The sequence below is a fragment of the Bacillus sp. LJBS17 genome, assembly GCF_019334685.1.
GTDB lineage: Bacteria > Bacillota > Bacilli > Bacillales > Bacillaceae > Bacillus > Bacillus subtilis.
In genome coordinates this window covers 3774279-3831949 of the sequence record NZ_CP079759.1, presented here as the reverse complement: position 1 = coordinate 3831949, position 57671 = coordinate 3774279, and the positions used below count along the sequence as shown (strand labels likewise).

Sequence of the window (57671 nt, the reverse complement as noted above, 5' to 3'; positions counted from 1 at the left end):
ATCGAGGCATGTAGGATAAAAGCTGTGAATTCATATTTTGCATTTTTGACTTTCCCTATTCGGAATCAGTAAAATAATAAGTAAATCATATCGTTCGTATGTTATGAATGCATCTCGAAATGGGGAAATTTACATGGACCATGACAAACTGGAAGCAAATTTGCTGGATCACGCACTTACAAAATATTTGAAAAGCACGAAGCAATTAGATGAAGCCACCGTTCCGAAACACGTGAATAATGTAAGAGGGTTTATTCTGCGGATCATATACAGACATGGGAGCTGCACCATAAAGGATATTTTGAAGGAGGTCACACTGTCTCCCTCTGCCACGACCACAGCTCTGAATCATTTAGAGCAGGAAGGGTTTATTGAGAGATCCAGAAATAATAATGACCGCCGCACTGTATGGATTACGCTTTCTGAATCGGGCCGGGGAGCGGCTGAACAAATGATCGAAAACCGCCAGCAGCTGATTGACGGCATGTTTGAACGTTTAACAGCCGAAGAGAAAGAGACGTTCTTGGCGATTATTGCGAAGCTGGCTCAATAGGGATAATAAAAGCCGGTGCGCGAAGCGCCGGCTTTATAGAGATTATTCCATATCGCTCAGGCGTTTGCCTGCGACGGCATAATGGTCTTTTCTCATTTCTTCTATAAAGACAACAATTTTTTCTTCAGAAGCACCGGTTGTTTCCTTTACGGCTTCTGTTACTTTCTCGACAAGATTGCGTTTTTGCTCGTCTGTACGGCCTTCGAGCATTTTGACAGTTACGTATGGCATAGGTGCTGAATCCTCCTTTATCTCGTTTCCTCTCTTTAGAAAAAGAGGCTTCTTATAGTATACTGAATAAAGTAAATTCTTGCATTTTGAGAAAGAGGGATATCTCACTTGGACCGTTTTTTATATTATCCGTTATCTTTAATGCCATACCTCGTCATCACGCTAATTGTGTCGTTTACGATGCACGAGCTTGCCCACGCTTATGTCGCATACAAATTCGGTGACGATACGGCGAAAAAACAAGGAAGACTGACGCTGAATCCCATTAAACACCTTGATCCGTTCGGAACCATTTTGATTTTGGTGGCCGGCTTCGGGTGGGCGCGCCCCATTCCCGTGAATCGCCGCTTCTTTAAGAAGCCTCGGCTTGCCGGTGTGCTCGTATCTATAGCCGGGCCCGTCAGTAACCTGATTCTTGCGTTTATTGGTTTCTTTTTGTTAGTGTTGATGCATGCGTACGGAATGGAAATGCTTGCGGCGTTCAGCACGGGGCTGGATCAGTTTTTTTCTATTTGGATACAGCTGAATCTTGTCTTGTTTTTATTTAATCTGCTGCCGCTTCCTCCGCTCGATGGCTATCGAATTATAGAAGATCTCGTTCCGCCGGGCGTGCGTGCCAAAATGACGCAGGCGGAGAGCTACGGCTTTATCGTATTTTTGGTGCTGTTTGTGACGCCGCTAGGATCTTACGTGCTGTGGCCGATGCTCAATGCAGGAAGAGATTCGATTTTAAAGCTGTTTTCAGCGATATTTCAACCGCTTTTGTAGGAGGTAGAACTTCATGGAAGAAAAAAAGAAAAAATCAATCGGGTTTAATATTATCAAAAGTGATCCGACAGACGGACACGGCGGTTTTGGCGTAGGGGCACTCAGCCTTGACAACATTTCTCCCGTATTCGTTGATGTAGAGGAAAAAGAAGCGTTCGTAGACATCGGCGCCATGCATGCCCGCAGCACCGTTGAAAAAGGAATAAAATTTCTCCCGAATAAAGAAGAAGTGCCGAACGGAAAACCATACTGGCTTGTGTGGGTAACGATTGACAGAAAAGAAGAGGGGCCTTATTACGCTGGTGTGACAGCCTGTGAAATGACGGTCGACAGAAGTATCAGAAGAGGCTACAAGTCGCTGCCTGAGCATGTGAATTTGATGGATAAATCCATGAAACGGAAAATCATCGTTGATAAAATGGACGACAGCTCGAAGCGTGTACTAGGCGAATTTCTGAAAAAGCATGATCAGGGCCTATGGGACCGTTCCTCAGATGAGTTAAAAACGAGCCTGCTTCCGGAAAACAATTAATTTATGAATTTTCTGTGAACTTTTAAAGTATTTGAGATATTTTTCGTAAACATTGAGTAAACTGGTGATACAGAAATAGGACATGGAAAATCCCGAGCCGAAACAAGACTCGGGGTTTTTCATTTTTAGGGGGATATGATGTACGAAACCATTCGAGTCGGCGATTGGTTGATAAAAGCCGACGTGGAAGAAACGAGAAAGCAATATGAGAAAGATATAGAGGATATGTGTGAACGGTAACTGTCTTAACTATTACGAGGCAGTGAATGAACTGCCAGTCCAAAAAGCACAAGTATTAGAAAGTTTCGGCCTCATTCCGTCCAAATGCACAGATATAAATTATCATGGGGTAAAAGATCATCTGCACTTTTATATAGCGAGTTATTTTATAGTAGGCCGTATTGTTGAAGGAAAACAAGAATGGAATCCGAAAAAGATTGATTTCTCGTGGCATATTTCATTTTCAGTGCCGCAACACCAAATTTACATTCCTAAGGGTTTTCCAAAACCAATTATTCAGCTCGATTGTGTTACGCTTCTTCCATGGGTCATTGACCAACCATACGAATAACCCGGCCTCCGAGGAGCCGGGTTATTTTCAATGATGTCGCCCCAGCCATTTGTCCCACCACTTTTTCTCGGAAGCGGGCTTTTCTTTGGATGGAAGCCGGTCTTTTGTTTGTTTTGCGGGTTCTGCCCCGTAGCACACGTTTGCGGGTTCTGTCCCTTTCACAAAATATGTGTAATGCTTAGCGGCACAGCCGGGACCTGATGAGTAGCCTGTTTCCGGATCAATGTACACACCGGTTACGCCTTTTGGCGGCTTGAACGCGGTTTCCGGTTCGCCTTTGAGCGCGTCCTCCATGAAGTCCGCCCAAATGGTTTTAGCATAGCTTTTTTCTTCGACCGAGTCGATGGTGCTGTTTTTGTCATAGCCGGTCCAAACACCGGCGGCCAGCTTCGGATTGAAGCCGATCATCCAGCTGTCTGCGCTGGTGGTTCCTGATTTTCCGGCATACGTTCTTGTCAGGCGGTTGGCTATCGTTCGCCCCGTAACCGACGTATATCCATTTAAATCGGTATCAAACATGCCTGTCATCATACTCGCTGTGACAAAAGCGGCTTTTTCATCAAGCACCTGTTTATGCTGATTCGGGTTTTCGTACAGCACGTGGCCGGCTGCGTCCGTTACTCTTAAAATAAAAGTCGGTTCGATTTTCTTTCCGCCATTTGCGAGCATGGCATAGGCGTTGACCATCTCAATCGGACGTACGGGTTCGGTGCCGAGTGCCAGGGACGGCAGTGCTTGAAGATGGGCGGTAATGCCGAATTCCTTTGCCGTCTTTACAAGTTTGTTCGTGCCGAGAAAAAGATGCGTTTTCACAGCGTAAATATTGTCGGAAAGCGCCAGCGCCTGCAGAAGCGTAATCGGCTTGTTGGCATAGTATCCGTTATAGTTGCTTGGAGAATAGGTTTCTCCCTTTGCATCAATTTGAAACTCGGTTTCTTCGCTTTTCATCAAAGTGACTGGCGTAAATCCGCTCTGAATCGCTTTATAGTACAGCAACGGCTTGATCGTCGAAGCAGGCTGGCGCTTCGCCTGTGTCGTCCGGTCAAACGGGCTTTTTTGATAATCCCTGCCGCCGACAAGGGCGAGAACGTTTCCGGTGCGGGGATCAATGGCTGAAAACCCGACTTGAATGTCAGATCCCGCGTTAACCGTTTCGGTAATGGTCTCCTCGGCGATGCGCTGCATCCGTTTATCTACCGTTGTATAGACGTTTAACCCGCTCGTTTCAATTTGCTCCCGTGTCATGCCGAGCTTTTTCTCCAGCTCTCTCATCGCATTGTCGTAGAAATAAGGAGCCTTTCTCTTGGAAACTTGCTTATTCAAAGGCTGATAGGAAAGAGGTTCCTTGATCAATTCATCCGCTTTCTTTTGGCTGATCATCTGCTGCTTTTCCATCATCCGCACAATCGTTTTCTGGCGTTCCTTGGCCTTCGTCTCATTGACATACGGTGAATAGCCGGAAGGGCCTTTCGGGATACCTGCCAAAAGCGCCGCCTCCGCATCCGTCAGGTTTTTGGCATGCTTGCCGAAATACAGGCGGGAAGCTGCTTCAATGCCGTAGGCGCCGTGTCCGTAGTAAATCGTATTTAAATAGCCTTCTAATATCTCGTCCTTAGAATAGTTTTGTTCCAGACGGATCGTGTAGAACGCCTCATTCCATTTCCGTTTCCACGTTTTGTCGTGTTCAAGGTATAAGTTTCTCGCATATTGCTGGGTGATGGTGCTTGCACCCTGAACCTTGGCAAATGCTTTGAGGTCAGCAAGCGCCGCGCCGGCCATGCGTTTATAATCAAAGCCGTGATGATCGTAGAAATTCTGGTCTTCAATCGCCACTGTCGCTTTTACGATCGTCGGATTCATGTCCTTTAAGGGGACCCAATAGCGCTTTTCGCCGTAGTTCGTTTCCCCGAGCTTTGAGCCGTCACTCGCATACAAAATCGTGGATTGCGGCACTTGCACCGAGGGAGCGCCCTGGTATTTGGCTATCAAAATGACAGTCATAAACACGGCAGCTGCCGCCAAGGCCGCAAAAGCCCCTAAAAAGATAAAGGCGCGAACGGTTTTCAGCGTCAGTCTCAGCCGTTTATTTGTCATTGCATCCACAACGGGTTCCCCCTTTTTTTATGTTTCTACTATTATGAGAAAAAAAGATCGTTTTTAAACATCGCAGAACAGGACGCATCTTTACTTTTTCCCCGCCATCCTCTATACTTTTTCCTTAGGTGAAAATGAGATTTCAACCGAGAATAAAAGCTGATAAGACGCTTACAATAAATGAATACAGCCTCGAAAGGGAGATGACAATTGAGCGAACTTTGGTACACAGAGAAGCAGACGAAAAACTTTGGCATTACGATGAAGGTTAACAAGACGTTACATACAGAACAAACGGAGTTTCAGCATTTAGAAATGGTGGAAACAGAAGAGTTCGGCAACATGCTTTTTTTGGACGGCATGGTGATGACATCTGAAAAAGACGAATTCGTTTATCACGAAATGGTGGCGCATGTCCCATTATTCACGCACCCAAATCCGGAGCACGTTCTCGTAGTCGGCGGTGGTGACGGCGGCGTTATCAGAGAAATCCTGAAGCACCCAAGCGTGAAAAAAGCGACACTTGTAGATATTGACGGCAAGGTTATCGAATACTCTAAAAAGTTCCTTCCTTCTATCGCAGGCAAACTGGATGATCCGCGCGTTGACGTGCAGGTAGATGACGGATTTATGCACATTGCAAAATCTGAAAATCAATATGACGTCATCATGGTAGATTCGACTGAACCAGTCGGACCGGCTGTAAACCTGTTTACAAAAGGATTCTACGCAGGAATCGCAAAAGCGCTGAAAGAAGACGGCATTTTTGTTGCGCAGACGGACAACCCATGGTTTACACCGGAATTAATCACAAATGTACAGCGCGACGTGAAGGAAATCTTCCCGATTACGAAGCTGTATACGGCGAACATTCCGACATATCCGAGCGGTTTGTGGACATTTACAATTGGCTCGAAAAAATATGATCCGCTTGCAGTGGAAGACAGCCGTTTCTTCGATATTGAGACGAAATATTACACAAAAGATATTCATAAAGCGGCGTTTGTTCTGCCGAAATTTGTGAGTGACCTGATTAAATAATGAAGGTATGGCGCAGGAGCGAATCTTGCGCTTTTTTACAGGAAAGCGAGGGTATTATAGATGAGATTTGATGAAGCTTATTCAGGAAAAGTATTTATCGCGAGCCGTCCCGAGTGGGAAGAGGCGGACGCCATTCTTTACGGCATGCCGATGGACTGGACAGTCAGCTATCGCCCGGGCTCACGCTTTGGTCCAAGCAGAATCCGTGAGGTGTCAATCGGCCTTGAGGAATACAGCCCATATTTAGACCGCGATCTGGCTGACTTGAACTTCTTTGACGCCGGCGACATTCCGCTGCCGTTCGGAAATCCGCAGCGAAGCCTGGATATGATTGAAGAGTACGTGGACAGCATTTTAGAAAAAGGGAAGTTCCCAATGGGTATGGGCGGGGAGCACCTCGTGTCATGGCCTGTCATTAAAGCGATGTACAAGAAATACCCAGACCTTGCGATTATCCATTTTGACGCACATACAGATCTTCGTGTTGATTATGAGGGAGAACCGCTTTCTCACTCCACGCCGATCCGTAAGGCGGCAGAATTGATCGGACCGCACAATGTGTATTCATTCGGAATCCGTTCCGGCATGAAAGAAGAGTTTGAATGGGCGAAGGAAAACGGCATGCACATCTCAAAATTTGAAGTGCTTGAACCGCTGAAAGAGGTGCTTCCGAAGCTGGCGGGCCGTCCGGTTTATGTCACAATTGACATTGACGTATTAGACCCTGCACACGCACCGGGTACAGGAACGGTTGACGCCGGCGGCATCACGTCTAAAGAACTGCTTGCATCCGTCCATGAAATTGCGCGTTCAGAGGTAAACGTAAAGGGCGCTGATTTAGTGGAAGTCGCACCGGTGTATGACCACTCAGAGCAAACGGCAAACACAGCCAGCAAAATCATCCGTGAAATGCTGCTTGGGTTTGTGAAATAAGAAGGTAGGCCCGTGTTGACTGGTATAAGCCATTCAGTACGGGCTTGTTTTATTTTTTTTAATCTTAATAGGTGCTTGAAGTGGAATGAATTAAGGAGATAAGAGGTTTTGAATTATTATGATTTTCAATGAAAATTATTGAAGCGGTGTTGGCAATCATCATATCAATATAGATGAAAATTAAATTGAAAGATATTGAATTCTATAATTTAACTTTTCAGGAGAGAAGGAAGAGAATATAAAAATACAATTCAGGAAATATGAATTGATTTCCTGAATTGTAATACCAGATTAATTAAGTGGGAATTTATATGTTATCCTTTTATTTGATTTGTTTATCAAGGAATAATAAACAAATAATTTAGAGGTTGTGGGATCAAAATTTTTATAGTTAAAGTTTACGTCTTTGCCTTTTGTCATTTTCAAACCGACATAGCCTCGTATAGTTTTCCCAGCAGGAATAGAAGTATTGAATTGATACTTTTCTGGAAGATCTAAATTATACGCCATTAAATTGTAATAGTGATCAAAGCCACCAAAAAAAAGATATTTCATTCCATCAGGTGAGAGCTGTTCCAGCGTTATTTCGTGCTTGGATGTATTTGTTATATCCAGCGGTAAAATGTATAATAATCTTTTCATATTAAGATCCTCATCCATAAATTCAATTGGTTTTAATGGTTTGAGAACATGATAAGTAATCCCGGCGCCCGTATCGATCATACGATTTTTCGGAAGGTTTGTGATATGAGGAGAGTAATTATCATTATGATTATTCAGTTTATAATAACGAAAACTACTACCAGCAACAATAATTAAAAAAATGGTTATTAACAATATTGCTCGTTTATTCATTATCCTCACCCAGTCTACCATTGCTAATATGTATAACTCTGTCTACAATATTATTTTCAGTCAGGGTTTCATCATGACTTGCAACGACTATTGTAGTTCCCTTTTCTTTTTCTTTTTTCAATAAATCAGTGATTAGCTGAATTCCTTTTTTGTCGAGTGCGTTAGTCGGTTCATCTAAAACCAGCAGTGATGGAGACTCCATTAGTGCTTGTGCTAGGCCTAAACGTTGCTTCATTCCTAAGGAATAACGTTTTACCTTACGTTTGTCTTCAGGGTCTAATCCTACTTGCTCTATCATTTTTCGGATCTCTTGGTCTGAAACTTTCTTATTAATTGAAGCTAAGAATTTCAAATTTTGATAACCGGTATAGACAGGTATAAAACTGGGATATTCAATTAATACCCCAGTATTTATGGAAAAATCTGTATCTTTTCCTATAACGAGATTATTGACAATAATTTGCCCTTTGGTTAATTTTAAAAGCCCTGCGATTGCTCTTAAAATCATTGTTTTTCCAGAGCCATTATGTCCTTTTAATACTACAAACTCATTTTTTTTGATAGTTAAATTAATATCATTAAGTACAAGATTTCCTTTTAACTTCTTATATACATTTGTACATTCTATAAATGCAGTCATAATTAATCTCCTAAAATGTCTATTTTTTTTATGCGAATCATTCCTACAAAGCAGCATAAGATGCAAAATAAAGCAATTACACCAATAAATATTGGCAAATGAATAGCAGAGCCATTAGAATAACTCATATTTATTGATGAATGATCGGCGAAATACCATCTGCCTGGTATGGCTAACGAGGTAAAAAAGAATTTTGAATGAACAAATATGGATATGATGAGATACACAATTGAAATAACTAATGAAATAATAAACGAAAAGAAATACGTTAATGTTTCAAAAACTAGAGTATAAACAGCTGTCACTGAATATTGAATTAACATTAAAGAAAGAACAGGTTTGATCTCTCCAATTGTTATTGTGCCTTTGAATATTAGAAAGAAAATGAAATAGAATGAAAACCAGACAATCCAGATTATCAAGCAAAAAAACCATAAGGAAAACACTTTGCTTAACCAAAAAGCTAATTTATTGTTTAATTTAGGTATTAATAAAGTTCCTGATTTTTGAAAGTCATTATATGAAAAATGCCCAATAATAAGTAAAGGGAATAGCTGAAGGCAAATCCACGTAAAGGGGATTGAAAATTTATGTTGTGAATAAAGCTCATGTAATTCAAAAAAGTTTAGTGAATGAAAGACATTCATATAATTATTTAAAAGATTGTGCTGGTCTAGTTGGCCAGATTTATAACTATTCCAAAAAGAAACAAAATAGACTAGCAAAGCTGCTAAACTTATAAAAAGAAAAGTTGCTTTACAATCATACAGCCTCATCATAATATCCCTTTTTAACAAATGAAAAATAGAATGCATCAGTACGTTCCTTTCTGGTCGTTAGGCCTCAAATAGTCTTGTTTTTTAACTATTTGAATACACACTCCGAACAAAATAAACATCAGCCCTACTCTGAATACCAATAGATCCTTTAAAACATCAAAATTTAATAAAAATCCGTTTAAGAAGAGAATGCCGTTACATTCTAGATAATCAAACAAAAATAAAATTATTTCTATTATTACAACTAATATTTGATTTGTTAAAAGGATTAAAAACGATGTCAAGTAAGCAATGAATATATAGGCGAATACATGAGTTAAAAAATTACTAACAGTTAACAGATTATTATCAATATTATATGTAAAGCACAATATATAGATTTCTCCCATAACGATAATGCCTAGTATAGCTGAAAAAGAAATGCTTTTAAGGAAATAGTACCCTACTATCTTAAATGAACTATTCAGCCGAATCACGGCATGATCCATGAAATAATCGGAAGACACTAATAGAGTAAATACTACAATTAATGGAGCTATCAATAATACAAGATGCTGATATGTAAAGATTTGATCGATAATATGGTCATTTTGCGTCTGTATTGATCTCTTAAAAAATATAAATATAATTATAGCATTGATAGAAAAGAGTATAGAAAAACCAAAATATTTGCTTATGAATTTTTGTTTTAAAAGATTATAATAAAACACGGCGCTTTTTACCCCATAAAAATATTAAAAGACCTAATATAATTAATACTAAGTTTAATAAAGAAAAAATTTGCAAATTAAAAAAACCATTTTTATTAATAATATATCTTTGAGGATTATAATCTGGATTCAAGATAGTAATGCCAAGTAAATTCACAACAAAAGGTATAATATATACAAAATAAGTTTTTTTAATGAAAAAAGAAAAAGATAGCCCGACTGTTGATAAGATAGCACCGTATAGTCCATTTATAAGTATTAGGATTAACGTATAGAGCAGTGGATGTTCATAATAAATGTTAGCAAGGTCACTACCATTAGAAACCACATTTTGCATGTAATTTATGATTCCATCAGGTTTAATGGATGGATAAGTCATCAAAAATAAATATAAATTAATACTTAAAGGAATTATAATAATCAAAAAAGAGCACAAGAAATTAAACACGATAAGTGTATTAAAGTATTTGCTTTTAGTTGTTTTTATTATAGTGTTCATAAAATATCCAGAATTCACATCAAATCTATATAGACTTGTAATTGGCAAGGTAGCCAAAATAGGAAGTATCATCAACCATACTGTTGAAGGAATAACAGAATTACCCTGTAATATGTTCGATAAAAAAGGTGATTTGTGAACTTCGTAAGGCAGATTTGTATGATTATTAAACACTACAATATCCAAGTACTGGTATAGTACTATGAGAGTACTAAATATAAGTGAAAAATATAGTGTCTTGCTTTTTAGAAGCCTGTAAATGAAAAAATAGGTCATATTTATACCTCCTGTTATTAAAATGAATTAAGGTAATCATTTTCATATATTACCACATTTATAAATCATCATGATTAATTTAAGGGAAAAATAAACTTTAAAAAGCGGTTTTACATATCGTAAAACCGCTCAAACCCTATTTAGAAGCAAAATTCCATTAATATTCTATGTATTTGCCTTTAGGTTTAACACTGTCAGGACTCCAATTTGTTTTGTACGCATTATTTTCCCAGCTGTAACCACCAAATCGTACGGGAACATTTTTACCATAACTTTCAACTGCTGTGTTCACAAATAAATAAGTGTTTCCTGGCTTTACCTCTCCTTCATGTTTTTTTCCAGATACGTTTTTCCAGTCTCGTCCTTTAGAGTGAACGTTTGCATCTGCTTCAGTCCAAACATTAAAACTGCTGTTCTTGTCAGAGCTTATCACTTTCATATACATAGAGCTTTTGTTCTGTTTTCTGCGTGCAGTTGTATAATCATAAGGAGACCATACTCTAAAAGTAAAATGGACAGTTGAATCAGAAGTATTGGCAGCGGCATGCACAGCACTTGTGACTCCAAAAGATGAAACAGCAAGCCCAAATATTATAAACATTTTACTTATATGTTTTTTAACTGTAAATTTCATTTGTTATTATTCCTCCGAGTATTCTTCAATTGAAGATTATAGATAACTTAAGTCCTATATATAATAATGTATAATACAGGAAAAGTAAATGAAATTTAAGGAAAAATTCATTTGTTTATTAATATTTAATTTAAAGGAAGTGAAAAGGCTGATAAATTTCTAAGTGAATAAATATAAAAAGGGAAATGTTAACGAAATAACATTTCCCTTTTTATATTTTAAGTGTTTAAATCATTCCTCGTTGTGCAACTTCAATTTGGTGTGTAGGTGCATTTGCAATAGTTGTTGCCACGAACACAGTGCTTAGAGCCAGACAAAAGAGTAATAGTTTAGACTTCAATTTCATACAAACTCACTCCTCCTTGAATAAGTTGCCTTACTTGTTCCACCTTCAAAAAATAAGCAGAAGCTTTTTGAAAATTTTTACGTTCATGATAATATTTTGCCACATCAATAGCGAAATCTTCAAGATCAGCATACAACATTTTACTTTCGAGAAAATTAAAAAATCCTTGAATTGCTTCTTCATCCGGGCCTGATAAGTATAAAGATTTCAAAAATTCAAACTCTGATAAATATATTACATCTCCGGCCTTTTGTGAATAAGCCATTCCCTTACTATGATATTCATGAGCTTTATCCATTTTTCCTAATTTATAATGGATCTGTGTAATTAAAAAATACGCTTGAGGTAAGGAAGGAAGAATATTTGATTCTTCAAAAACAGCTATTGCTCTTTTGAAATAAGGTATGGCATCCTCATATTGGCTTTGGCTGTTTTTACAAAGCCCGATATTGTACAAAGTTCTTCCCATTAATTGGGGCTGCTTTTCAGCTTCTGCCATAGAATAAGCTTTTTGAAAATGTGAGATGGCATCCTCATACTGTTTTAAATCTAAAAAATTGGTGGCAAATAAAGAATGACACTGCAGCAATCTTATATTATAAGCTTCATTTTCTTTGTATATTTCATATGCTTGCCGTGCATAGTCCATTGAAAAATACGTTTGTTTCATATAGTAATAAGATTCAGACATCTTAAAGAAAAACTCAGCTTTCTCTATCCGATCCTTAACGAATATCAGCTTGCTTTCAGCCTTTTTGAAAAATTTAATAGCCGACAGATATTCCCGCTGGTCCAGCTCATACATGCCTCTGAAGAAATTAAAATAGTACTCAAGCAGACCAGTTAAACGAGCCTGTTTTTTATCAATCTCAAGCAGCAGATCAGACAGTCTCGGCTGTTCCTCAATCCTCATTTTTTCTAACGGTTCAAGGTACTCAAGCATTAGGTTGTGCCGAAACTCCATCAGTGAATAGTACAAATGAAGGTCTTGATCTTCTTCCATTTGATCCAGCTCTTGCTTGATTTCTCGTCGCAAATATTCTGCATCGGGTATGCTGAATCGGCGTATGTACATATACCATTCGTTAATCTTTTCTCCGATGGAAGAAGAAGATATGACACCTGTCACGTTTGCAAATCCCTCCCTTCATAATTCTATATATGTCATATTTTATCATCAACATTCTTGTGAGAAGCGCAAAAAAACCGCAATTTTTTCTTTCGTTACACCGCATGTTTGGAGATATATTTTCAAAAAGAAGCGTTTACCCTCAGTAATTTGTACAAGCAAACACGTTGATCTTCCATATTCTGTTATATCTGCGTGAGCAGTGTATGTCTGAAAAGGAAGTGAAGGAATGAGAAAAAATAAGCTTTCCTTTAAAGAAAAAGCAGGAGCAGAACAAGAAGAGTGCTTATGTTTTTGTGAGGGAGAAGCAAGCCGAGAAGCCATGTTTCAAGCGCCGATTGAATTACCTGAAGGATTTGTCGTTGATCCGGCTGAAGCTGTTGCAAACGTGACGTGGAATGCAGACAGCCTTTCTTGTGTCAGTGACCGTTGCTTAATTCAAACGGGGCCAGAGCCTGATGAGGTCGGTGTTCAATTTGCAGTGCGCCTGCAGGGAACCGTTACGCTACTCGTCAGTGTCTCACCTGTGCGAAATCAATATGGACAAGGGGACGGGGCTGTTTCCGTCATTCACAATGCAGAAATCGATCAAGTCGTCTATTATTCCGATGAACCGGATGATTGCCCGGATATCAGTGACATCACGATTGAGAACCTTGTTGTTGTTCCGCCGTTTTACGGCAGTCCTTTATCGGTGACGGGGACGATTGTGCTTGTACCGGAGCCGGAACCCGTCTACGCGTTTACAGCGAATCCAAATGATCAATCAGTTTCTGTGATTGATACAAACACCCATACTGTTGTGACAACGATTGCTCTTCCGTACAATCCGGCAGGTATTGAAATTACGCCAGATAAAAGCGCTGTGTTTGTCTTACATCCCAACAATAATGTGATTTCTGTCATCGATTATGACACATTAACAGTGACAGCAACTATATTGCTGGATCAGCCGCCTCGATTGATTAGATTTATCCCTAATCATGAGTTTGCTTATGTTTTCGCCGGTACTGCCATTTATGTGATTGGAATTGATACGTTGACTGTTGAGAGGTCTATTCCTGTAGAAGGTTTTGATATTGCAATTGACCCCAATGGGTTGTTCGCCTATGTTCTTAATTTTGGGTTAGTGCAAAAAGTGGACTTATCTACCGGTGAAGTCTTAGGAACGATTGAACGAGAGCTTATCGTATCATCCATAGAAACAGATTCTACGGAGCGGTATGCGTATGTATTAGAACAAGAATTCTTATTCAATTATTTGACGGTTATTGATTTAAATACGTTTACGATCAGGGATACCCAAGAGCTGGAGCCTGACGGGCTATATGTAATGTTTACGAGTGGATCAGAGGTGTATTTACATGACAGCTTCACTGGCAATTTATATTCTGTCAGTCCGAATGGAGCAGGTGTAATTGGAAATCTTCCGCAATCAGCAACAGACTATGCGTTTACCCCGAATGGCGATTTTCTGTATGCAACTCGTTTTATAGAGCAGAGCATCATTGTTTACAACACAGATGATTATTCTGAGGAAACTGTGATATCTCTTGGGGTTTCACCGGGTGCCATTACGATTTAACCGCTGCATGTTGTGCATTTCTAAAAGGACGTGAAATCATGAAAAAGAATGATCTTTCTGCTTTACAGGAAAATTGTTTCTGTTTTTGTGATGAGGAAATTAGCCGGGAAGCGCCGTTTCAAGTGCCGATAGATATCCCTGAGGGCTTCAAGGTTGATTCGGCAGAAGCGTCAGCGGCTGTTACATGGAGTACAGACAATTTGTCCTGTATCAGTGAGCCTTGCTTAATCCAGACTGGGCCGGAACCAGAAGATATCGGTGTTCGATATGCCGTGAGAGTACAAGGGACCATTACGCTTCTTGTCAGTGTGTCGCCTGTACGAAATCAATATGGACAAGGAGACGGGGCTGTTTCGGTGATTCATACCGAAGAGATTGATCAAGTTGTTTATTATGCAGCACAGTCTGACCGCTGTCCTGATTTTAGTCAAATGAAAGTGGAAGATCTTCTCATTGTACCGCCTTTCTACGGCAGTCCGCTTACGGTGGCCGGGACACTTGTTTTACCGCCATCGCCAGACCCTCAATCATATGTGTTTACTGCCAATACTGGAGACAGCACGGTTTCGGTCATTGATGCAGATTTAAACACTGTTGTAAAAACAATCCCGTTTTCTGCTGTGCCAACTAATCTAGGCGTTACTTTCGATAAAGCATTCACGTATATCCTCCATGGAAATACCAACCTTGTCTCAGTGATTGATAATAAAACATTAACTATCATAAATACCATTACTGTTGGAGGAGGGCCGAGAAAAATCGAATTTGATCCAACAGATGAGTTCGCATACGTGATGGCCGCCGGATCTATATATGTGATTAACACGGCCTCTCAATCGGTCATTGATGTCATTCCGATACCCGGCGCTTTAGACTTTGCTCTTGATCCGAATGGACAGTATGTCTATACCGCTAATGGAAGCAGTTGGTCGGTTGATAAATATGATGTAAATACTGGGCAGTTGGTAGAAAGTATCATAGATACATTTGAATTTCCCAGTTTAATTGCAACTCCTTACGCTGGAAATTTTGCGTACGTGTTGAATGGTGAGTTGTGGCCGAAAGGTGTAACGGAGATTAGTTTGTCTCCATTAAGCAGGGGAGGGGGCTTCAGCCGTTTATTTGAAACGCTGATGACGATTGTATTTTCTCTCGATAGTACTAGAGCTTATTTTCTAGAGCCATATAGTGAACCGTTTCTCATTAATAACTTATATGTAGTTAATACGGCCAGACAGAGGATCATTGCAAACGTGTCTCTCCCCAGCGCCTTTGACCTCGCCGTAACGCCGGACAAACAGTATATTTATGCGGCACAGCCCAACGACAATGCTGTGACCGTGTACCGCACAAGTGATTATACAGCCGTGACGGTGATTCCGGTTGGCGCGGGTCCGTCTGCGATTGCGATGTAGCTATTTTATAGATCAAGAGAAGCGGTGCTGCGATAAGAGAATCGTTTATAAATAAATGATCCGATTTGCTGAATGGCAGCCAGGATAATCAGAAACAGCAGTTCACTTATAGAGAAACTGAGCATCCACCAAATCCCGGCTGCTGCCAGCACTCCCGCAAACACTTTTCTGAACAGGCTGCCGTGCCGGAAAAGCTGCCGCAAATACGTTCGCATGCAAAACAATAAATACAGGATCAGTAGCATCGCAAGTCCCATTGAAAGGGCAGGGGGCGTATGAAGGCGGAAAGGGACGGCTTTAACGATTTCGAACATGCAGCCGAATATGAAGACTTGGCACAACACGGCAGCCATCACGTATGTTTGGCGGACGTTTTTATAGCTGTCACGCAGCGATTTGACGTCTTCTGCATATCGGCTGCACAAGTTGTGTTGCTGAAAGTCACAGCAGCTTTGATGAGACTGTGTGAGTTTCTGAAAAGCTGCTGTCATGTTTTTCACGGATTGGGTGACATAATGAAGATAGAGAAAAGCAGGCAGCATCAGGAGGGCAGCGGTACAAGCCAGCAGTCCGAGCCGCACAGCATCATTGTTGATCATCTGTACATATTGGGCGGCGGCTTCGGCAACGGCCTGAACCCAGCCGAAGGAATAAGCCGCCATACCTATAAGCAGCAATAAAAGGGTAAAGACAGTGTTTTTTTTCATTGTCTGATCGCCTCTTTCTGAGAAACGTGAATGATCGCTTTGTTAGAAGATGCAATTGCATCAATGAGAGACAAGAAAACCTGCGCATCCATATCTTGAATGATGTGGTACATGTCAAGAAACGAGCAATCGCACCTGTCACACTCGGCTGCCCACTCGAAGCATTTACGCACATAATCGCTGTCATAAATGATCGCGTCTGTCAAAGAGTCCTTGCCGTATTGAAGCCAGGCGGCAACCTGTTCTTTCTTCTGTGTGACATAGTATGAAGCCACATCGATATAAGCTGAAGAATGGGTCCCTTGACTGTGAAGGATCAAGAAACCGCCATCCTCATATATATAAGTCTCGGCTGACAAGCGATCGATTTCCAGACGGTACGTTTGCTGAATCTCTTGAAAAAATGGTGAATCTAATTGAAATAGAATACGAGCCGCGATATCCCAATAAAGCTTTATCGACAACAGATCGTTTTGCCCGGGAAGTGCGCCGATCTGTAATCCGGTCCAGGTATCTTCCATCCGCTCCTCATCACCCAGCACCATTTTTTGTGAGAGGGCTGGAGGGCATGCCGGGATGATTTTTCTTTCAGCATGATAATCCGGACGCTTTTCCAGCTGGAGGTGAGGAGGCAAAAGCGTTTCTGTATTTTCTGAGCCCCCAATCAAAAACAGTGTCATCCGATGGGCTTGGTAGGCAGCCTTATAGGCTTTTTGTAAATCATTGATGTCCAGCGCCTCAATATCTTCGATTCTGCCTGCGGGGAAAACGGCAGCTGGTGAGGAGGGAGAAAGCATGCTGATCAGCTGATAATGATATGAGAGCTGATGGTTAAGGTGTGCTGTTTGAATTTCGCTTGTAATCACAGCTTTTTCCTGAGCGACAATCTTCTTGTCAAATGAGTGGTTCCATAAAGCATCAAGCAGGATGGGGATCGTTTGTCTGAGCCGATCCGGTAATGAGGTAAACATGAAATTGGTATCGGTGTAGGTAGTGAATGCGTTTAAAAGCGCGCCATGCGCAAAAAAATCACTGTACAGATTGCGGCCGTTATGCCAGAAGAGAAGATGCTCTAAAAAATGCGCTGTGCCATACGGAAGCAGTGTATCACCGGATTCTGCCCGTATACATACATCCCGGCTTCCAAAATCGATTTTTACATTGCACAGCCGCAGGTGGGCGCGGGGGAATTTCAATCTGAATATTTTTAGTCCGCTGTCTGTGTATCTGATATCGGTTCGTTCATCCAGTTGTTGAAAAAAGGCTTTCTTTTCCATCTCTTCATCCCCTTACTACATGAGCTCCGATATAATTGATGGTCGCTATGAATTGCAATACATCACGGCATGTAACCGCTGAGATGCCATCCAGCAAGGCTTCTTTCGTGCAGGAGAAGCGGCGCAGGATCCCCATATAGGCCAATAGACCTTCGGGAGAATCGAATTGCAGCAGCAATTCATTGCGTAAAAACTGCTTTGCCTGTTCTAGTTCCCGCTCATCTGTATGAAAAGCTGAGACAGCTTCCAAAACGCGCGGGGGAATGTCTATCTCATGAAGCTGATCTGTGCATATTGAAACAAGCAGCAAATTGTTCATGACATCGTAACGGGTGATAACGTGATAGACTGCCAGATCCTTCTCTCTGAAGTGCTTGAATAAAGCGGAATGGCCGTACTTTCCCAGTAATCCGTCTATTAGCTGTATTTTGATATAATCGCTGGCATCTTTCATCTCTCCGCAGTCAAATCCGAGTGTCAAGACGGAAGGACCTGCAGCGCTGCGTGTCTCTGTTTCAAAAACATGCCGGTTTACGGGTATTCTTCCGGACGTTACAGCGGACGTTTGCGGGGCATGTCCCCGAACATCACATGCTTGTACTTGTCCCAATATGTTCAGCTGTTTTTGTTGGGACACTAAATCAACGATAAAGTCCGTTGCGTCGAGAAACCGTTTAGGATGAATCGCCTTTATCCTGTCTTTCCGGCCAAACATGCCTGTGCCGTACATCGGGTTTCCGAAGACCTCCTCAGCCAAGCGCGCCGCCGAGTAGGAGAAAGGATCAGTGAATTTCTTTTCGATTCTCAGCAGCAGCTCATTCCTGGCCTTTTCAACTGCTTCGAATGAAAGAGAAGAAGGGAAAGACAAGTCTGCAAAAGTTTTCAGCAGGGCGTCAACATGAAGATTCCCGTTATATAATGGGTGAATCAAACGGGTCCCGCAGGTTTTCAGCTGCTGATCAAAAAAGAGATTCGCTGAGTACATGAAACGGCTGCCGGCAGCACAACCAAAAGCGTCAATGATTTGCTCCTTCAGGTATGCGGCGGCGCCGTAAAAATAAATTGTTTCTTCCTCAGGTTCCGCCGCGCTTTCGATCGGTTTCAGAAAGCTCGCGGCGATTGAAATAGTTGAAAATTGATGAGTCTTCAGCAGGTTAACTTCCAAGCCGTTCTCTTTTGCTTGTATCAAAGAAACCACCATCCTGTTTTTGCAGGTAATAGACTATGACCAGACCGGCTATCGGAATGACCGCCAAGGATACAGCGGTGCCGGCTAATGTGGCTAAGAATAGGGGAAGACAAAACAAATAAGACCGATATTTTGAGAAACCGCTCCATAGCTGCTGCTCCGTCTGCCAGCTGAAGGAGGGCCTTTTTTCATCCGCAGTTAACCTGATAAAAGCTCCCGCCAGCAGCAACTCAATACACTGCAAAAAAGTGAGAACTGAAATCGGACGGCCGCTGATGAAACCCACAATCATCACGACAAGGAGAAATCCGCCTGCCAATAGGCCTGAATAAAAGCGATATTTCGCCCAAAACATCATTTTCCGCTTGATCGGAAGCGTGATGAGCAGCATCCGGTCATTTTTTTCAATCGAGTACAAAAGGGCGATCGGCGAGCAGATGAGCAAAAGCGCGGAAATCACGATATAAATCACTTGCTGATTGAAGATGCCGGTATTCATCATCTGGAACGAAAAGAAGCCGCTGAATACCGCCATTACCGCGTAATTTAACAGCATCGCTTTAGAAGAGATAAATCGGTTCCACTCTCTTTTGTAAAACGAAAATTCAGATCGCCGCATAAATGAATGCATCTTGCCCTGCTGCGGAGGCGCCTGCAGAAAGACAGGAAAGTCAATGATCACCGCCCACAGCATATGCACCGCGCAAAGCGGAAGCGTGGCGGCCGGCATCAAAGCGGCGCAGAGACATACACAGGCGAATATCGCCGCATGCAGCAGAAACATCAAGTTCTTCTTTTTGACGAAGTGGTTGCTTAGCACAACTCCGAAAATAATGGAGTAAACGGTAAAAAACGAAAACCTGCCGAGCCAAAACAATGTTTGCGCCCCTGACAGCGTTCCGTTTCCAAATAAGAACAGCGGTAAAATAAAAAAGAATAAAGTTCTTCTCAAACAGGTATCGACAAACAAAACGACACTCTGGGCGAGCCAAAAGCTCCGTGAAGAAATCGGCAGGAGGCAGCTCAGTTTCATATAAGATTCCTTCCATTGAGATGTCACGGAAAGAAACACCATATATGTGTTCATCAAAAGAAGCGCGAGTATGATATACGTTTTGCGCAACACCGATTCATCAATGCCGGCCTGGCGGATCAGCCCGATTTCAAACACGGCCAGAATGACAAGGCCTGCGGCAATGCGGATGGCGTCCTTTTTCCCTTGCCGGCTGTAAAGCTGTTTGAACAGCAAAGACATGATAGGGATTATGTTATTCATGGCCGATCACCTCAAAAAATTCCCGCCGCAGATCGGTCTCCTCTCCAATCGGAATGACCTTTTGAATCTGTTTGTTGTGAAGAATAGCCGCATAATCACAAAATCTTTGCACGACATCGAGCAGATGAGAAGAAAACAAAATGGTCCCGCCTGCTTCACAGTACTCGCGCATTTTCTGATAAAAAACCTCTATCGATTCCACATCCAAACCGACGAGCGGCTCATCCAAAATAAACAGGGGAGCGCGCAGCAATAAGCCTGTCATCAATACAACCTTTTGCCTGTTCCCCAAGGACAGCTCCGAAATTCTCCTGTTGATGTATTTCGAAAAATGAAAGGCCTCGGCCAAACTGGCAAACTGCTGCTCTGAAAAATCCTTTTGATAAAGCGAATGGACGAAAGACACATAGTCCTTCGCCGTAATTTCTGTAAATAGCAGCGGATAATCGGCGGCGAAGTAACGGTGAGTCTTCAGCTGATCTGATGTTTTCTGCGGCATGCCGGCCTCCGCTTCAATTCCGCACAGTGTAAAGCGCCCGCTGAAATTGCGGTTCACGCCTGTCAGCGTATTAATCAGTGTCGTTTTTCCGGCGCCGTTTACCCCAAGCAACCCGTAAACGGCACCTTTTTCTAAATGTAAATCCACTTGTTCTAAGATGACGTTGTCCCGTTCATACCAAACGGATACATCGTGTATATCCAAAATGCTCATCGCGAGTCAGCCTTCCGCGCGCGCATCCCGAACAGAATGGCAATGGCAATGAAAATCAGCGTAAACAGATAATCGCTTTTGACAAAATAGACGACTGCGCCGATGACAAAGATAAATGAAAGGATATACAGTAAAATTCTTCTTTGTGCTGGTGACAAATCGTTTCCCTCCTAAATAAGCTGGACCACGTCTTCTAATTGTTCATTTTTCGCCCAAGAGCAAATGTTTTTCCGGTGATATTTGTTAGAGTTCAGCCCTTTTAAGTAACAGCCTCCGCAATAGCCGCTGAACGGGCATTTGTCTTTCATGCAATGTTCGCTGAACCGCGGCGCTTGCGCTTGCCACAGTTTATGGACGAGAGGGGAGTTAAAGATGCTTTCATAGGAATCATGAAAAATATTTCCCAATGAAAATTCCTTTGGAAAGAGGGCGCAAGGACGTACTTCGCCGAACGGGCTGATCACAATGGACTTCCAGCCAGCGCCGCAATTTGCCGCGCGTTTTCGTTCATAAGGAATAATCGGAATCAGATCTTTAAACTCATCAATCACATTTTGCTCGTATTCCATAAACTTGCGGTGCTGCTCGGCGTCTTTCGTTGGATGGACAATATCCCTGCCTCTTCCGAAATCGTCAACCCAATTGTAAGAGAACGCCTTCGCCCCGAGATCCCGAACCTTTTGGGCCATATCGTGGATTTCCCACATGTTTTTTTCGAAGACAGACATGGCGACTCTGACAAATATACCGTGGTCACTCAACAATTTTATCGTTTTACAAGTTTGGGCAAAAGAGCCTTTTCTCCCTCTAAAGGAGTCATGGACCTCGGAATTGACACTATCAAGAGAAATGCCGACAATGATTTTTTGCTTGTAAGCCTTCAAAAGCTCCAAACTCTCTTTTCGCATGAGTGTTCCGTTTGTTAAGACAGCGACTTTTTTGAACTTTTTACACACATAGTCAAGAATCTCATTGGCGTTTGGATGGACAAAAATTTCTCCGCCTGTGATTTCGCATGTCAATACACCGTTATCAAACAGCATATCAGCTGTTTTTTTGAATTGCTCAATCGACACGGTGCCGAGCGCTTCAGGTGAGCTTTCCAAATAACAGTGGGCGCATTTCAAATTACAGCGGTGCGTCAGTTCAAAGGTGGCGTGGAGCGGCATCGGAAATTCATTGCTTCCGCTCGTGGTGATTGTATGGCGGCTGGCCCGGTTTCCAAGCTGAATAACCTGCTTGTTCTGGAGCATGTTGAGCATGTCGTAATACCAATCTTTATGGTCTTCCGGTGATTCATCATACACTGCACATTGCTCAGCTAAAATCTGCTCAGCTGTTTTTTGGCCATCCATGCGCATGCAGAGCTCGTAAGCCGTTTTGTTGAGATCCAAATACTCAAAGTCGGAAATGGAGACATTATCGCGCAAGTAGTCGATTTCTAACACGCCGCCCTCAGGAAGCTGGTGAACTCTTACACTTTCATTAATAAATGGAAACATCTGCTCTCTAAACAAAATACCATCCCCTATACATATGATTCAAATGAAAAACGGTTGTGTATGTATATCCAAGAGGTAGATTTTAGTTAAAAATTGTAATTTACTTAAAAAGGGCATAGTAGAATGACTATGCCCTTTTGGGAGATCCTTACCCCCATAGACCGAATAGACCTGTTGCACCGGCAATTTCAAAATCAGGGATAGGACCGTCCACTAGACAAGCGGCTCCGATCGAGCATGTTGCACAACCTTTGTTTTCTACAATGACAGCTTTTTTCATAATTGAATCCTCCCTTTTTTTGTTTTTCTAGCAGATCTATGTTGTACTTTTATCTTAAAACTATCAAATTACTAATTCAATACATATAATTTGAAAAAAATGTGAAAAGGAAATGATAGATTTCGGAAAAATGTAACATTTCCTAAAGGTAATTAGTGATATGATTTTCTCTTCTATATAAGGAAATGCTTTTTATGAGGTTTATCTTCAAATCTGATGAGCAATGATGGTAAGATAGAAGCAGTTGAAGTTTACAAACCGAATGATTATACTATTCAAGTCAAAGTGGAATGATGAAAAGGACGTGTCAGAATGAAGCAAGAGACACCGATAACACTCCATGTGAAGTCTGTGATCGAGGATGACGGAAACCAAGAAGTCATCGAATTCCGCACCACCGGATTTTACTATGTAAAACAAAATAAAGTGTATCTATCTTATTATGAAGAACACGACTTAGGCAAAGTCAAAACGATTGTGAAAGTAAGCGAAGGCGAAGTCCTGGTCATGAGGTCAGGCGCTGTCAAAATGAATCAGCGTTTCGTAACGGGAGCTTCCACAATTGCTAAATATAAAATGTCATTTGGTGAGCTTGAGCTGAAAACAAGCACAAAATCGATTCAATCTGATCTCGATGAAGAAAAAGGCCGTATCAGCATCGCATATGACATGCATGTCGGAGACGAGCAGGAGCATTTACATAATATGACGATCACGTATGAGGGAGGAACTCACGCATGAACATTGCGGAACAAATGAAGGACGTGCTGAAAGAAGAAATCAAAGCGGCCGTTCTGAAAGCGGGACTGGCTGAAGAAAGCCAGATTCCCAATGTTGTTTTAGAAACACCGAAAGATAAAACACACGGCGACTACTCAACGAATATGGCGATGCAGCTGGCAAGAGTGGCAAAAAAAGCGCCGCGTCAAATCGCTGAAGAGATTGTCGCTCATTTTGATAAAGGAAAGGCTTCGATTGAAAAACTGGATATCGCCGGCCCGGGTTTTATCAATTTCTATATGAACAATCAATATTTAACAAAGCTGATTCCGTCTGTACTGGAAGCAGGGGAAGCATACGGGGAAACAAACATCGGAAACGGTGAACGAGTTCAGGTAGAATTCGTATCAGCGAATCCGACGGGAGACCTTCACCTCGGGCATGCGCGCGGGGCGGCTGTCGGCGATTCCTTGTGCAACGTGCTTTCAAAAGCGGGTTACGATGTAAGCCGCGAATACTACATTAACGATGCGGGAAACCAAATCAACAATCTGGCGCTTTCTGTTGAAGTCCGTTACTTTGAAGCGCTCGGATTGGAAAAACCGATGCCGGAGGATGGCTACCGCGGCGAGGATATCATTGCGATCGGAAAGCGTCTCGCTGAGGAATACGGTGACCGTTTCGTTAACGAAGAGGAAAGTGAACGCCTCGCGTTTTTCCGTGAATACGGCCTGAAATACGAGCTGGACAAGCTTCGCAAGGACTTGGAAAACTTCCGTGTGCCGTTTGATGTGTGGTATTCCGAAACTTCACTGTACCAAAATGGAAAAATCGACACGGCGCTTGAAGCGCTCCGCGAAAAAGGCCATGTCTATGAAGAAGACGGCGCGACTTGGTTCCGTTCCACGACGTTCGGCGATGATAAAGACCGCGTATTGATCAAGAAGGACGGCACGTACACGTACCTGCTTCCTGATATCGCGTATCATAAGGACAAGCTTGACCGCGGCTTTGATAAGCTGATCAATGTTTGGGGCGCCGATCACCACGGCTACATCCCGCGTATGAAAGCGGCAATCGAAGCACTGGGCTATGAAAAAGGAACGCTTGAAGTAGAAATCATTCAGCTCGTTCACCTTTACAAAAACGGCGAGAAAATGAAAATGAGCAAACGGACCGGTAAAGCCGTAACGATGCGTGACCTGATTGAAGAAGTCGGCTTGGATGCTGTTCGTTACTTCTTTGCAATGCGAAGTGCGGACACCCATATGGATTTTGACTTAGATCTTGCTGTATCAACATCTAACGAAAACCCTGTGTATTATGCACAATACGCGCATGCTCGTATTTGCAGCATGCTTCGCCAAGGGGAAGAGCAGGGACTTAAACCGGCGGCAGATCTTGATTTCAGCCATATTCAATCAGAAAAAGAATACGATCTGCTGAAAACGATCGGCGGCTTCCCAGAGGCAGTGGCGGAAGCAGCAGAAAAACGAATTCCGCACCGTGTCACAAACTATATTTATGATCTGGCTTCTGCTCTGCACAGCTTCTACAACGCAGAGAAAGTCATCGACCCTGAAAATGAAGAGAAAAGCCGCGCGCGCCTGGCTTTAATGAAGGCAACGCAAATTACGCTGAACAATGCGCTTCAGCTGATCGGCGTATCGGCTCCGGAAAAAATGTAATCACGATCAAAAGGACAAAGTCTTCGGGCTTTGTCCTTTTTTTATGAGAAAAACGTGTGATGTAATTCACAATCCTGTTTGGCGAGTTTTTGTATGATAAGACTGATTATTGAATCATTGAAAGGGGCAAGCCAAATGATCAACCGTCAACACATTCAATTATCGTTACAGTCATTAAGCTTGGTGGCAGGGTTTATGGTTTGGGTGCTAATTTCATCACTCATTTCCCAAATCACATTAGATATTCATTTAAGCAAGGGTGAGATTTCTTTGGTGACGGCGATTCCTGTGATCCTCGGGTCGCTTCTCCGCATTCCTTTAGGGTATTTAACGAACAGGTTTGGCGCGCGGCTCATGTTTATGGTCAGCTTCATCCTGCTTTTATTTCCTGTATTTTGGATCAGTATCGCGGACTCTCTGTTTGATTTAATCGCAGGCGGCTTTTTCTTAGGGATCGGGGGAGCGGTGTTTTCCATTGGAGTGACCTCCCTCCCGAAATATTATCCGAAAGAAAAGCACGGTGTCGTCAATGGGATTTACGGTGCAGGAAATATCGGGACAGCCGTTACGACATTTGCAGCGCCGGTTATCGCTCAAGCCGTCGGGTGGAAATCAACCGTGCAGATGTATCTGGTTTTGCTGGCTGTCTTTGCCTTACTGCACGTTTTGTTCGGCGACAGGCATGAGAAGAAGGTCAAAGTTTCTGTTAAGACTCAAATCAAAGCCGTTTACCGAAATCATGTGCTATGGTTTCTGAGCCTGTTTTATTTTATTACGTTCGGTGCCTTTGTCGCCTTCACTATCTATCTGCCGAACTTTCTGGTCGAGCATTTTGGGCTGAATCCTGCAGATGCCGGCTTGCGGACGGCTGGCTTTATTGCGGTTTCTACGCTGCTCAGGCCTGCGGGCGGATTCCTGGCTGATAAAATGAGCCCGCTCCGCATCTTAATGTTTGTTTTTGCCGGGCTTACATTATCAGGTATTATCCTATCGTTCTCGCCGACAATTGGCCTTTATACGTTTGGATCATTAACCGTGGCCGTCTGCTCAGGCATAGGAAACGGGACTGTTTTTAAACTGGTGCCTTTCTATTTTTCCAAGCAAGCGGGGATTGCCAATGGGATTGTGTCTGCCATGGGCGGATTAGGCGGCTTTTTTCCTCCGCTCATATTGGCGAGTGTGTTTCAGGCAACAGGCCAGTACGCGATCGGGTTTATGGCGCTTTCAGAGGTGGCGTTAGCCAGTTTTGTCCTTGTCATATGGATGTATTGGCAGGAAAGAATGAAAACACACACGGAGAGAAACAGCCAGAGCATCAACTAACACTGGGGCATTCACAAGATTGTTAGTTTTTTCTCGATGGGTACAAATCAATTCACGTTACAATAAACACACAACGTGACTTTCTTCGAGGTGAGCTCATGAATTTTCTCTCTGTTCGACCATCTGATAGTGATCTTATTTCCAGCGATCTGCATGAATTGCTGGAATCGATCAGCACGAAAAGAAAAATGGAAAAACACACGTATTTGTTTCGAGAAGGAATGGATGCAGAAGAGCTTTATCTGATTCAATCAGGACTCATTGAAATCGGCAAGCTGACATCTGATGGAAAAGACCTGACGCTTAGAATCTGCCAAAAGCATGATATCGTCGGAGAATTAACACTTTTCACTGAAGAACCAAGGTATATGCTCAGTGCAAAAGTGCTAGAGGATGGCGAGGTGCTCGTCATTAATAAAAATAAGCTGGAAAAAGAATTAATCCAAAACGGCGCTTTGACATTTGAGTTCATGAAATGGATGAGCACGCACCTCCGGAAGATTCAGTCCAAAATCAGGGATCTGCTTCTTCATGGCAAAAAGGGGGCGCTCTATTCTACCCTTATCCGCTTATCAAACAGCTACGGAGTGGAGCGAAGCGACGGCATTCTGATTAACATTGTCCTGACAAATCAGGATTTGGCAAAGTTTTGTGCGGCTGCACGGGAAAGCATCAACCGTATGCTGGGAGATCTCCGCAAAAAAGGGGTTATTTCGATAGACGAATCCGGAAAAATTATTTTGCACAAGCGGGACTATTTACGATGTGAGATTGAGTGTGAAAATTGCCCGCTGGAGATTTGCAATATTGACTGAAAAAAACAAGGACAGCGGTGTCCTTGTTTTTTTACCTTGTCATAAAGAGGCACATGACGGCAAAAAAGAAGCAGGCATTCACGATTTCCAGAATGCCAATCGTTTTTACGGGCCAATCCCTTCCATGAAAAAACCATGCCCGCAAGCTGCTCGGGATAAAAGCGAGAAACGCCCATCCTGCTCCGAAAAGAGCGGATAAAAAGGGGAGCAGCAGGTGATATCCCCATGACCAGTATGCAAATGTCCTGTTTTTTCTTTCACGAATCACCGATTTCACATAAAAGGAACTCCCGATAAAAAATAAAGCAGACTGCAAGAAAGTAAACCAAGCCCAGCCGTCGAGGGTTCCCATCCCCAGCCAGCAGCTCGCAAACCCGCCCGAACAAAAGAACAAGACACCTGCAACATCATTCAATAGGGCTCGTTCGTTTTTTCGGCGGGCAAAATACATATGTATGAGAAACAGCGGCAGTAAAGAAACGCCCACCCAGATGAGAGGCGGCTTATGAAAGACCGAGATCATCAAAAAGCAGCAGGCGGGAAAACCGTAATAACACATCCACTTTTGATATGGTTTGCTTTGTTTCTTTTTTAAGGCAAGCGTAACGGGATAAACCGCTAAGTATAGGAAAAGCCAGCCTAGGAAGAGCGGAATATGCCAAATAACGGGGCCTCCCTTGACCATGCCGAGTAAAAATGGGATCAGCAGCATCGCCCACGCGCCGTGCTGCTTCGGAATCAGCGCCTTCATCGAAATCCTCCTTTTTTCTTTCATTATAAATGCAGTCACCCTCCTGATAAGTGACATTCATCATACAGGCTGTGAAATACATCACTGCTGTACAGGCTCAGTCGAGCTACACTAAAGCTATCCTTAGCACAGGAGGTTTTCCTATGAATCAGTGTGACTATTTATTATTTCTGAAACAACTTCCTATGTTTAATGAAGTGCCTCTATCCATTGTCGAAACCTTGCTGAAAAACGGCACGTTTATCCGCGGCTCATGTGATCAGTCTCCATCTTTTCTTCATTCTCAATCTGTCTATATTGTATTAAAAGGCAGTGTCCGTTTCATGGACAGCAGGCTCCCTGAAGGGTCGAAAACCGTTGCGCTGTGGGAAAAAGGCGATGTGTTTCCGATTGATGAAAAAGGCGGGCTTTATTTATCGCCCTTTATCTCAGTCAATGCCACTTCAGACATTCTGATTCTCAATATCCCATATTACATATTTAAGAAAATGATGTCTTACCATCCGCAGCTGCAAATGAACTTTTTGGCTATGCTTCAGCAAAATGTTTTTTGTTCCTATCAATTATTTTTGCGGTATCTGCATACATCACAGGATGAGAACGCTGAGCCCGGTTCTTAAATAGAGCCGGTTTTTTTTGATCTTTGAATGAAAGGCGGCTAATGACCCAAGCGTCCTGCCTGAACGCAGCCTTCCTCACATCCTGTGAAAATCCTTCCTTCTCCTTTGTGTGAACATTTTGTGAAAAAAGCAGAGTGTGTGACATAGTTCACAAGGAAACACGCTGTCTCTGTTTATAGTGAACTTAGCATCACCTGACTCGGAAGGAGTGAACTCTCATGAAGAAAAAGAAAAGGAGTCCGTTGTTTAGGAGATTGAATTATTTCTCTCCTATCGAACACCATTCAAATAAACATAGCCAAACCACCCGCGAAGATCGCGATTGGGAGAATGTATACAGAAACAGATGGCAGTACGACAAAGTCGTTCGCTCCACCCATGGCGTTAACTGTACAGGGTCTTGCAGTTGGAATATTTATGTCAAAAACGGAATTGTCACGTGGGAAGGGCAAAATTTGAATTATCCATCAACAGGCCCGGATATGCCTGATTTTGAACCGAGAGGCTGCCCGCGGGGGGCCAGTTTTTCATGGTATATCTACAGCCCGCTGCGTGTGAAATATCCATACGTGCGCGGTGTACTGATTAATTTATGGCGGGAGGCACTGCAAGAACATCAAAATCCATTGGACGCCTGGAAATCGATCGTCGAAAACCCTGAAAAAGCGAAGTCCTATAAACAGGCGAGAGGGAAAGGCGGTTTTGTGCGCGCTGAATGGCCGGAGGTGCTGAAGCTGATTTCAGCCTCTCTGCTGTATACAGTGATGAAATATGGGCCTGACCGAAACGTCGGTTTTTCTCCGATTCCGGCCATGTCCATGATCAGCCATGCATCAGGCTCCCGGTTTATGTCGTTAATCGGAGGCCCTATGCTCAGTTTTTATGACTGGTATGCGGATCTTCCACCAGCATCCCCGCAAATTTGGGGTGACCAGACGGACGTTCCGGAAAGCAGTGATTGGTACAATTCCGGCTATATCATCACATGGGGCTCCAACGTTCCGTTAACGAGAACGCCTGACGCGCATTTTTTGGCGGAGGCCCGCTATAAAGGCGCTAAGGTCATTTCGATCAGTCCGGATTTTGCGGAATCCTCAAAGTTCGCGGATGACTGGCTGAGTATTCGCCAAGGGACTGACGGGGCACTTGCGATGGCGATGGGTCATGTCATTCTGCAGGAATTTTACGTGAACCAAGAAACTGAACGTTTTATTGAGTACGCGAAGCAATACACTGATTTTCCATTTCTCGTCACCCTGTCAAAAGAAAATGGCGTATACACAGCGGGACGGTTTCTGCATGCGAAGGACATCGGGCGGCAGACAAAGCATGATCAGTGGAAGCCTGCGGTTTGGGATGAACAAACAAGTTCATTTGCCATACCCCAAGGGACAATGGGATCGCGCTGGGACGGGCAGCAGAAATGGAACCTGCACATGATTGATGAAGAAACCGGGGAACCGATTGAACCCCGTCTCTCTGTGCTGGGAATAGAGGACGAAATCGGCACGGTGCGCATCCCGTATTTTTCAAATGACGGAAACAAAGTGCTCGAGCGGGATCTTCCTATTAAAAAAATGAACCTGAACGGTGAAGAAACGTACATCACGACCGTGTTTGACTTGATACTGGCTAACTACGGCGTGAACCGGGGCATCGGCGAACGATCGGCTGTCTCCTATGATGATCCTGAGCCGTTTACGCCTGCCTGGCAGGAACAAATGACAGGAATCAAAAAAGAAGCTGTCGTTAAGATTGCCAGAGAGTTTGCCCAAAATGCGATCGATACAGACGGCCGATCCATGATTATCGTAGGGGCCGGCATTAACCACTGGTTCAACTCCGACACGATCTACCGAGCGGTGTTAAATCTTGTTTTACTTGTAGGCGCCCAAGGCGTAAACGGCGGAGGCTGGGCCCATTACGTGGGGCAGGAAAAGCTCCGACCTGCTGAAGGGTGGCAGACGATTGCAACTGCAAAGGACTGGGAGGGCGTGCCCAAGCTGCAAAACGGCACCTCATTTTTCTACTTTGCGACAGATCAGTGGCGTTATGAGGACCAGCCGATCAGTGATTTGGCATCACCGATTGCTGCGTCATCCCGCTACAAGCACCACGCTGATTACAATGTGCTGGCCGCGCGGCTGGGGTGGCTTCCGTCTTACCCGACTTTCAATCAAAATGGCATCGATCTGTATAAAGAAGCTGAAAAAGCAGGGGCAGAAACACCTGAAGACGTTGGTGCGTACGTGGCCTCACAGCTCCAAGAGAAAAAACTGAAATTCGCGATTGAAGATCCTGATAATGAAGTGAATTTTCCAAGAAATCTCTTCGTATGGCGGGCAAATCTGATCTCAAGCTCAGGAAAAGGGCATGAATATTTTCTCAAGCATTTGTTGGGGACGACAAACGGCTTGATGAATGACGATAGCGACAGCATCCGCCCTGAAGAAATCAAATGGCGGGAGCAGGCGCCGGAAGGAAAGCTCGACTTGTTAATCAATCTTGACTTCCGAATGGCCGGTACGGCGCTGTATTCCGATATCGTGCTGCCGGCGGCGACATGGTATGAAAAACACGATCTCAGCAGCACAGATATGCATCCGTTCATTCATCCATTTGCTCCTGCGATCTCGGCTCCGTGGGAATCGAAGTCAGACTGGGATATTTTCAAGGCGCTGTCAAAAGCCGTTTCCGATCTGGCAGAAGAAGTCGATATGGAGCCGGTGAAAGAAGTGGTTGCGACGCCGCTCCTCCATGACACCATGCAGGAATTGGCCCAGCCATTCGGCAAAATCAATGACTGGAGCAAAGGCGAATGTGAAGCCATTCCGGGAAAAACGATGCCGAACATCCAAGTCGTTGAACGGGATTACAAACACATTTTTCATAAAATGACTGCACTTGGTCCGAACGTTGCTTTAAAGCCGAGCGGAACAAAAGGGATGAGCTGGTCAATAGCCGATGAATATGAATCACTCAAACAGAGATTGGGAGAAATCACCTCGGACAGTGTCGCAAAGGGATGTCCAAATATAAGTGAAGCAAAGCAGGCAGCAGAAGCGATTTTAACCCTATCATCCACTTCGAATGGAAAGGTCGCCGTCAAAGCATGGGAATCACTTGAAAACATCACGAACCTGAAGCTGAAAGACCTGGCGGAAGAACGCGAGGAAGAATGCTTTACGTTCGAACAAATTACAGCCCAGCCGAAAACGGTGATCACGTCTCCAGCGTTTTCCGGCTCTGAAAAAGGAGGGCGCAGGTATTCGCCGTTTACGACGAATGTTGAAAAATTAATCCCGTGGCGGACGCTGACAGGCAGACAATCCTATTATGTCGATCATGAACTGATGATGGAATTCGGTGAAACGATGGCGACATTCAAACCGATCCTCCAGCATCGCCCGTTTCTGAGCAAGCGGCCTGATCAAGAGGGAAAAGAAATCGTCCTCAATTATTTGACGCCGCATAATAAATGGTCTGTCCACAGCATGTATTTTGATTCTCTGCCGATGCTGACGCTGTTCCGCGGCGGGCCGACCGTGTGGATGAATAAAGATGATGCAGAGGACACGGATATCAAAGACAACGATTGGATTGAATGCTTTAACCGAAACGGTGTTGTCGTCGCGAGAGCGGTTTTGTCTCATCGGATTCCTAAAGGAATGGCGTTTATGCATCATGCCCAGGACCGCCACATCAACGTGCCCGGCACAAAGCTGACGAATAACCGCGGAGGCACCCATAACAGCCCGACAAGGATTCACGTCAAGCCGACCCAGATGATCGGGGGCTATGCCCAGCTCAGCTACGGCTTTAATTATTACGGTCCAACGGGGAATCAGCGCGACCTGAACGTCGTCATCCGCAAGCTGAAGGAGGTCGATTGGCTTGAAGATTAAAGCGCAAATCGGTATGGTCATGAACTTGGATAAATGCATCGGCTGCCACACGTGCAGCGTCACCTGCAAAAACACGTGGACAAACCGTTCCGGTGCGGAATATATGTACTTCAATAATGTAGAAACAAAGCCGGGCATCGGCTACCCGAAGCAATGGGAGGACCAGGACAAATATAAAGGCGGCTGGACATTGAAAAAAGGAAAGCTCGAGCTGAAATCGGGCTCGAAAACCAATCGGCTTGCAGGCCTTTTCTATAATCCGAATCAGCCGTCGATTGATGATTACTATGAACCCTGGAACTATGATTATGAAACATTAACGAACAGCCCGCAGAAAAAACACCAGCCGGTTGCACGCCCGAAATCGTCCTTGACGGGGGATTTCATGAATATCGAATGGGGACCGAACTGGGAGGATGATCTCGCGGGCGGCCACATAACGGGACTTGAAGATCCCAACGTACAAAAGATGGAGGAATCGATCAAAACAGAATTCGATGAGGTCTTTATGATGTATTTGCCCCGTATTTGCGAGCACTGCATCAACCCGGCGTGCGTCTCATCCTGTCCATCCGGCGCCATGTACAAACGCGAGGAGGACGGCATTGTGCTTGTGGATCAAAACGCATGCCGTTCATGGAGATATTGCGTATCATCCTGTCCTTATAAAAAAGTCTATTTTAACTGGCAAACGAACAAAGCGGAAAAATGCACACTCTGCTTTCCGCGTTTGGAGGCGGGACTGCCGACCATCTGCTCTGAGACGTGTGTTGGCAGAATCCGCTACCTCGGCGTCATGCTGTATGACGCGGACAAAGTGGAGGAAGCGGCATCTGTTGAAAATGAAAAGGATCTCTACCATTCACAATTGGACGTTTTTCTTGACCCAAATGATCCTGAGGTTGCCAAGCTGGCAAAAGAACAAGGCATTCCGTCTGATTGGATAGAGGCTGCGCAGCAATCGCCGATCTATAAAATGATCATTGACTGGAAGATTGCGCTGCCGCTTCATCCAGAGTACCGCACGCTGCCAATGGTGTGGTACATTCCGCCGCTCAGTCCGATTATGAATCTCTTTGAAGGAAAAGGCAGCCGGCAATCCGCAGAAGATATTTTTCCGGCTATCGACCAAATGAGAATCCCGATAGATTATTTGGCGCAGCTGTTAACAGCCGGTGATACGGATCATATTCGGTCAACGTTAAAGAAAATGTCTGTCATGCGCCAGTATATGAGAGCGATCCAGACGAATAAATCAATCGACCCGGAACTGATCTCCAGTGTCGGCTTAACAGAACAGCAAATTGAAGATATGTATCGGCTGCTTGCGATTGCCAAATATGATGACCGCTTTGTGATACCGAGCAGTCATCGAGAAGAAGTTTCAGATTTATATGCTGAACAAGGGAGCTGCGGCTTATCATTTTCAGGCGGCCCCGGCTCCTGTTTCTAACTTTTGATAAATGAGGTGTAACAAGATGAACACCACAGACCGGCAAATTACGTTCTCCGCTCTTTCCTCTCTTCTCTCTTATCCAGATGAAGAGTGGAGAGCCGAGATTCCCGAATGGAAGGCTCTAATCCATGAAATCGGCAACCGGCAAATCCGAGAGAAGCTGCTGCACTTTTTCGAGGCGTCAGCCAGCTTTTCACCGGAAGAGCTGATTGAACACTATGTCTATACGTTCGACTTTGGGAAAAAAACAAATATGTATGTCACCTACTTTAACTCGGGCGAGCAAAGGGAACGCGGCATTGAATTGCTGCATTTAAAAAACGCATACGAGCAATCCGGTTTCCTGCCGACAGAGAAAGAGCTGCCTGATTATCTGCCGCTGATGCTGGAATTTGCTGCGGCTGCAGAAATTGAAGCAGCGAGAAGCGTGTTTGAGAAATATCTGTCCAATGTGAGGGAGCTGGCATCCCGTCTCGAAAAAAATGACAGTATATACGCTGAACTGCTGCACGTGCTGCTGGCAGCGCTTGAAAACATTGGCGTACGTGAAAGCGTTGAAGGGGCTGTTCAGGCATGAGCGGGCAGATCCTCTGGGGTATTATGCCATACATTGTATTGACGATCTTTATCGGCGGCCATATTTACCGCTACCAGCATGACCAATTTGGCTGGACGGCGAAATCAAGCGAGCTGTTAGAAAAGAAAAAACTCGCCGCGGGCAGCACACTTTTTCACTGGGGACTGCTGTGCGTTGTCGGCGGGCATGTCATGGGGATTCTGATCCCGGAAGGCGTGTATGCTTCCCTTGGCATTTCAGAGCATATGTATCACAAAATGGCGATTGGCGCTGGCTTGCCGGCGGGCATTGCGGCATGTACCGGACTTGTCATCCTGACGTACAGAAGGCTGTTTGACAAAAGGATCCGCAAAACCAGCTCGCCATCAGATATCCTTACGCTCCTCCTGCTGCTGTTCATGATGCTGTCAGGCGTTGCGGCCACGTTTCTCAACATTGATTCGAAAGGCTTCGATTACCGGACAACAGTCGGACCGTGGTTCAGGGAAATCGCTTTGTTCCGGCCTGACCCCTCGTTGATGGAGAGTGTCCCGCTATGGTTTAAGTTTCATATTGTGATAGGATACGTCGTTTTTATCCTGTGGCCGTTTACGAGATTGGTTCATGTGTTCAGTCTGCCGCTCAAGTATCTGACCCGCAGCTACGTTGTATATCGGAAACGCTCGTGAAAATCCCCCTTGAAAGAGGGGGATTTTTTTATCTTGATGAAAACATAAGATATCTTCTGCCAAGGTAATGGCTGGGCGGCCGGGAATCCTGTTGTGTTTGTATTTGGAAATAACATCAAGAATAAAACGGATTTTACTCATTTTAAACCGGCGGAACAGCAGATTATGACTCAGCCTGACTAGCTCCTTATATCTTTCTGATCAATATCCCGTTTTATATATTTTCTCTCATCAGAGTGGGCATCAAACTCACTCTATCCACCGTATTTGCAGTCACAGCGCCGCCTCTTTTTCGGCGCTTGCCGGAGTGCTCAGCGGGTTCGGCCTGCCACCCATGTTGTAGCATCAGGCTTCACTCGGCGTTGCCAATAGTCTTGCTTTATTTCTGCAGAAACGATGCGGATGAATTCCTTGACAGTTAGTTTTCACTAAACCTCTCCTCTTTTGGCAGAGAGGTTTTTTACTTACAAGGTTTATCGATTAGAAAAAAGAGGTAATACAGAGGTAATTGAATCAGATTGGAGAGAATCAGGATGCTGAAAAGGAGACTGGAATTTTTCTTTTTATATATGATGCTCATCGGGGCATATGTCATTTGGTTTTTTCCGGTTTCCAGACTTGAGTTTTACGGAGGATTGCTTTGCTATATAAGCATTATTTTGTTCAGCATCTATTCATTAATTCTTGAAAACCGCACCTCGCAGCACACGCTGCTATGGATCCATATTCTTGTCTTTTTTCCAATCGCCGGCTACGTGTTTTATCTGTTTTCGGGACAGCTTTATGTAAAGGGAAAGCTGTTTAAGACAAAACGAATGTACAACAGGGAAAAGCTCAGGAAGCTGTTTGACAAGGAGGAAACGCCCGAAGTGACAGGGCTGAAGGACAATCAAGAGAGGTTCTTTACCTATTCCATCAGGGCTGCCCATATGAATATCAATACGAAAAGCAACATCAAAGTGCTGAAAAACGGCGAAGAAACCTTCCCGGACATTTTCAAAGCAATGAGAAAAGCGGAATCTTACATACATATTGAATACTACATGTTTAAATCAGACATGCTCGGACGCGGCATGATGGATATTATGATGGAGAAAGCGCGCCAGGGTGTCGAGGTGAGGTTTTTATACGATGCGGCAGGAAGCATGAAGCTGGCAAGAAGAGATATTATGAGAATGAAACAAGCGGGGGTGGACATCGTCCCGTTTTCTCCGCTGAAATACGGGTTTTTCAACCAGAAGCTGAATTTCAGAAATCACCGGAAAATCGTGATCATCGATGGGAAAACCGGTTTTGTGGGCGGATTAAATGTTGGGAAGGAATATATCAGCAGAGATCCGTACATCGGATTTTGGAGAGATACACACCTGCGGCTTGAGGGGGAAATTGTGCAAACGCTCCACGCTATCTTTATGCTGGATTGGGAATACGTCTCCAATGAAGTGCTAATTGATCAAGAGGAGTACAATACCCCGGTTCCTGTGGAAGGAGGAGGCATTTATCAAATTGTCGCGACAGGCCCTGACATGAAGGAAAGCATGAGCGACCTTTATTATGAAATGATTTCTTCAGCGCAGAAATCAATATGGATCGCCACGCCCTATTTTGTCCCCAATGAATCCATTCGCACGGCGCTAAAAGCAGCGGCGACAAAGGGGGTAGAGGTAAGGGTTATGGTGCCGGAGAAGAACGACAGCTTTTTGACCCAATACGCGTCGAGGTCCTATTTCCCGGAGCTGCTTCTTGAGGGCATTGAAGTGTACTCCTACCAAAAAGGCTTCATGCATCAAAAAGTCATGATCATTGATGGTGATCTCGCCTCCGTCGGCACCGCGAATATGGACATGCGCAGCTTTCAGCTCAACTTTGAAGTGAATGTGTTCTTCACGGATGCCGAAGCGATCCGAACCCTTGAGATCCATTTTGAAGAGGATATGCAGGAAAGTGAAAAGCTCAGCCCTGTCGGCTTTTATAAAAGAGGCGTGGCTGACCGGACAAAAGAGTCATTTGCCCGCCTGTTTTCAGGTGTTCTGTAAGAAAAAAGAAATCTGATCTTTCAAAACAGCCCGTGTATAGTATAATTGAGAAATATTATCAGTTATTTATACATTGGAGGAAGATAGGGTGCTGCGGCAATTTTTTTCATATTATAAACCATATAAAACGTTGTTCTTTCTCGACTTTTTCTCAGCAATCGCGGGAGGTTTAATGGAGCTGAGTTTTCCTTTGATCGTCAATTATTTTATTGATACCTTGCTGCCGGGCAGGGACTGGGGGCTGATCATCGCGACCTCAATCGGGTTATTTGCGGTGTACGCGCTCAGCTCGGCTCTTCAGTATATCGTGACCTACTGGGGACACATGCTTGGTATCAATATTGAGACTGATATGAGAAAGTCACTTTTTGACCATTTGCAAAAGCTCTCGTTCAAATTTTACGACAACAACAAGACGGGAACGCTGATGTCGAAGCTCACGAACGATTTAATGTATATCGGTGAAGTCGCCCATCACGGACCGGAAGACTTATTCATTGCGGTCATGACCATTCTTGGGGCGTTCGGAGTGATGCTGTTTATTAACTGGCAGCTTGCTTTATTAACGTTTATCATTATGCCGATCGTCATTTGGCTAGCGCTTTATTTCAACAAAAAAATGACCAAAGCATTTACCACGCTGAACAAGGATATCGGAGACTTCAGCGCGCGTGTAGAAAATAACATCGGCGGCATCCGGCTTGTGCAGGCGTTCGGAAATGAAGCGTTTGAAAAAGAACGTTTCGCCGTCAATAACCAGCGTTTTCGTGTCACAAAGCTTTCTTCCTACAAAATCATGGCGAAAAACGGTTCAATCAGCTATATGCTGACCCGGTTTGTCACGCTGTTTGTCCTTTTGTGCGGGACGTGGTTTGTCATTCGCGGCTCCTTATCGTACGGGGAATTCGTGGCGTTTGTGCTCCTGACAAATGTGCTGTTCAGGCCTATTGACAAAATTAATGCCATTATCGAAATGTATCCGAGGGGGATCGCGGGTTTCAAAAGCTATATGGAGCTCATGGAGACAGAGCCGGACATTCAGGATTCACCTGATGCGAGAGATGTTTCCGGCCTGAAGGGCAATATCCGCTATAAACATGTTTCGTTTGGCTATGATGGCCATCACAATGTCCTCAATGACATCAACCTATCCATTCAAGCGGGGGAAACGGTGGCGTTCGTCGGTCCGTCTGGTGCGGGGAAATCAACGCTTTGCAGTCTGCTTCCGCGTTTTTATGAAGCATCGGAGGGCGACATTACGATTGACGGCATCAGTATAAAAGACATGACGCTTTCTTCGTTGCGCGGGCAGATTGGCGTCGTGCAGCAGGACGTTTTCTTATTCTCGGGCACGCTTAGAGAAAATATCGCCTACGGCCGACTAGGCGCATCAGAAGAAGACATTTGGCAAGCTGTGAAGCAGGCGCATCTGGAAGAGCTCGTCCATAACATGCCCGATGGGTTGGATACTATGATTGGCGAACGCGGCGTGAAGCTTTCCGGCGGGCAAAAACAGCGTCTGTCAATTGCAAGGATGTTCTTGAAAAATCCGTCGATCTTGATTCTCGACGAAGCCACCTCAGCCCTTGATACAGAGACGGAAGCGGCGATCCAAAAGGCGCTTCAAGAGTTGTCTGAGGGGCGCACGACGCTTGTCATCGCCCACAGGCTGGCGACGATCAAAGACGCGGACAGAATTGTAGTCGTCACAAACAACGGTATTGAAGAACAAGGCCGTCATCAAGACCTGATCGAAGCCGGAGGCCTATACAGCAGGCTGCATCAAGCGCAATTCGGGCAAATGGTGCAGCGATAGGAGGAGAACATGGAAAGAAAAACTGTGCTGTACATTGCTGTTTCATTGGATGGGATGATCGCAAAAGAAGATGGAAGCATCGATTGGCTGGATGAATTTGAAGGTGAAGGTGACAACGGCTACAGTGATTTTTATCAGACTGTTGATACAGTCATTTTAGGGCGGAGCACATATGAGCACGTTAAAGTGCTAACACCGGTTTTCCCGTATCAGGATAAAACCTGCTATGTTTTTACAGGATCGCCCGACAGTTATCAAGATGAACATGTGACGTTTATCAATGAGGGAGCCAGAGCCTTCACTGCCCGTTTGAAACAGGAAAAAGGCTCAAACATCTGGATAGCTGGCGGGGCAGAGCTGGTGAATGCCTTTATGAAAGAAGATGCCATCGACGAATTCAACATCACTGTTATTCCCGTCGTTTTAGGAAGCGGCATTCCGCTGTTTCACGAACTAACAAATGAAACAAAACTGCGGTTAAAAGGGACAAAACAATTTGGACAAGCGGTTCAGCTCCATTATGTAAGAGCATAAGAAAAAGGATAGACAGATGTCTATCCTTTTTTGTATGTAAGTTAGAGCGCTTCTCTCTCAGCAGGCTCGATGAGATTTTGAAATTTTTCAATGAGCTGCGATGCTTTTGTTCCTTCAACTACGATCAAATATTCCTTTTCATTATGAGCCATGCGGAATGTTTCAAGCTCAATTAAGCTTTTGATTTTGCACATCGTTTTCTTTGAATAAATATAAACCTCGTGGCTTCCGGAATGGCACATTTTATAAAGATGAATCAAATTTCTTAAAGTAAAGGCCTGTGCGGCTACTTTCAGAGACTTGATATTTTTCATGATCTTTCTCCTCCATCGATTGTTGTCTTATATAGCCTAAGTTCCCAAAGCTGACAAGTCGTAAACCTATTTTTGCACATTTATGACTTCCATTGCAGCGCACCGCCCCCGATGCGTTTGACACCGCGGATGGAGCTTAATTCATCCATCAAGCGGAGAAGCGCCTTGTCTTTCTGCTTTGCTTCAATCATGAAATCAATATTCGTTCCCCATTGCCTAAAGCGTTCCAACAGCGGCAGCAAAAAGTTGGCGTCAACATAATCGGCATGGCTGCGTATCGCTTGCTCCGATTTTGGGGAAGACAAGTGAACCTTTGGCTGAAGGCCGATCCGCTCCCACGTTTTGATCATGCGGGGCAGTGCTACATTCAGGTCGGCGTGATCGTCTGGATTGGCGTAAAAATGATGAAAGTCAAAGACAAACGGAACATCCTCCTGCTCACAGACCTGAAGCGTTTCTTCCGTTGTATATGTTTTATCATCATTTTCAAGTGTCATCCGCTTTTTGATCTCCTGCGGCAGCTGTTTTATATTTTGATGAAATTGCGCAGTGGCGGTGTCTTTATTTCCGTAAGCGCCGCCAATATGAATGTTGATAACGGAGCGATCAGCAATGCCCATGGCTTCAAGCATGCGGTAGTGATACGCCATATCGGTTACCGCATTTTTTGTGAGGGATTCCTTCGGGCTCGTAAACAGAGTGAATTGATTTGGATGAAAGCTTGTTCGCAGTTGATGGGTTTTAACAAGCTCTCCAATCTCCCGAAACTCTTTTTGAAACGGTGTTACAAAATCCCACATCACGTCGGGATGCGTAGCCAGCGGCACAATCGAACTGGAAAAACGGTACAAAGGGATGCCGTGTCCGATGATATAGTGAAGGGTTCTCATCGTATTGCGCAAATTGGCTTTTGTCACAGTCAGAAGCGCTTCTTTTCTTTCAGTCTTTGAAAGCTTTGAATAACGCGCGAATGTCAATGTTTTAGCGGGAGACGCATCCCAAAGGCTCATCGCATTTGAAACGAACCCGAATCTGAAAATCATAGGAACTCTCCTTTATAAGAAATAAGATAATGCCCTGCCGAGCCATTCCGCCGGGCGCTGCCTGAATGTGCGCTTGCTGAAATCCTCCATCGTCAGCCGCTCCGACTTTTTCATATCCTCCTCAATCGTGGCATAGACTTCACTTGTAAACGCTTCGTCATCAATTTCGACATTCACCTCTTCATTTAAAAACAGGCTTCGTTTATCGAAGTTGGCTGTTCCGATAATGCTGAGATCGTCGTCTATGATGAGGGCTTTTACATGATAAAACCCTTGATAATAACGATAAATAAGACAGCCGGCATCCAAGAGCTCCGAATAATACGTAAAAGCAGCTTCTCGTACCAGCGGATGGTCTGATTTCATCGGTACAATGATTCTCACGGATACGCCGTTTTTTCTTGCGTTAATAAGGGCCTCTTGAAGCGGTTTTGATGGAATGTAATAAGGCGTGCAAACCGTAAGGCGATTCTTCGCTTGGGCAATATTGGCCAAGTATTTGTTTTCAAGGGAATAACCGTCGGTCGCATATATCTTGTGAGAAATAGTCCCTTGCTGAAGCTTTGGCCAAACATCCGAACCCAGTTGGATTCCGGTATTTCGTTTTAGATCAGAAGCAAAAAGCGTTTGAAGATCATGTACGCCTTCTCCCATCATGCGCAGATGATAATCCTCCCAATTGCCGAACTTCGCCTTCTTTCCAAGATATTCTTCGGCGATGTTAAACCCGCCGATATAACCGATTTTTCCGTCTATCACCGTAATCTTCCGGTGATTCCGTTTTTGCATGTGAAAAAAGAAAAAAGGAAAACGGGGACGATTCATCACATGGACATGGACGCCGGCATTTTTCATCGTCTGCAGCGCCGTTTTTTTAATTGCCCGGCAGCCAGCCCAATCCAGAAGCAAATAAACGGAGACGCCAGCTTGGGCTTTTGTTTTCAGCAAGGTATACATATTGTGGCTGACCTCATCATTTTTCATAATAAAAAACATCATGTGAACAGAAGAGGCGGCCTGGCGAATATCATTCATCATCCGCTCAACGAGATCAGCGCCGCAGTGGATCAATTCGATGTCACTCTTCTTTTTTGAAAAAACAGGCTCGTACGCCTTTTTTCTGTATCCGGCACGGCCCATGAAGATATCAAGCAGAATCAAGGCAAAGAAAATAACGACAATGATCATAATCACGATAAATACCTTCATACCGGCACTCCTTTCCGTAGTAAAGGTAGTGTGCCCGAACAGCAGGAATTTAATTATTGACTGAACACTCATTCATTATTTATCATAAAGATAATCTTATACAGATTCGGGGGTAGGGGATCGCGGTCTTTATCAGTAAAAAGGGGGAATTGGAATGAGCGGCTTTCTCATCGCAAATGCATTATTATTTCTGATTGTAACCGCTTACGCTGTCTATTTGTTTGTGTACTTGGTCAAAACAAGACTGGCCTACATCAAGCTCGGCCAGAAAGAACAATTTGATCAACGGTTCAAGGAACGGCTTCACGCCATATGGGCGAATGTATTCGGACAGAAAAAACTGCTCAAGGACAAGAAAAGCGGAATCATTCACGTCATGTTTTTCTACGGATTTATATTGGTTCAGTTCGGAGCAATTGACTTTATCATCAAAGGACTGGCTCCCGGCCGAAATCTGCCGCTTGGCCCTGTCTATCCCGCCTTCACCTTTTTTCAGGAAATTGTTACGTTTCTCATTTTAATTGCTGTTGGGTGGGCATTCTACAGACGTTATATCGAAAAGCTCGTGAGGCTGAAACGCGGTTTCAAAGCCGGACTCGTTCTCATTTTTATCGGAGGATTAATGCTGACCGTTCTGCTTGGGAACGGGATGAATCTGATTTGGCATGAGCATGGGCTTTCTTGGAGCGAGCCAATTGCCTCAGGTATTGCGTTTATGCTTAGCGGTGTCGGGAAAACAGGCGCGGCGGTGATTTTCTATATCGCTTGGTGGATCCATCTTCTGTTCTTGCTTAGCTTTTTAGTGTACGTGCCTCAGTCGAAGCATGCCCATTTAATCGCCGGCCCGGCAAACGTCTTTTTCAATCGAATGGAATCTGCCGGAAAACTTGAAAAAATTGATTTTACCGACGAAACGAAAGAAAGCTACGGAGCGGGAAAAATTGAGGATTTCAGACAGTCTCAGCTGCTTGATCTATATGCGTGTGTCGAGTGCGGCCGCTGTACCAATATGTGTCCTGCAACAGGCACCGGAAAAATGCTTTCTCCGATGGACTTGATTTTGCGTCTCAGAGACCATCTCACGGAAAAAGGCGCTGCCGTCACCTCGCGCTCCCCATGGGTGCCCGCAGCAGCGTTTCGGCATACGAGAGGCAATCAGCTGGCTGCGGCGTCAGCGGGCAGCGGATCGCAGGAAGCCGCAGCGGCGCTTGATTACAATCCAAGCTTGATCGGCGACGTCATCACAGAGGAAGAAATTTGGGCATGCACCACTTGCCGGAACTGTGAGGATCAATGCCCGGTCATGAATGAGCACGTGGATAAAATCATCGATCTCCGCCGCTACCTCGTACTGACAGAAGGAAAAATGGACAGTGACGCCCAGCGCGCAATGACAAGTATTGAGCGGCAGGGGAATCCGTGGGGACTCAACCGCAAGGAACGTGAAAATTGGCGTGACGAGGCGCCGGATGCTGAGATTCCGACTGTAAAAGAAATGAAAAAAGAAGGAAAAGAATTTGAGTACCTTTTCTGGGTAGGCGCCATGGGGTCTTACGACAACAGAAGCCAGAAAATCGCAATTTCCTTTGCCAAGCTGCTCAATCACGCGGGCGTGTCCTTCGCGATCCTCGGCAATAAAGAAAAAAATTCAGGAGACACGCCGCGCCGCCTCGGAAATGAATTTTTGTTCCAAGAGCTGGCTGAGAAGAATATTTCTGAATTTGAAAAAAATGATGTCAAAAAAATCGTTACGATCGATCCCCATGCATACAATTTATTTAAAAACGAATATCCGGATTTCGGATTTGAAGGCGAGGTTTATCATCATACAGAAGTGCTGGCCGAGCTTGTGAAAAACGGAAAATTAAGACCGCAGCACCCGCTTCATGAGACGATTACCTTCCATGATTCGTGCTATTTGGGCCGGTACAATGAAGTCTATGATCCGCCGAGAGAGATTTTGAAAGCCATTCCGGGCGTGCAGCTTGTTGAAATGGAGAGAAACCGGGAAACCGGCATGTGTTGCGGAGCCGGCGGGGGATTAATGTGGATGGAGGAAGAAACAGGCAACAGGATTAACGTCGCCAGGACAGAGCAAGCGCTCGCAGTCAACCCATCGGTGATCAGTTCTGGCTGTCCGTATTGTCTCACAATGCTTGGGGACGGCACAAAGGCGAAGGAAGCCGAAGACCAAGTCAAAACGTACGACGTCGTCGAGCTTCTGGCTCAATCCGTTTTAGGCGCTGATCTGAAAATGGGGGAGAAGCAATGAATTTTTCATTATCAGAAGAACATGAGATGATACGAAAATTGGTGCGCGATTTTGCGAAGCATGAGGTGGCCCCGACAGCAGCAGAACGGGACGAACAAGAACGCTTCGATCGCGAGCTGTTTCGGGAAATGGCAAATCTGGGGCTGACGGGAATTCCGTGGCCTGAAGATTACGGCGGAATCGGAAGTGACTATTTGGCCTACATCATCGCGGTGGAGGAGCTGTCAAAAGTGTGCGCCTCCACCGGTGTGACGCTTTCCGCCCATATCTCTCTTTGCAGCTGGCCGCTGTTTGCCTTTGGGACAGAGGAACAGAAGACAGAGTACTTAACACAGCTGGCCCTCGGAGAGAAAATCGGCGCATTCGCTTTGACCGAAGCAGGGTCTGGCTCTGACGCCGGCAGCATGAAAACAACTGCTGAACGAATCGGCGATGACTATGTGTTAAATGGTTCCAAAGTGTTTATCACAAACGGCGGCGTTGCTGATATTTACATTGTTTTTGCCGTCACCGATCCCGAGAAAAAGAAAAAAGGCATTACCGCTTTTATAGTAGAAAAGGATTTTGAAGGATTTTTTACAGGCAAGAAAGAAAAGAAGCTGGGCATCCGTTCTTCACCGACAACGGAAATCATGTTCGAAGATTGTGTAGTGCCCGCATCAAAGCGTCTCGGAGAAGAAGGAGAAGGCTTCAAAATCGCGATGAAGACGCTTGACGGAGGCAGAAACGGCATAGCTGCACAAGCTGTAGGCATCGCCCAAGGAGCGCTTGATGCGGCGCTTCAATATGCAAAAGAGCGAAAGCAATTCGGAAAATCGATCGCCGAGCAGCAGGGCATCGCTTTTAAACTCGCGGATATGGCGACAATGATAGAAGCTTCAAGGCTACTGACCTATCAGGCTGCATGGTTAGAATCATCGGGCCTTCCATATGGAAAAGCTTCCGCCATGTCCAAACTGATGGCTGGGGATACGGCGATGAAGGTAACGACCGAAGCCGTGCAGATTTTCGGCGGCTACGGCTATACAAAAGATTATCCGGTAGAACGCTATATGCGTGATGCAAAAATCACGCAAATCTATGAAGGCACTCAAGAAATTCAAAGACTGGTCATCTCCAGAATGCTCGCGGATTAACGGAAAACATCTCTCAGTCGGATCACTCTTGTAAAATTATTTAAATTAACGCTGTTAAGGGTAGCATATTCTGTTTTATTTTGTTTATAATGAGAGGTATGGTTTGTATAAGAACGATACAAAATCGCTTTCATTATTGATAAAACAGATACATATAAGTAATAGAAAGGGAGTGTCCGACCTTGGGTATCAAACAATATTCACAGGAAGAGCTAAAGGAAATGGCTTTAGTTGAAATCGCTCACGAATTATTTGAAGAACATAAAAAACCAGTTCCTTTTCAGGAGCTTTTAAATGAAATCGCATCTTTGCTCGGCGTGAAAAAAGAAGAGCTTGGAGACCGCATCGCTCAATTTTATACAGATTTAAACATTGACGGCCGCTTCCTGGCGCTTTCTGACCAGACGTGGGGGCTTCGCAGCTGGTATCCGTATGATCAGCTTGATGAAGAAACTCAGCCGACAGTCAAGGCGAAAAAGAAAAAAGCGAAGAAAGCAGTCGAAGAAGATCTTGATCTTGACGAGTTTGAAGAGATCGACGAAGACGACCTTGATTTGGATGAAGTTGAGGAAGAACTCGATCTTGAAGCCGACGATTTTGACGATGAAGATCTTGATGAAGACGACGATGATCTTGAGATCGAAGAAGATATTATTGATGAAGATGATGAAGACTATGATGATGAAGAAGAGGAAATTAAATAGTATCAGATTTCATCTTCAAAACGATCTTGACTTTCATAGTCGAACTATGTAGTATGTATTTTGGGCTCTTCAAAAACGAAGAGAGAACATAGTACGTTATGCTCCCTTTCAAGAAATTGAAAGGGAGCTTTCTTATTTTCACCCCTCATTTTTCTTATAAATCATTTAAAAGGCTAAATGATTTTTTATAAAATAGTACATTTTAAAAATGTAGCTAAGAGCGAAGAGAGGAGCAAACGAAATGACGAAATATATTTTTGTAACCGGGGGAGTTGTATCCTCACTTGGAAAGGGTATTGTAGCAGCTTCATTAGGGCGTTTGCTGAAAAACCGCGGACTGAACGTGACGATTCAGAAATTCGATCCATACATCAACGTTGACCCGGGAACAATGAGCCCGTACCAGCACGGTGAAGTATTCGTAACGGATGACGGCGCTGAAACAGACTTGGACCTTGGCCACTATGAGCGTTTTATCGACATTAACCTGAATAAATTCAGCAACGTGACAACAGGTAAAATCTATTCAACAGTTCTTAAAAAAGAACGCCGCGGAGATTACCTTGGCGGAACCGTACAGGTCATTCCGCACATCACAAACGAATTGAAAGACCGTGTTTACCGCGCAGGGAAAGAGACAAACGCAGATGTTGTCATTACAGAAATCGGCGGTACTGTCGGAGACATCGAATCACTGCCATTCCTTGAAGCGATCCGCCAAATGAAGAGCGACATCGGCCGTGAAAACGTAATGTACATCCACTGTACGCTCGTACCTTACATTAAAGCTGCTGGTGAATTAAAAACAAAACCGACACAGCACAGCGTAAAAGAATTACGCAGCTTGGGCATTCAGCCAAACATCATCGTCGTTCGTACAGAAATGCCGATTTCTCAAGATATGAAAGATAAAATCGCGCTTTTCTGCGACATCGATACAAAAGCGGTTATTGAATGTGAAGATGCGGACAACCTTTACTCCATTCCGCTGGAGCTTCAAAAACAAGGGCTTGATAAGCTTGTTTGCGAGCACATGAAATTGGCATGCAAAGAAGCGGAAATGTCCGAATGGAAAGAGCTTGTTAACAAAGTCAGCAACCTGTCTCAAACGATTACAATCGGCCTTGTCGGCAAATACGTTGAGCTTCCTGACGCTTACATTTCTGTTGTCGAGTCTCTCCGCCATGCGGGCTATGCGTTTGACGCAGATGTAAAAGTGAAATGGATCAACGCGGAAGAAGTGACAGAAAACAATATCGCAGAACTCACAAGCGGAACAGACGGCATCATTGTGCCGGGCGGATTCGGAGACCGCGGTGTTGAAGGTAAAATCGTCGCGACAAAATACGCGCGCGAAAACAACATTCCGTTCTTGGGCATTTGCTTGGGCATGCAGGTGGCGTCTATTGAATACGCACGAAACGTATTGGGCTTAAAAGGCGCCCACTCAGCGGAAATTGATCCGTCAACTCAATACCCGATCATTGATCTTCTTCCTGAACAAAAGGATGTGGAGGATCTCGGGGGAACGCTTCGTCTCGGCCTTTACCCTTGTAAGCTTGAAGAAGGCACGAAAGCCTTTGAAGTGTATCAGGATGAAGTGGTGTACGAGCGCCACCGCCACCGCTATGAGTTTAACAATGAATTCAGACAGCAAATGGAAGAGCAAGGCTTCGTATTCTCAGGCACAAGCCCTGATGGACGCCTTGTTGAAATCATCGAGCTGAAAGACCACCCTTGGTTCGTGGCTTCTCAGTTCCACCCAGAGTTCAAGTCAAGACCGACAAGACCTCAGCCTCTATTCAAAGGCTTTATCGGAGCGTCTGTCGAAGCTGCAAATCAGAAGTAATAAAAAAGACTTGCCGTTTGTCAAAAGCGGGCAAGTCTTTTTTATTTGTTTCCGGCAAGTTCCAGCATGTACAATAAGATATTATGCATACTCTTGCAGAATTTCTTTTAGTGTAAACGATAAAGCGTGATAGACATACAGTGCTGTCATTAAAGAGGGAAACCCGTAACGGGTGCCGTCTTCATCCGGAACAAGCGGCATTTTTAATTTAGAATCAATATGCACATCACAATACTGTTCTATTCCCGCACTGTCTTTGGCTGCGGGCGATACGCATACGACTCCCGCACCTTTTTCATAAAGCTCTTTTGCGAGCGCCTGTTCTTCGGCTGTGCCCGTCCCTGAGCAAAACATCAGCACCCTGTCGCTTTCTGTCACTTCCTCAGCGCTTTCTGGAAAGGCTTTGACAGATGGGAAGGGTTCTTTGCTTTCAGTGGCCTCAAAAAAGACGCCCTGCAGCTCATTTGCTCCGTATAAATAAATGGAATGCCCGCTGATCACCGCTTGAGCAAGCAGCCGCGCCCCATCTTCAATCGCGTCAGATTCCTTATCCTGAATGCGGGAAAAAATACCTGTTAACTGCGTCGTGAATATTTTCAACATAAGTGAATCCTCCTTTATAACGTACAATATCAGTATACAACAAAAGAGAAAATGCTCAGAAAATGTCGTAAAGTAGACTATTATAATTAAAGGAAATAGGAAAATCAAACAGAATACATACAATACTGCTTACTTTTGACGAAAATCATAATATTGGGGTGTAAAATGATGAATGAAAAAATTTTAATCGTTGATGATCAATACGGCATTCGTATTTTGCTAAATGAAGTGTTCAATAAAGAAGGCTACCAGACGTTTCAGGCTGCGAACGGCCTGCAGGCGCTTGACATTGTGACAAAAGAACGGCCCGACCTTGTGCTTTTGGACATGAAAATTCCCGGCATGGACGGAATCGAAATCTTAAAACGGATGAAGGTCATTGACGAAAACATCCGGGTCATTATCATGACGGCATACGGAGAGCTCGACATGATCCAGGAATCGAAGGAATTGGGCGCTCTGACGCACTTTGCCAAGCCGTTTGACATCGACGAAATCAGAGACGCCGTCAAAAAATATCTGCCCCTGAAGTCTAACTGACAAAAAGAAGAAACAAATGAATCATGTCATTATGTTGCCGATTTGTCGAAAAGTTGGTATCCTAGTTATGGAGAAAAAGCGATCTGAGTATTTACATATGACAGCAATATATGGGTCATGCTAGGGTGGAAAGCTTTTTTCGCTAGAAGACAATCAGGCTACATAAGGAGGACATTCGACATGCCTTTAGTTTCTATGACGGAAATGTTGAATACAGCTAAAGAAAAAGGGTACGCTGTAGGACAATTTAACTTAAACAACCTTGAGTTTACTCAAGCGATTTTACAAGCAGCTGAAGAAGAAAAATCTCCAGTGATCCTTGGTGTTTCCGAAGGTGCGGGACGCTACATGGGCGGCTTCAAAACAGTCGTTGCTATGGTAAAAGCACTTATGGAAGAGTACAAAGTGACAGTTCCTGTTGCGATTCACTTAGACCATGGTTCAAGCTTTGAATCTTGTGCGAAAGCGATTCATGCAGGTTTCACATCTGTAATGATCGACGCTTCTCACCATCCATTTGAAGAAAACGTAGCAACAACTGCTAAAGTTGTTGAGCTTGCTCATTTCCACGGAGTATCTGTAGAAGCTGAGCTTGGAACAGTAGGCGGACAAGAAGATGACGTTATCGCTGAAGGCGTAATCTACGCTGATCCTAAAGAGTGCCAAGAGCTTGTTGAGCGCACTGGCATCGACTGCCTTGCACCTGCATTAGGTTCTGTTCACGGCCCTTACAAAGGTGAGCCAAACCTTGGTTTCAAAGAAATGGAAGAGATCGGAAAATCAACTGGTCTTCCGCTAGTTCTTCACGGCGGTACTGGAATTCCGACTGCTGACATCAAAAAATCAATTTCACTTGGTACAGCTAAAATCAACGTGAATACTGAAAACCAAATTTCTTCTGCAAAAGCTGTTCGCGAAACATTGGCAGCTAAGCCTGACGAGTACGATCCACGTAAATACCTTGGACCAGCTCGTGAAGCGATCAAAGAAACAGTTATCGGTAAAATGCGTGAATTTGGTTCTTCAAACCAAGCTTAATTCAATTGGAACTTTTTATAGCCGCCTGACAGCTTGACAGGCGGTTTTCCGTCTATCTTTAGAAAGCGCAATCATATTCACAGTTCAGAAAATTTCTTAATCAGGGAGGCTTTTTGAAAATGTTATTCTTTGTTGATACAGCCAATATCGATGAAATTAGAGAAGCGAATGAATTAGGAATTCTCGCCGGTGTAACGACGAATCCTAGTTTAGTAGCAAAGGAAGCTAACGTATCATTCCACGACCGTCTTCGCGAGATCACAGACGTCGTGAAAGGGTCTGTAAGCGCAGAGGTTATTTCTTTGAAAGCTGAGGAAATGATCGAGGAAGGAAAAGAACTGGCGAAGATCGCTCCGAACATTACGGTGAAAATCCCAATGACGTCTGACGGTTTAAAAGCGGTAAGAGCACTTACTGACTTAGGCATCAAAACAAACGTTACATTGATCTTCAATGCCAACCAGGCGCTTCTTGCTGCCAGAGCGGGGGCAACATATGTATCTCCATTCCTGGGACGTTTAGATGACATCGGCCACAACGGGCTTGACTTGATTTCAGAAGTTAAACAGATTTTTGACATTCACGGCCTTGACACGCAAATCATTGCAGCGTCAATCCGCCATCCGCAGCACGTGACAGAAGCTGCTCTTAGAGGGGCTCATATCGGCACAATGCCGCTGAAAGTCATTCATGCGCTCACGAAGCACCCATTAACAGACAAAGGAATCGAACAATTCCTGGCAGACTGGAACAAATAATGAAAGGGGCGGCAAACAGCTTTATGCCTGTTTGCCGCGGCCTTTGTATTTCACCGACCTGATACAGCGGATCTTCAGATGCTGACGCCGCTTTACAGAGAAGGAATCATTGGGCTGCAGAAGCTGATATCGGAATGAAGGGTATGCGTACTGCTTTTGCCGGATGACGACGATGTCTCTCGAGCCGGCGGGTCTCTGTGCATCTTTTGAAACCTGTACCCCCCAAAGCTTCGCTATTTTCTTCCTGATATTTTACAATGTGTTGTATTCTTTCTCTTCGAATTGGCTAGATTTTGGACATGAGCTTTATTTGCAGAGACAGAATAAAATGACATTTTATTTAGCTCCGCAGCTATCTTCTTATGGAAGGAGACTATCATGGAAAAGTTGAATATTGCCGGCGGTGACTCGTTAAACGGTACAGTACATATCAGCGGCGCTAAAAACAGCGCTGTTGCGTTAATACCTGCAACCATTTTGGCAAATTCCGAGGTGACAATTGAAGGGCTTCCAGAGATTTCAGATATTGAAACGCTGCGTGACCTGTTAAAGGAAATCGGCGGCAACGTGCATTTTGAGAATGGGGAAATGGTTGTTGACCCTACGTCGATGATCAGCATGCCGCTTCCTAACGGGAAAGTAAAAAAGCTTCGCGCGTCATATTATTTAATGGGGGCGATGCTCGGCCGCTTCAAGCAGGCGGTCATTGGATTGCCTGGCGGCTGTCACTTAGGGCCCCGTCCGATTGATCAGCATATCAAAGGCTTTGAAGCACTCGGAGCTGAAGTAACCAATGAACAAGGCGCCATTTATTTGCGAGCTGAAAGGCTGAGAGGCGCAAGGATTTATTTAGATGTCGTAAGCGTTGGGGCAACGATTAACATTATGCTCGCCGCTGTTTTGGCAGAAGGGAAAACGATCATCGAAAACGCTGCCAAGGAGCCTGAGATCATTGACGTCGCGACATTGCTTACCAGCATGGGCGCCAAAATCAAAGGTGCGGGTACCAATGTGATTCGAATCGACGGCGTGAAGGAACTGCACGGCTGCAAGCATACGATCATTCCGGACAGAATTGAAGCCGGGACATTTATGATTGCAGGGGCTGCAATGGGCAAGGAAGTCATTATCGATAACGTCATCCCCACTCATCTTGAGTCGTTAACGGCAAAGCTGAGAGAAATGGGCTATCATATCGAAACAAGCGACGACCAGCTCCTCATTGTCGGCGGGCAGAAGAACTTAAAGCCGGTTGACGTCAAAACCCTCGTATACCCGGGGTTTCCGACTGATTTACAGCAGCCGATGACGGCGCTCCTGACAAGGGCGAAAGGGACGAGTGTCGTCACAGACACCATCTATTCGGCAAGATTCAAGCACATTGATGAGCTGAGACGAATGGGTGCCAATATGAAAGTAGAAGGCAGATCTGCCATCATCACAGGTCCTGTCGAGCTTCAAGGCGCAAAAGTGAAGGCGAGTGATCTGCGTGCCGGAGCCTGCTTGGTGGTAGCCGGACTAATGGCTGATGGCGTCACGGAAATTACGGGACTGGAGCATATTGACCGCGGATACAGCAGCCTTGAGAAGAAGCTTGAGGGGCTTGGAGCGACAATTTGGCGTGAAAGAATGACTGACGAAGAAATAGAACAGCTTCAAAATTCATAATGGTTTCTTGTGAGAGGAGATCGTGTTGAAATGGAAAGAAGTTTATCAATGGAATTGGTACGTGTAACCGAGGCTGCGGCATTGGCATCAGCAAGATGGATGGGCCGGGGAAAAAAAGATGAGGCTGATGAAGCGGCAACAAGTGCAATGAGAGACGTTTTTGATACAGTGCCGATGAAAGGGACCGTTGTAATCGGTGAAGGGGAAATGGACGAAGCGCCAATGCTGTATATCGGGGAAAAGCTCGGAAACGGGTACGGCCCTCGCGTGGATGTCGCAGTTGACCCTCTTGAAGGCACAAACATCTTAGCAAGCGGCGGCTGGAACGCGCTGACGGTGATCGCGGTCGCAGACCACGGCACGCTTCTGAATGCTCCTGACATGTATATGCAAAAAATCGCAGTCGGTCCGGAAGCGGTGGGCTGCATTGACATCGAAGCACCTGTCATTGACAACCTTAAAGCGGTGGCAAAAGCGAAAAACAAGGACGTTGAGGACGTCGTTGCCACAATTTTAAACCGTGAAAGACACGCAAAAATCATTTCCGAGCTTCGTGAGGCCGGCGCCAGAATCAAATTGATCAATGACGGAGATGTCGCAGGTGCCATCAACACGGCTTTCGACCACACGGGCGTTGATATCCTGTTCGGATCAGGCGGCGCTCCCGAGGGTGTGCTTTCCGCTGTTGCGCTAAAAGCACTCGGCGGAGAAATCATTGGTAAACTTCTTCCGCAAAGCGAAGAAGAAATCACTCGCTGTCACAAAATGGGCCTTGATTTAAGCAAAGTGCTTCGCATGGAAGACCTTGTGAAGGGTGATGACGCGATTTTTGCAGCTACAGGGGTTACTGACGGCGAGCTGTTAAAAGGAGTTCAATTCAAAGGCTCTGTCGGTACAACTGAAAGCTTAGTTATCCGTGCAAAATCAGGCACTGTTCGTTTCGTTGACGGCAGACACAGCTTGAAAAAGAAACCAAATCTTGTAATCCGTCCATAACAAACAGAAAAAGCGGGTGTGAGCCCGCTTTAACTTTTGCAGAAAAGCGTCAACTCTATCAATTCCGTGTCAAAACCTTATTTCAGTTGAATAATTTTTTGAAATAAGGTAAAAATAAAGAGTGCTGCGAATTTTACTGCGTAATACCTTCTTTTAAGCACTAGGAAAGTTTCAATTTCTACCGCATACAGACGATATAAGTATTGATCTTCTCATGTTTTTGTCCTCGCTTCCTTCAAAACTCATTAAGACAATCCTTTTAACAAAAGCGCCGATCATGGGTGGAAGTGTTACCGATAGAAGTTCCTTTATGTTAAAAAAAGAATGTGCTTTGGCGGATGTTGTGCAAAAGCAGCAGATGACATGTTCAGAGTAAGATATTGACTATGAAAAGCGTGGTGTTTTTATGAAAGACGTATCTATTTCCTCTTTGGAAAATATGAAATTGAAAGAGCTTTATGAACTTGCAAGACATTATAAAATCTCCTATTACAGCAAACTGACAAAAAAAGAACTCATTTTCGCCATTCTGAAAGCGAATGCAGAACAAGAAGATCTGCTGTTTATGGAAGGCGTTCTTGAGATCATCCAGTCTGAAGGTTTCGGCTTCCTGAGACCGATCAACTACTCTCCAAGCTCAGAAGACATTTACATCTCAGCTTCACAAATCCGCCGTTTTGATTTGCGGAACGGAGACAAAGTATCAGGCAAGGTTCGCCCGCCAAAAGAAAATGAGCGCTACTATGGACTTTTGCACGTTGAAGCAGTAAATGGGGATGATCCCGAATCTGCAAAAGAGCGTGTGCATTTCCCGGCTCTTACGCCACTTTATCCGGATCGTCAAATGGTGCTTGAAACAAAGCCGAACTTCTTGTCTACAAGAATTATGGACATGATGGCGCCGGTTGGATTTGGACAGCGCGGATTGATTGTTGCGCCGCCGAAAGCCGGAAAAACGATGCTGCTGAAGGAAATTGCCAACAGCATTACAGCGAACCAGCCTGAAGCAGAGCTGATCGTGCTTTTAATTGACGAGAGACCTGAGGAAGTAACCGATATCGAGCGCTCTGTAGCTGGGGATGTCGTCAGCTCAACGTTTGATGAAGTGCCGGAAAACCATATCAAAGTGGCCGAGCTTGTGCTTGAACGTGCGATGCGTCTCGTGGAACACAAAAAAGACGTCATTATCCTGATGGACAGCATCACACGGCTTGCCCGCGCCTACAACTTAGTGATTCCGCCAAGTGGAAGAACGCTTTCCGGGGGGATTGACCCAGCGGCGTTCCACCGTCCGAAACGCTTCTTTGGGGCTGCGAGAAATATCGAAGAGGGCGGCAGCTTAACCATCCTTGCTACGGCTCTGGTTGATACAGGTTCACGTATGGATGATGTCATTTATGAAGAATTCAAGGGAACAGGCAACATGGAGCTCCATCTTGACCGCTCTCTTGCCGAGCGCCGCATCTTCCCTGCCATCGATATCCGCCGTTCAGGAACGCGCAAAGAAGAGCTGCTTGTGCCTAAAGAGCATCTTGATCGTTTATGGTCTATCCGCAAAACGATGTCTGATTCACCTGATTTCGCAGAAAAGTTCATGAGAAAAATGAAAAAAACCAAAACAAACCAGGAATTTTTCGATATTCTCAATCAAGAATGGAAACAGGCAAATCTATCATCTGCAAGAAGGTAAATTGTATTTGCAAAAGAAGTAAATCACTGATATAATTTTCTCATATGCGTTTCGGACAATGCTCCGAAATAATAACTCTGTTTCCACACGGGATTCAGGGCGGAAGGAGATGGATACAATGAAAGCAGGAATTCATCCTAATTTCAAAAAAGCAACAGTTAAATGCGCTTGCGGAAATGAATTTGAAACAGGCTCAGTAAAAGAAGAGGTACGCGTTGAGATTTGCTCTGAATGCCACCCATTCTACACTGGCCGTCAAAAATTCGCTTCTGCTGATGGTCGTGTTGATCGCTTTAACAAAAAATACGGTCTTAAGTAATAATAGATTTCTCAACAGGCAAGCAGCAGTCTTGCCTGTTTTTTATATTGTCTAAAACACAGCTGGCAGAGAGAGGGGAGCGAAGCCTATGTACATAATGAAACAAAGCGGGTGGCTTGAGCTGATTTGCGGCAGCATGTTCTCGGGGAAATCTGAAGAGCTGATCAGAAGAGTGAAGAGAGCAACTTATGCCAAGCAGGAAGTCAGGGTATTTAAGCCTGTAATTGATAACCGATACAGCGAAGCTGCTGTTGTCTCCCATAATGGAACATCGATGACGAGCTATGCCATTTCGTCTGCTGCGGACATTTGGGATCACATCAGTGAAAGTACAGATGTGATTGCGGTTGATGAAGTGCAGTTTTTTGATCAGGAAATTGTTGAGGTTTTATCATCTCTTGCCGATAAAGGCTACCGTGTGATAGCAGCAGGCCTTGATATGGATTTTAGGGGAGAGCCGTTCGGTGTCGTCCCGAATATCATGGCGATTGCGGAAAGTGTGACAAAGCTGCAAGCCGTCTGTTCTGTTTGCGGATCACCGGCGAGCAGAACACAGCGCCTCATTGACGGCAAACCTGCTTCTTACGATGATCCGGTCATTTTGGTTGGTGCATCTGAATCATATGAAGCAAGATGCAGACATCATCACGAAGTCCCAGGTAAATCTAAAAAATAGTCCAAAACATGGGTATAAAGATAGAATGCACCGGCTAAAAACACCGGTGTTTTTTTTATATTCTGATAATATGCAATTAAAAAATTTAAATAAGTATATTAAAAAATTAAGTAATTTTCTTCCCTTGAATTTTGATTTTGACAGGCATACAATAGCTTACGTAATGTAAATAGTTTTGAGACATTGTTCGAATAATTGTCACAAAGTCGCATAAAGATCATGATCGGTCATATTTTAGATGGGTTATTACTTAACTTGGTTAACTATTTCAAGAAAGAAGGAGATTTGCTTGAATAACATAAAAAAAACGAAAGAAGGCCACTTAGAAACAACTCTTAGAGGAAAAGAAGTTTTATCTATTCCTACTTTAAATAAAGGCGTTGCTTTTTCACTAGAAGAAAGACAAGAACTCGGCTTAGAAGGGCTTCTGCCGCCAACTGTACTTTCTCTTGATCAACAAGCACAACGCGCGTACGAGCAATTCCAAGCGCAGCCTGACCGCCTTCGTCAAAATGTTTACTTAAGTGATCTTGCAAACCGTAACGAAGTTCTTTTCTATAAATTGCTGAAAAACCATCTTCGCGAAATGCTTCCTGTTGTGTACACGCCAACAGTTGGTGAAGCGATTCAGGAATACAGCCATGAATATAGAAGACCTCAAGGAATCTACTTGTCAATCGATAACATTGACGGTATTGAAAAAGCGTTTGAAAACCTTCATGCTACAGCAGGCGATATTGATCTTATCGTTGCTACTGACTCCGAAAGCATTCTCGGTATCGGTGACTGGGGTGTAGGCGGTATTAATATCGCAATCGGTAAATTGGCTGTTTACACTGCTGCAGCTGGTATTGACCCTAGCCGTGTTATCCCGGTTGTGCTTGATGTCGGTACGAACAACGAAAAACTTCTAAACGATCCTTTATATATTGGTAACAAGCATGAACGTGTTCAAGGTGAACGCTACGAAGCTTTCATTGACGCTTATGTAAAAGCTGCATTGAAATTCTTCCCTAAAGCGCTTCTTCACTGGGAAGACCTTGGCAACAAAAATGCACGCAACATCATGAAAAAATACAATCATGAAATCCTGACATTTAATGATGATATTCAAGGTACTGGCGCGATTACACTTGCAGGTGTGCTTGCCGCTATGAAGAAAACCGGCGCTTCTATTAAAGATCAGCGTGTTGTTATCTTCGGTGCTGGTTCTGCTGGTATCGGTATTGCTGACCAAATCCGTGACACAATGGTGCTAGCCGGATTATCTGAAGAAGAAGCTAACAAACGTTTCTACACACTTGATTACAGAGGCTTGCTGACTGAAGACATCGAAGGCATCCTTGATTTCCAAAAACCTTACCTTCGCAATGCGGATGAAGTGAAAGACTGGAAGCGCGATGAAAAAGGTCA

Annotated in this window: 57 protein-coding genes and 2 pseudogenes (2 of these 59 cut by a window edge); 37 read left to right on the top strand and 22 right to left on the bottom strand. The window is 44.3% G+C overall.

Annotated elements, in window-relative coordinates; genetic code table 11:
* Positions 1-14, top strand: the end of a protein-coding gene (gene thrS, locus KXZ66_RS19820; protein ID WP_064671453.1) for a threonine--tRNA ligase. Its footprint begins 1903 nt before the window's first position; the window shows 14 of its 1917 coding nt (coding positions 1904-1917); its start codon lies off the left edge, out of view; it ends in the stop codon at positions 12-14.
* Between the two features lie 119 nt (positions 15-133).
* Positions 134-553 carry a MarR family transcriptional regulator gene (locus tag KXZ66_RS19815; RefSeq protein ID WP_003227535.1) on the top strand — a complete coding sequence of 140 codons (420 nt, stop codon included), beginning with the start codon at positions 134-136 and terminating at the stop codon, positions 551-553.
* Between the two features lie 42 nt (positions 554-595).
* On the opposite strand, the gene KXZ66_RS19810 is transcribed toward KXZ66_RS19815, so the two are convergent.
* Positions 596-784: a 2-hydroxymuconate tautomerase gene (locus tag KXZ66_RS19810; RefSeq protein ID WP_003222038.1), complete on the bottom strand. Its 189-nt coding sequence runs from the start codon at positions 782-784 to the stop codon at positions 596-598.
* 108 nt (positions 785-892) lie between these two features.
* Here KXZ66_RS19810 and KXZ66_RS19805 point away from each other — a divergent pair, with 108 nt between their 5' ends.
* The 3 genes from KXZ66_RS19805 (at position 893) to KXZ66_RS19795 (ending at position 2655) form a co-directional block, all read left to right on the top strand.
* The gene (locus KXZ66_RS19805) at positions 893-1552 is read left to right on the top strand and encodes a site-2 protease family protein (RefSeq protein WP_003243167.1); all 660 of its coding nucleotides are present in this window, start codon (positions 893-895) and stop codon (positions 1550-1552) included.
* A gap of 13 nt (positions 1553-1565) precedes the next feature.
* On the top strand, positions 1566-2084 hold the full coding sequence (locus tag KXZ66_RS19800; protein ID WP_003244446.1) for a YwhD family protein: 519 nt from the start codon (positions 1566-1568) through the stop codon (positions 2082-2084).
* Positions 2085-2346: 262 nt separating this feature from the next.
* On the top strand, positions 2347-2655 hold the full coding sequence (locus KXZ66_RS19795) for a hypothetical protein (protein WP_250620098.1): 309 nt from the start codon (positions 2347-2349) through the stop codon (positions 2653-2655).
* Positions 2656-2682: 27 nt separating this feature from the next.
* Here the strand turns inward: KXZ66_RS19795 and KXZ66_RS19790 are convergent, their stop codons facing one another.
* A complete protein-coding gene (locus KXZ66_RS19790) occupies positions 2683-4758 on the bottom strand; it encodes a transglycosylase domain-containing protein (protein WP_151869989.1) in 2076 nt (691 codons plus the stop codon).
* 201 nt (positions 4759-4959) lie between these two features.
* On the opposite strand from KXZ66_RS19790, the gene speE reads away from it, so the two are divergent.
* Together speE and speB are read left to right on the top strand one after the other, a co-directional pair.
* A complete protein-coding gene (speE, locus tag KXZ66_RS19785; RefSeq protein WP_003227543.1) occupies positions 4960-5790 on the top strand; it encodes a spermidine synthase in 831 nt (276 codons plus the stop codon).
* 60 nt (positions 5791-5850) lie between these two features.
* Positions 5851-6723, top strand: coding sequence for an agmatinase (gene speB, locus KXZ66_RS19780; protein WP_003227545.1), 873 nt, complete (start codon positions 5851-5853; stop codon positions 6721-6723).
* A gap of 291 nt (positions 6724-7014) precedes the next feature.
* On the opposite strand, the gene KXZ66_RS19775 is transcribed toward speB, so the two are convergent.
* From KXZ66_RS19775 to rapF, 6 genes are all read right to left on the bottom strand, one after another.
* A complete protein-coding gene (locus KXZ66_RS19775; RefSeq protein ID WP_015483840.1) occupies positions 7015-7578 on the bottom strand; it encodes a hypothetical protein in 564 nt (187 codons plus the stop codon).
* The gene (locus tag KXZ66_RS19770) at positions 7571-8218 is read right to left on the bottom strand and encodes an ABC transporter ATP-binding protein (protein ID WP_151869990.1); all 648 of its coding nucleotides are present in this window, start codon (positions 8216-8218) and stop codon (positions 7571-7573) included. The genes KXZ66_RS19775 and KXZ66_RS19770 overlap by 8 nt, the downstream gene beginning before the upstream one ends.
* A gap of 1475 nt (positions 8219-9693) precedes the next feature.
* The gene (locus tag KXZ66_RS19765) at positions 9694-10380 is read right to left on the bottom strand and encodes a hypothetical protein (RefSeq protein ID WP_241495663.1); all 687 of its coding nucleotides are present in this window, start codon (positions 10378-10380) and stop codon (positions 9694-9696) included.
* Positions 10381-10639: 259 nt separating this feature from the next.
* Positions 10640-11116 carry a DUF2712 domain-containing protein gene (locus tag KXZ66_RS19760; protein WP_015384936.1) on the bottom strand — a complete coding sequence of 159 codons (477 nt, stop codon included), beginning with the start codon at positions 11114-11116 and terminating at the stop codon, positions 10640-10642.
* Positions 11117-11342: 226 nt separating this feature from the next.
* Entirely contained in the window at positions 11343-11462 is a 120-nt protein-coding gene (phrF, locus tag KXZ66_RS19755; protein ID WP_085185514.1) for a phosphatase RapF inhibitor PhrF, read from the bottom strand.
* Entirely contained in the window at positions 11446-12591 is a 1146-nt protein-coding gene (rapF, locus tag KXZ66_RS19750; RefSeq protein ID WP_021480843.1) for a response regulator aspartate phosphatase RapF, read from the bottom strand. The genes phrF and rapF overlap by 17 nt, the downstream gene beginning before the upstream one ends.
* A 2-nt stretch (positions 12592-12593) precedes the next feature.
* On the opposite strand from rapF, the pseudogene KXZ66_RS22780 reads away from it, so the two are divergent.
* From KXZ66_RS22780 to KXZ66_RS19740, 3 genes and pseudogenes are all read left to right on the top strand, one after another.
* A pseudogene (locus KXZ66_RS22780) lies at positions 12594-12824 on the top strand (hypothetical protein).
* Positions 12821-14176: a YncE family protein gene (locus tag KXZ66_RS19745; protein WP_038829813.1), complete on the top strand. Its 1356-nt coding sequence runs from the start codon at positions 12821-12823 to the stop codon at positions 14174-14176. Before KXZ66_RS22780 ends, KXZ66_RS19745 begins: the two are co-directional and overlap by 4 nt.
* Before the next feature lie 38 nt (positions 14177-14214).
* A complete protein-coding gene (locus tag KXZ66_RS19740; RefSeq protein WP_151869991.1) occupies positions 14215-15591 on the top strand; it encodes a YncE family protein in 1377 nt (458 codons plus the stop codon).
* Positions 15592-15596: 5 nt separating this feature from the next.
* Here KXZ66_RS19740 and albG read toward each other — a convergent pair whose 3' ends face one another.
* Genes albG through sboA form a run of 9 tightly spaced genes read right to left on the bottom strand, consistent with a single transcriptional unit; the run spans position 15597 to position 22534 of the window.
* Positions 15597-16298, bottom strand: coding sequence for an antilisterial bacteriocin subtilosin biosynthesis protein AlbG (albG, locus tag KXZ66_RS19735; protein WP_085185518.1), 702 nt, complete (start codon positions 16296-16298; stop codon positions 15597-15599).
* The gene (locus tag KXZ66_RS19730) at positions 16295-17575 is read right to left on the bottom strand and encodes a M16 family metallopeptidase (protein WP_021480839.1); all 1281 of its coding nucleotides are present in this window, start codon (positions 17573-17575) and stop codon (positions 16295-16297) included. Before KXZ66_RS19730 ends, albG begins: the two co-directional genes overlap by 4 nt.
* Positions 17576-17579: 4 nt before the next feature.
* A complete protein-coding gene (gene albE / locus KXZ66_RS19725; RefSeq protein ID WP_072175642.1) occupies positions 17580-18740 on the bottom strand; it encodes an antilisterial bacteriocin subtilosin biosynthesis protein AlbE in 1161 nt (386 codons plus the stop codon).
* Positions 18730-20040 carry an antilisterial bacteriocin subtilosin biosynthesis protein AlbD gene (gene albD, locus KXZ66_RS19720; RefSeq protein WP_163135919.1) on the bottom strand — a complete coding sequence of 437 codons (1311 nt, stop codon included), beginning with the start codon at positions 20038-20040 and terminating at the stop codon, positions 18730-18732. The genes albE and albD overlap by 11 nt, the downstream gene beginning before the upstream one ends.
* The gene (locus KXZ66_RS19715) at positions 20033-20752 is read right to left on the bottom strand and encodes an ABC transporter ATP-binding protein (protein WP_003227564.1); all 720 of its coding nucleotides are present in this window, start codon (positions 20750-20752) and stop codon (positions 20033-20035) included. The genes albD and KXZ66_RS19715 overlap by 8 nt, the downstream gene beginning before the upstream one ends.
* Complete coding sequence (gene albB, locus KXZ66_RS19710) at positions 20749-20910, bottom strand: antilisterial bacteriocin subtilosin biosynthesis protein AlbB (RefSeq protein ID WP_003222006.1); 162 nt, start codon at positions 20908-20910, stop codon at positions 20749-20751. The genes KXZ66_RS19715 and albB overlap by 4 nt, the downstream gene beginning before the upstream one ends.
* A 12-nt stretch (positions 20911-20922) precedes the next feature.
* Complete coding sequence (albA, locus tag KXZ66_RS19705) at positions 20923-22269, bottom strand: subtilosin maturase AlbA (protein ID WP_124047850.1); 1347 nt, start codon at positions 22267-22269, stop codon at positions 20923-20925.
* A 24-nt stretch (positions 22270-22293) separates the two neighbouring features.
* Positions 22294-22446, bottom strand: coding sequence for a bacteriocin-like protein SboX (gene sboX, locus KXZ66_RS19700; RefSeq protein WP_010886632.1), 153 nt, complete (start codon positions 22444-22446; stop codon positions 22294-22296).
* A complete protein-coding gene (gene sboA / locus KXZ66_RS19695) occupies positions 22403-22534 on the bottom strand; it encodes a subtilosin A (RefSeq protein ID WP_003222002.1) in 132 nt (43 codons plus the stop codon). Before sboA ends, sboX begins: the two co-directional genes overlap by 44 nt.
* Before the next feature lie 312 nt (positions 22535-22846).
* Between sboA and KXZ66_RS19690 the strand changes: the two genes are divergently transcribed.
* The 4 genes from KXZ66_RS19690 (at position 22847) to fnr (ending at position 27080) form a co-directional block, all read left to right on the top strand.
* Positions 22847-23275: a YwiB family protein gene (locus KXZ66_RS19690; RefSeq protein WP_003243604.1), complete on the top strand. Its 429-nt coding sequence runs from the start codon at positions 22847-22849 to the stop codon at positions 23273-23275.
* Positions 23272-24942 (top strand): arginine--tRNA ligase, encoded by a 1671-nt coding sequence (argS, locus tag KXZ66_RS19685; protein WP_015250994.1) that lies wholly within the window; start codon positions 23272-23274, stop codon positions 24940-24942. Before KXZ66_RS19690 ends, argS begins: the two co-directional genes overlap by 4 nt.
* 135 nt (positions 24943-25077) lie before the next feature.
* Positions 25078-26265 carry a nitrate transporter NarK gene (narK, locus tag KXZ66_RS19680; RefSeq protein WP_014478287.1) on the top strand — a complete coding sequence of 396 codons (1188 nt, stop codon included), beginning with the start codon at positions 25078-25080 and terminating at the stop codon, positions 26263-26265.
* A 98-nt stretch (positions 26266-26363) separates the two neighbouring features.
* A complete protein-coding gene (gene fnr / locus KXZ66_RS19675; protein ID WP_014481215.1) occupies positions 26364-27080 on the top strand; it encodes a fumarate/nitrate reduction transcriptional regulator Fnr in 717 nt (238 codons plus the stop codon).
* 31 nt (positions 27081-27111) lie between these two features.
* Here the strand turns inward: fnr and KXZ66_RS19670 are convergent, their stop codons facing one another.
* Complete coding sequence (locus KXZ66_RS19670) at positions 27112-27831, bottom strand: YwiC-like family protein (protein WP_219144702.1); 720 nt, start codon at positions 27829-27831, stop codon at positions 27112-27114.
* Positions 27832-27974: 143 nt separating this feature from the next.
* Between KXZ66_RS19670 and arfM the strand changes: the two genes are divergently transcribed.
* The 9 genes and pseudogenes from arfM to KXZ66_RS19630 all read left to right on the top strand — a co-directional run bounded on the left by arfM (position 27975) and on the right by KXZ66_RS19630 (position 39443).
* On the top strand, positions 27975-28451 hold the full coding sequence (gene arfM, locus KXZ66_RS19665; RefSeq protein WP_014478284.1) for a Crp/Fnr family transcriptional regulator ArfM: 477 nt from the start codon (positions 27975-27977) through the stop codon (positions 28449-28451).
* Positions 28452-28669: 218 nt separating this feature from the next.
* Entirely contained in the window at positions 28670-32356 is a 3687-nt protein-coding gene (locus tag KXZ66_RS19660) for a nitrate reductase subunit alpha (RefSeq protein ID WP_163135917.1), read from the top strand.
* A complete protein-coding gene (gene narH / locus KXZ66_RS19655; protein WP_032727059.1) occupies positions 32346-33809 on the top strand; it encodes a nitrate reductase subunit beta in 1464 nt (487 codons plus the stop codon). The genes KXZ66_RS19660 and narH overlap by 11 nt, the downstream gene beginning before the upstream one ends.
* A 25-nt stretch (positions 33810-33834) precedes the next feature.
* A complete protein-coding gene (gene narJ / locus KXZ66_RS19650) occupies positions 33835-34389 on the top strand; it encodes a nitrate reductase molybdenum cofactor assembly chaperone (RefSeq protein ID WP_163135915.1) in 555 nt (184 codons plus the stop codon).
* Positions 34386-35057 carry a respiratory nitrate reductase subunit gamma gene (narI, locus tag KXZ66_RS19645; protein WP_024571808.1) on the top strand — a complete coding sequence of 224 codons (672 nt, stop codon included), beginning with the start codon at positions 34386-34388 and terminating at the stop codon, positions 35055-35057. Before narJ ends, narI begins: the two co-directional genes overlap by 4 nt.
* Before the next feature lie 194 nt (positions 35058-35251).
* Positions 35252-35460: pseudogene (locus KXZ66_RS22695) on the top strand (YitT family protein); the annotation flags it as partial.
* 130 nt (positions 35461-35590) lie between these two features.
* On the top strand, positions 35591-37093 hold the full coding sequence (gene cls / locus KXZ66_RS19640) for a cardiolipin synthase (RefSeq protein ID WP_021480827.1): 1503 nt from the start codon (positions 35591-35593) through the stop codon (positions 37091-37093).
* 88 nt (positions 37094-37181) lie between these two features.
* On the top strand, positions 37182-38909 hold the full coding sequence (locus tag KXZ66_RS19635; RefSeq protein ID WP_049140952.1) for an ABC transporter ATP-binding protein: 1728 nt from the start codon (positions 37182-37184) through the stop codon (positions 38907-38909).
* Positions 38910-38918: 9 nt separating this feature from the next.
* Positions 38919-39443 carry a dihydrofolate reductase family protein gene (locus KXZ66_RS19630; RefSeq protein ID WP_049140953.1) on the top strand — a complete coding sequence of 175 codons (525 nt, stop codon included), beginning with the start codon at positions 38919-38921 and terminating at the stop codon, positions 39441-39443.
* A 41-nt stretch (positions 39444-39484) separates the two neighbouring features.
* Here KXZ66_RS19630 and KXZ66_RS19625 read toward each other — a convergent pair whose 3' ends face one another.
* The 3 genes from KXZ66_RS19625 to cls (KXZ66_RS19615) form a co-directional block, all read right to left on the bottom strand.
* Entirely contained in the window at positions 39485-39757 is a 273-nt protein-coding gene (locus KXZ66_RS19625) for a hypothetical protein (protein WP_003227597.1), read from the bottom strand.
* 80 nt (positions 39758-39837) lie between these two features.
* Entirely contained in the window at positions 39838-40800 is a 963-nt protein-coding gene (gene uvsE / locus KXZ66_RS19620) for a UV DNA damage repair endonuclease UvsE (protein WP_032727054.1), read from the bottom strand.
* 12 nt (positions 40801-40812) lie between these two features.
* Entirely contained in the window at positions 40813-42009 is a 1197-nt protein-coding gene (gene cls / locus KXZ66_RS19615) for a cardiolipin synthase (protein WP_049140954.1), read from the bottom strand.
* Between the two features lie 154 nt (positions 42010-42163).
* Here cls (KXZ66_RS19615) and KXZ66_RS19610 point away from each other — a divergent pair, with 154 nt between their 5' ends.
* The 4 genes from KXZ66_RS19610 (at position 42164) to pyrG (ending at position 47970) form a co-directional block, all read left to right on the top strand.
* A complete protein-coding gene (locus KXZ66_RS19610) occupies positions 42164-44281 on the top strand; it encodes a heterodisulfide reductase-related iron-sulfur binding cluster (RefSeq protein ID WP_219144701.1) in 2118 nt (705 codons plus the stop codon).
* The gene (acdA, locus tag KXZ66_RS19605) at positions 44278-45417 is read left to right on the top strand and encodes an acyl-CoA dehydrogenase AcdA (RefSeq protein ID WP_103804133.1); all 1140 of its coding nucleotides are present in this window, start codon (positions 44278-44280) and stop codon (positions 45415-45417) included. The genes KXZ66_RS19610 and acdA overlap by 4 nt, the downstream gene beginning before the upstream one ends.
* 182 nt (positions 45418-45599) lie before the next feature.
* Positions 45600-46121, top strand: a complete 522-nt coding sequence (gene rpoE, locus KXZ66_RS19600) for a DNA-directed RNA polymerase subunit delta (protein ID WP_003227609.1) — start codon at positions 45600-45602, stop codon at positions 46119-46121.
* Positions 46122-46362: 241 nt separating this feature from the next.
* Entirely contained in the window at positions 46363-47970 is a 1608-nt protein-coding gene (gene pyrG / locus KXZ66_RS19595; protein ID WP_021480821.1) for a glutamine hydrolyzing CTP synthase, read from the top strand.
* A gap of 81 nt (positions 47971-48051) precedes the next feature.
* Here the strand turns inward: pyrG and KXZ66_RS19590 are convergent, their stop codons facing one another.
* Positions 48052-48573, bottom strand: coding sequence for a DUF2529 domain-containing protein (locus KXZ66_RS19590; protein ID WP_014481199.1), 522 nt, complete (start codon positions 48571-48573; stop codon positions 48052-48054).
* Between the two features lie 165 nt (positions 48574-48738).
* On the opposite strand from KXZ66_RS19590, the gene spo0F reads away from it, so the two are divergent.
* The 10 genes from spo0F to malS all read left to right on the top strand — a co-directional run.
* On the top strand, positions 48739-49113 hold the full coding sequence (spo0F, locus tag KXZ66_RS19585; RefSeq protein WP_003227621.1) for a sporulation initiation phosphotransferase Spo0F: 375 nt from the start codon (positions 48739-48741) through the stop codon (positions 49111-49113).
* Positions 49114-49293: 180 nt separating this feature from the next.
* Complete coding sequence (locus KXZ66_RS19580) at positions 49294-50151, top strand: class II fructose-bisphosphate aldolase (RefSeq protein WP_003243339.1); 858 nt, start codon at positions 49294-49296, stop codon at positions 50149-50151.
* A gap of 119 nt (positions 50152-50270) precedes the next feature.
* A complete protein-coding gene (gene fsa / locus KXZ66_RS19575; RefSeq protein WP_003227626.1) occupies positions 50271-50909 on the top strand; it encodes a fructose-6-phosphate aldolase in 639 nt (212 codons plus the stop codon).
* A 378-nt stretch (positions 50910-51287) separates the two neighbouring features.
* Positions 51288-52577 (top strand): UDP-N-acetylglucosamine 1-carboxyvinyltransferase, encoded by a 1290-nt coding sequence (locus KXZ66_RS19570; protein WP_003227628.1) that lies wholly within the window; start codon positions 51288-51290, stop codon positions 52575-52577.
* A gap of 30 nt (positions 52578-52607) precedes the next feature.
* The gene (glpX, locus tag KXZ66_RS19565; protein ID WP_003242962.1) at positions 52608-53573 is read left to right on the top strand and encodes a class II fructose-bisphosphatase; all 966 of its coding nucleotides are present in this window, start codon (positions 52608-52610) and stop codon (positions 53571-53573) included.
* Positions 53574-53787: 214 nt separating this feature from the next.
* Entirely contained in the window at positions 53788-53949 is a 162-nt protein-coding gene (locus KXZ66_RS19560; RefSeq protein WP_003227632.1) for a hypothetical protein, read from the top strand.
* 30 nt (positions 53950-53979) lie between these two features.
* Positions 53980-55263: a transcription termination factor Rho gene (gene rho / locus KXZ66_RS19555; protein WP_003221939.1), complete on the top strand. Its 1284-nt coding sequence runs from the start codon at positions 53980-53982 to the stop codon at positions 55261-55263.
* 118 nt (positions 55264-55381) lie between these two features.
* Positions 55382-55582 carry a 50S ribosomal protein L31 gene (gene rpmE / locus KXZ66_RS19550; RefSeq protein ID WP_003151132.1) on the top strand — a complete coding sequence of 67 codons (201 nt, stop codon included), beginning with the start codon at positions 55382-55384 and terminating at the stop codon, positions 55580-55582.
* Positions 55583-55670: 88 nt separating this feature from the next.
* Positions 55671-56258: a thymidine kinase gene (locus tag KXZ66_RS19545; RefSeq protein ID WP_014478269.1), complete on the top strand. Its 588-nt coding sequence runs from the start codon at positions 55671-55673 to the stop codon at positions 56256-56258.
* Between the two features lie 289 nt (positions 56259-56547).
* Positions 56548-57671 carry the 5' portion of an oxaloacetate-decarboxylating malate dehydrogenase gene (gene malS, locus KXZ66_RS19540; protein WP_003244309.1) on the top strand. Its footprint extends 574 nt past the window's final position, so only the first 1124 of its 1698 coding nucleotides appear in the window; its start codon is at positions 56548-56550; the stop codon falls past the right edge of the window.

Coding starts and splice junctions, on each gene's coding strand:
- KXZ66_RS19815 (WP_003227535.1), top strand. CDS start 134: ATGGACCATGACAAACTGGAAGCAAATTTGCTGGATCACGCACTTACA.
- KXZ66_RS19810 (WP_003222038.1), bottom strand. CDS start 784: ATGCCATACGTAACTGTCAAAATGCTCGAAGGCCGTACAGACGAGCAA.
- KXZ66_RS19800 (WP_003244446.1), top strand. CDS start 1,566: ATGGAAGAAAAAAAGAAAAAATCAATCGGGTTTAATATTATCAAAAGT.
- speB (WP_003227545.1), top strand. CDS start 5,851: ATGAGATTTGATGAAGCTTATTCAGGAAAAGTATTTATCGCGAGCCGT.
- KXZ66_RS19775 (WP_015483840.1), bottom strand. CDS start 7,578: ATGAATAAACGAGCAATATTGTTAATAACCATTTTTTTAATTATTGTT.
- KXZ66_RS19770 (WP_151869990.1), bottom strand. CDS start 8,218: ATGACTGCATTTATAGAATGTACAAATGTATATAAGAAGTTAAAAGGA.
- KXZ66_RS19760 (WP_015384936.1), bottom strand. CDS start 11,116: ATGAAATTTACAGTTAAAAAACATATAAGTAAAATGTTTATAATATTT.
- phrF (WP_085185514.1), bottom strand. CDS start 11,462: ATGAAATTGAAGTCTAAACTATTACTCTTTTGTCTGGCTCTAAGCACT.
- KXZ66_RS19745 (WP_038829813.1), top strand. CDS start 12,821: ATGAGAAAAAATAAGCTTTCCTTTAAAGAAAAAGCAGGAGCAGAACAA.
- KXZ66_RS19740 (WP_151869991.1), top strand. CDS start 14,215: ATGAAAAAGAATGATCTTTCTGCTTTACAGGAAAATTGTTTCTGTTTT.
- albG (WP_085185518.1), bottom strand. CDS start 16,298: ATGAAAAAAAACACTGTCTTTACCCTTTTATTGCTGCTTATAGGTATG.
- KXZ66_RS19730 (WP_021480839.1), bottom strand. CDS start 17,575: ATGGAAAAGAAAGCCTTTTTTCAACAACTGGATGAACGAACCGATATC.
- albD (WP_163135919.1), bottom strand. CDS start 20,040: ATGAATAACATAATCCCTATCATGTCTTTGCTGTTCAAACAGCTTTAC.
- KXZ66_RS19715 (WP_003227564.1), bottom strand. CDS start 20,752: ATGAGCATTTTGGATATACACGATGTATCCGTTTGGTATGAACGGGAC.
- sboA (WP_003222002.1), bottom strand. CDS start 22,534: ATGAAAAAAGCTGTCATTGTAGAAAACAAAGGTTGTGCAACATGCTCG.
- KXZ66_RS19690 (WP_003243604.1), top strand. CDS start 22,847: ATGAAGCAAGAGACACCGATAACACTCCATGTGAAGTCTGTGATCGAG.
- argS (WP_015250994.1), top strand. CDS start 23,272: ATGAACATTGCGGAACAAATGAAGGACGTGCTGAAAGAAGAAATCAAA.
- narK (WP_014478287.1), top strand. CDS start 25,078: ATGATCAACCGTCAACACATTCAATTATCGTTACAGTCATTAAGCTTG.
- fnr (WP_014481215.1), top strand. CDS start 26,364: ATGAATTTTCTCTCTGTTCGACCATCTGATAGTGATCTTATTTCCAGC.
- KXZ66_RS19670 (WP_219144702.1), bottom strand. CDS start 27,831: ATGAAGGCGCTGATTCCGAAGCAGCACGGCGCGTGGGCGATGCTGCTG.
- arfM (WP_014478284.1), top strand. CDS start 27,975: ATGAATCAGTGTGACTATTTATTATTTCTGAAACAACTTCCTATGTTT.
- KXZ66_RS19660 (WP_163135917.1), top strand. CDS start 28,670: ATGAAGAAAAAGAAAAGGAGTCCGTTGTTTAGGAGATTGAATTATTTC.
- narJ (WP_163135915.1), top strand. CDS start 33,835: ATGAACACCACAGACCGGCAAATTACGTTCTCCGCTCTTTCCTCTCTT.
- narI (WP_024571808.1), top strand. CDS start 34,386: ATGAGCGGGCAGATCCTCTGGGGTATTATGCCATACATTGTATTGACG.
- cls (WP_021480827.1), top strand. CDS start 35,591: ATGCTGAAAAGGAGACTGGAATTTTTCTTTTTATATATGATGCTCATC.
- KXZ66_RS19630 (WP_049140953.1), top strand. CDS start 38,919: ATGGAAAGAAAAACTGTGCTGTACATTGCTGTTTCATTGGATGGGATG.
- KXZ66_RS19625 (WP_003227597.1), bottom strand. CDS start 39,757: ATGAAAAATATCAAGTCTCTGAAAGTAGCCGCACAGGCCTTTACTTTA.
- uvsE (WP_032727054.1), bottom strand. CDS start 40,800: ATGATTTTCAGATTCGGGTTCGTTTCAAATGCGATGAGCCTTTGGGAT.
- cls (WP_049140954.1), bottom strand. CDS start 42,009: ATGAAGGTATTTATCGTGATTATGATCATTGTCGTTATTTTCTTTGCC.
- KXZ66_RS19610 (WP_219144701.1), top strand. CDS start 42,164: ATGAGCGGCTTTCTCATCGCAAATGCATTATTATTTCTGATTGTAACC.
- acdA (WP_103804133.1), top strand. CDS start 44,278: ATGAATTTTTCATTATCAGAAGAACATGAGATGATACGAAAATTGGTG.
- pyrG (WP_021480821.1), top strand. CDS start 46,363: ATGACGAAATATATTTTTGTAACCGGGGGAGTTGTATCCTCACTTGGA.
- KXZ66_RS19590 (WP_014481199.1), bottom strand. CDS start 48,573: ATGTTGAAAATATTCACGACGCAGTTAACAGGTATTTTTTCCCGCATT.
- spo0F (WP_003227621.1), top strand. CDS start 48,739: ATGATGAATGAAAAAATTTTAATCGTTGATGATCAATACGGCATTCGT.
- KXZ66_RS19580 (WP_003243339.1), top strand. CDS start 49,294: ATGCCTTTAGTTTCTATGACGGAAATGTTGAATACAGCTAAAGAAAAA.
- fsa (WP_003227626.1), top strand. CDS start 50,271: ATGTTATTCTTTGTTGATACAGCCAATATCGATGAAATTAGAGAAGCG.
- KXZ66_RS19570 (WP_003227628.1), top strand. CDS start 51,288: ATGGAAAAGTTGAATATTGCCGGCGGTGACTCGTTAAACGGTACAGTA.
- glpX (WP_003242962.1), top strand. CDS start 52,608: ATGGAAAGAAGTTTATCAATGGAATTGGTACGTGTAACCGAGGCTGCG.
- KXZ66_RS19560 (WP_003227632.1), top strand. CDS start 53,788: ATGTTTTTGTCCTCGCTTCCTTCAAAACTCATTAAGACAATCCTTTTA.
- rho (WP_003221939.1), top strand. CDS start 53,980: ATGAAAGACGTATCTATTTCCTCTTTGGAAAATATGAAATTGAAAGAG.
- rpmE (WP_003151132.1), top strand. CDS start 55,382: ATGAAAGCAGGAATTCATCCTAATTTCAAAAAAGCAACAGTTAAATGC.
- KXZ66_RS19545 (WP_014478269.1), top strand. CDS start 55,671: ATGTACATAATGAAACAAAGCGGGTGGCTTGAGCTGATTTGCGGCAGC.